This is a genomic window from Streptomyces sp. NPDC005202, assembly GCF_040608235.1.
GTDB lineage: Bacteria > Actinomycetota > Actinomycetes > Streptomycetales > Streptomycetaceae > Streptomyces.
On sequence record NZ_JBEXHW010000039.1, the window covers coordinates 1 to 56,183 of the forward strand.

Annotated in this window: 47 protein-coding genes and 3 pseudogenes; 33 read left to right on the forward strand and 17 right to left on the reverse strand. The window is 70.7% G+C overall.

The window, feature by feature from the left end:
• The first annotated feature begins 126 nt into the window (after positions 1-126).
• The 9 genes from ABZV31_RS33330 (at position 127) to ABZV31_RS33370 (ending at position 7,966) form a co-directional block, all read left to right on the forward strand.
• On the forward strand, positions 127-771 hold the full coding sequence (locus ABZV31_RS33330; RefSeq protein WP_355900599.1) for an HAD family hydrolase: 645 nt from the start codon (positions 127-129) through the stop codon (positions 769-771).
• Positions 772-864: 93 nt separating this feature from the next.
• Positions 865-1,590 carry a VC0807 family protein gene (locus ABZV31_RS33335; protein ID WP_355900600.1) on the forward strand — a complete coding sequence of 242 codons (726 nt, stop codon included), beginning with the start codon at positions 865-867 and terminating at the stop codon, positions 1,588-1,590.
• 76 nt (positions 1,591-1,666) lie between these two features.
• Complete coding sequence (locus tag ABZV31_RS33340) at positions 1,667-2,899, forward strand: MFS transporter (RefSeq protein WP_355900601.1); 1,233 nt, start codon at positions 1,667-1,669, stop codon at positions 2,897-2,899.
• Positions 2,850-4,025, forward strand: a complete 1,176-nt coding sequence (locus ABZV31_RS33345) for an acetoin utilization protein AcuC (protein WP_355900602.1) — start codon at positions 2,850-2,852, stop codon at positions 4,023-4,025. Before ABZV31_RS33340 ends, ABZV31_RS33345 begins: the two co-directional genes overlap by 50 nt.
• A 121-nt stretch (positions 4,026-4,146) precedes the next feature.
• Positions 4,147-4,962 (forward strand): phosphatase, encoded by an 816-nt coding sequence (locus ABZV31_RS33350; RefSeq protein WP_355900603.1) that lies wholly within the window; start codon positions 4,147-4,149, stop codon positions 4,960-4,962.
• Between the two features lie 129 nt (positions 4,963-5,091).
• Positions 5,092-5,304, forward strand: coding sequence for a helix-turn-helix domain-containing protein (locus ABZV31_RS33355; RefSeq protein WP_004984898.1), 213 nt, complete (start codon positions 5,092-5,094; stop codon positions 5,302-5,304).
• A gap of 156 nt (positions 5,305-5,460) precedes the next feature.
• Entirely contained in the window at positions 5,461-5,559 is a 99-nt protein-coding gene (locus ABZV31_RS33360) for an AURKAIP1/COX24 domain-containing protein (RefSeq protein WP_003948845.1), read from the forward strand.
• A gap of 275 nt (positions 5,560-5,834) precedes the next feature.
• Complete coding sequence (locus ABZV31_RS33365) at positions 5,835-6,896, forward strand: NAD-dependent epimerase/dehydratase family protein (RefSeq protein ID WP_355900604.1); 1,062 nt, start codon at positions 5,835-5,837, stop codon at positions 6,894-6,896.
• A gap of 14 nt (positions 6,897-6,910) precedes the next feature.
• A complete protein-coding gene (locus tag ABZV31_RS33370) occupies positions 6,911-7,966 on the forward strand; it encodes a lysophospholipid acyltransferase family protein (RefSeq protein WP_355900605.1) in 1,056 nt (351 codons plus the stop codon).
• 110 nt (positions 7,967-8,076) lie between these two features.
• Here the strand turns inward: ABZV31_RS33370 and ABZV31_RS33375 are convergent, their stop codons facing one another.
• From ABZV31_RS33375 to ABZV31_RS33385, 3 genes are all read right to left on the reverse strand, one after another.
• Positions 8,077-9,321: a DUF5667 domain-containing protein gene (locus tag ABZV31_RS33375; protein ID WP_355900606.1), complete on the reverse strand. Its 1,245-nt coding sequence runs from the start codon at positions 9,319-9,321 to the stop codon at positions 8,077-8,079.
• A 234-nt stretch (positions 9,322-9,555) separates the two neighbouring features.
• On the reverse strand, positions 9,556-10,380 hold the full coding sequence (locus tag ABZV31_RS33380) for an ECF subfamily RNA polymerase sigma factor, BldN family (RefSeq protein WP_355900607.1): 825 nt from the start codon (positions 10,378-10,380) through the stop codon (positions 9,556-9,558).
• Positions 10,381-10,867: 487 nt separating this feature from the next.
• On the reverse strand, positions 10,868-11,803 hold the full coding sequence (locus ABZV31_RS33385) for an HAD-IB family hydrolase (protein WP_355900608.1): 936 nt from the start codon (positions 11,801-11,803) through the stop codon (positions 10,868-10,870).
• A 186-nt stretch (positions 11,804-11,989) separates the two neighbouring features.
• Between ABZV31_RS33385 and ABZV31_RS33390 the strand changes: the two genes are divergently transcribed.
• The 10 genes from ABZV31_RS33390 (at position 11,990) to ABZV31_RS33435 (ending at position 27,290) form a co-directional block, all read left to right on the forward strand.
• Positions 11,990-12,274 carry a glutaredoxin family protein gene (locus tag ABZV31_RS33390; RefSeq protein WP_355900609.1) on the forward strand — a complete coding sequence of 95 codons (285 nt, stop codon included), beginning with the start codon at positions 11,990-11,992 and terminating at the stop codon, positions 12,272-12,274.
• Positions 12,275-12,562: 288 nt separating this feature from the next.
• Entirely contained in the window at positions 12,563-13,378 is an 816-nt protein-coding gene (locus ABZV31_RS33395; RefSeq protein ID WP_355900610.1) for a redox-sensing transcriptional repressor Rex, read from the forward strand.
• Complete coding sequence (locus ABZV31_RS33400) at positions 13,375-15,147, forward strand: glutamyl-tRNA reductase (protein ID WP_355900611.1); 1,773 nt, start codon at positions 13,375-13,377, stop codon at positions 15,145-15,147. The genes ABZV31_RS33395 and ABZV31_RS33400 overlap by 4 nt, the downstream gene beginning before the upstream one ends.
• The gene (gene hemC, locus ABZV31_RS33405; RefSeq protein ID WP_355900612.1) at positions 15,144-16,115 is read left to right on the forward strand and encodes a hydroxymethylbilane synthase; all 972 of its coding nucleotides are present in this window, start codon (positions 15,144-15,146) and stop codon (positions 16,113-16,115) included. Before ABZV31_RS33400 ends, hemC begins: the two co-directional genes overlap by 4 nt.
• On the forward strand, positions 16,112-17,818 hold the full coding sequence (locus ABZV31_RS33410) for a uroporphyrinogen-III synthase (RefSeq protein WP_355900613.1): 1,707 nt from the start codon (positions 16,112-16,114) through the stop codon (positions 17,816-17,818). Before hemC ends, ABZV31_RS33410 begins: the two co-directional genes overlap by 4 nt.
• A 411-nt stretch (positions 17,819-18,229) precedes the next feature.
• Positions 18,230-18,913 carry a hypothetical protein gene (locus ABZV31_RS33415; RefSeq protein WP_355900614.1) on the forward strand — a complete coding sequence of 228 codons (684 nt, stop codon included), beginning with the start codon at positions 18,230-18,232 and terminating at the stop codon, positions 18,911-18,913.
• A gap of 7 nt (positions 18,914-18,920) precedes the next feature.
• Positions 18,921-21,110 carry an N-6 DNA methylase gene (locus tag ABZV31_RS33420; RefSeq protein ID WP_355900615.1) on the forward strand — a complete coding sequence of 730 codons (2,190 nt, stop codon included), beginning with the start codon at positions 18,921-18,923 and terminating at the stop codon, positions 21,108-21,110.
• A 95-nt stretch (positions 21,111-21,205) separates the two neighbouring features.
• Positions 21,206-22,822, forward strand: coding sequence for a class I SAM-dependent DNA methyltransferase (locus ABZV31_RS33425; RefSeq protein WP_355900616.1), 1,617 nt, complete (start codon positions 21,206-21,208; stop codon positions 22,820-22,822).
• On the forward strand, positions 22,819-24,057 hold the full coding sequence (locus ABZV31_RS33430) for a restriction endonuclease subunit S (RefSeq protein ID WP_355900617.1): 1,239 nt from the start codon (positions 22,819-22,821) through the stop codon (positions 24,055-24,057). Before ABZV31_RS33425 ends, ABZV31_RS33430 begins: the two co-directional genes overlap by 4 nt.
• On the forward strand, positions 24,054-27,290 hold the full coding sequence (locus tag ABZV31_RS33435; protein WP_355900618.1) for a type I restriction endonuclease subunit R: 3,237 nt from the start codon (positions 24,054-24,056) through the stop codon (positions 27,288-27,290). Before ABZV31_RS33430 ends, ABZV31_RS33435 begins: the two co-directional genes overlap by 4 nt.
• Positions 27,291-27,370: 80 nt before the next feature.
• Here ABZV31_RS33435 and ABZV31_RS33440 read toward each other — a convergent pair whose 3' ends face one another.
• Entirely contained in the window at positions 27,371-27,574 is a 204-nt protein-coding gene (locus ABZV31_RS33440) for a DUF397 domain-containing protein (protein ID WP_355900619.1), read from the reverse strand.
• A complete protein-coding gene (locus ABZV31_RS33445) occupies positions 27,571-28,410 on the reverse strand; it encodes a helix-turn-helix transcriptional regulator (RefSeq protein ID WP_355900620.1) in 840 nt (279 codons plus the stop codon). The genes ABZV31_RS33440 and ABZV31_RS33445 overlap by 4 nt, the downstream gene beginning before the upstream one ends.
• A gap of 314 nt (positions 28,411-28,724) precedes the next feature.
• Here ABZV31_RS33445 and ABZV31_RS33450 point away from each other — a divergent pair, with 314 nt between their 5' ends.
• The 4 genes from ABZV31_RS33450 to hemB all read left to right on the forward strand — a co-directional run bounded on the left by ABZV31_RS33450 (position 28,725) and on the right by hemB (position 31,816).
• Positions 28,725-29,027: an ATP-binding protein gene (locus tag ABZV31_RS33450; RefSeq protein ID WP_355900621.1), complete on the forward strand. Its 303-nt coding sequence runs from the start codon at positions 28,725-28,727 to the stop codon at positions 29,025-29,027.
• Positions 29,028-29,302: 275 nt separating this feature from the next.
• Positions 29,303-30,298 (forward strand): helix-turn-helix domain-containing protein, encoded by a 996-nt coding sequence (locus ABZV31_RS33455; RefSeq protein ID WP_355900622.1) that lies wholly within the window; start codon positions 29,303-29,305, stop codon positions 30,296-30,298.
• Positions 30,299-30,321: 23 nt separating this feature from the next.
• Positions 30,322-30,732 carry a hypothetical protein gene (locus ABZV31_RS33460; protein WP_355900623.1) on the forward strand — a complete coding sequence of 137 codons (411 nt, stop codon included), beginning with the start codon at positions 30,322-30,324 and terminating at the stop codon, positions 30,730-30,732.
• A gap of 91 nt (positions 30,733-30,823) precedes the next feature.
• Complete coding sequence (hemB, locus tag ABZV31_RS33465; RefSeq protein ID WP_355900624.1) at positions 30,824-31,816, forward strand: porphobilinogen synthase; 993 nt, start codon at positions 30,824-30,826, stop codon at positions 31,814-31,816.
• A gap of 48 nt (positions 31,817-31,864) precedes the next feature.
• Here hemB and ABZV31_RS33470 read toward each other — a convergent pair whose 3' ends face one another.
• Entirely contained in the window at positions 31,865-32,104 is a 240-nt protein-coding gene (locus ABZV31_RS33470; protein WP_355900625.1) for a DUF4232 domain-containing protein, read from the reverse strand.
• A complete protein-coding gene (locus ABZV31_RS33475) occupies positions 32,101-32,373 on the reverse strand; it encodes a hypothetical protein (RefSeq protein WP_355900626.1) in 273 nt (90 codons plus the stop codon). The genes ABZV31_RS33470 and ABZV31_RS33475 overlap by 4 nt, the downstream gene beginning before the upstream one ends.
• Positions 32,374-32,718: 345 nt before the next feature.
• On the opposite strand from ABZV31_RS33475, the gene ABZV31_RS33480 reads away from it, so the two are divergent.
• Complete coding sequence (locus ABZV31_RS33480) at positions 32,719-33,621, forward strand: SAM-dependent methyltransferase (protein ID WP_355900627.1); 903 nt, start codon at positions 32,719-32,721, stop codon at positions 33,619-33,621.
• Between the two features lie 223 nt (positions 33,622-33,844).
• Here ABZV31_RS33480 and argS read toward each other — a convergent pair whose 3' ends face one another.
• Complete coding sequence (gene argS / locus ABZV31_RS33485) at positions 33,845-35,608, reverse strand: arginine--tRNA ligase (RefSeq protein WP_355900628.1); 1,764 nt, start codon at positions 35,606-35,608, stop codon at positions 33,845-33,847.
• 228 nt (positions 35,609-35,836) lie between these two features.
• Between argS and lysS the strand changes: the two genes are divergently transcribed.
• The gene (lysS, locus tag ABZV31_RS33490; RefSeq protein WP_355900629.1) at positions 35,837-37,579 is read left to right on the forward strand and encodes a lysine--tRNA ligase; all 1,743 of its coding nucleotides are present in this window, start codon (positions 35,837-35,839) and stop codon (positions 37,577-37,579) included.
• Positions 37,580-37,672: 93 nt separating this feature from the next.
• Here lysS and ABZV31_RS33495 read toward each other — a convergent pair whose 3' ends face one another.
• The 3 genes from ABZV31_RS33495 to ABZV31_RS33505 all read right to left on the reverse strand — a co-directional run bounded on the left by ABZV31_RS33495 (position 37,673) and on the right by ABZV31_RS33505 (position 41,008).
• Positions 37,673-38,980 carry a DUF2637 domain-containing protein gene (locus ABZV31_RS33495; protein WP_355900646.1) on the reverse strand — a complete coding sequence of 436 codons (1,308 nt, stop codon included), beginning with the start codon at positions 38,978-38,980 and terminating at the stop codon, positions 37,673-37,675.
• Between the two features lie 131 nt (positions 38,981-39,111).
• Positions 39,112-40,059 carry a DUF3558 family protein gene (locus ABZV31_RS33500; RefSeq protein ID WP_355900630.1) on the reverse strand — a complete coding sequence of 316 codons (948 nt, stop codon included), beginning with the start codon at positions 40,057-40,059 and terminating at the stop codon, positions 39,112-39,114.
• 118 nt (positions 40,060-40,177) lie between these two features.
• Positions 40,178-41,008, reverse strand: a complete 831-nt coding sequence (locus ABZV31_RS33505; protein ID WP_355900631.1) for a DUF3558 domain-containing protein — start codon at positions 41,006-41,008, stop codon at positions 40,178-40,180.
• A 205-nt stretch (positions 41,009-41,213) separates the two neighbouring features.
• On the opposite strand from ABZV31_RS33505, the gene ABZV31_RS33510 reads away from it, so the two are divergent.
• Positions 41,214-42,407, forward strand: a complete 1,194-nt coding sequence (locus ABZV31_RS33510) for an RtcB family protein (RefSeq protein ID WP_355900632.1) — start codon at positions 41,214-41,216, stop codon at positions 42,405-42,407.
• A 127-nt stretch (positions 42,408-42,534) separates the two neighbouring features.
• Here ABZV31_RS33510 and ABZV31_RS33515 read toward each other — a convergent pair whose 3' ends face one another.
• The 3 genes from ABZV31_RS33515 to ABZV31_RS33525 form a co-directional block, all read right to left on the reverse strand.
• The gene (locus ABZV31_RS33515; protein ID WP_355900633.1) at positions 42,535-42,687 is read right to left on the reverse strand and encodes a hypothetical protein; all 153 of its coding nucleotides are present in this window, start codon (positions 42,685-42,687) and stop codon (positions 42,535-42,537) included.
• On the reverse strand, positions 42,684-43,463 hold the full coding sequence (locus ABZV31_RS33520; RefSeq protein ID WP_355900634.1) for an SDR family NAD(P)-dependent oxidoreductase: 780 nt from the start codon (positions 43,461-43,463) through the stop codon (positions 42,684-42,686). Before ABZV31_RS33520 ends, ABZV31_RS33515 begins: the two co-directional genes overlap by 4 nt.
• A 228-nt stretch (positions 43,464-43,691) precedes the next feature.
• A complete protein-coding gene (locus ABZV31_RS33525; protein ID WP_355900635.1) occupies positions 43,692-44,030 on the reverse strand; it encodes a YnfA family protein in 339 nt (112 codons plus the stop codon).
• 144 nt (positions 44,031-44,174) lie between these two features.
• Here ABZV31_RS33525 and ABZV31_RS33530 point away from each other — a divergent pair, with 144 nt between their 5' ends.
• Positions 44,175-44,639, forward strand: a complete 465-nt coding sequence (locus tag ABZV31_RS33530; RefSeq protein WP_355900636.1) for a hypothetical protein — start codon at positions 44,175-44,177, stop codon at positions 44,637-44,639.
• A 21-nt stretch (positions 44,640-44,660) separates the two neighbouring features.
• Here the strand turns inward: ABZV31_RS33530 and ABZV31_RS33535 are convergent, their stop codons facing one another.
• On the reverse strand, positions 44,661-45,605 hold the full coding sequence (locus ABZV31_RS33535) for a LysR family transcriptional regulator (RefSeq protein WP_355900637.1): 945 nt from the start codon (positions 45,603-45,605) through the stop codon (positions 44,661-44,663).
• A gap of 137 nt (positions 45,606-45,742) precedes the next feature.
• Between ABZV31_RS33535 and ABZV31_RS33540 the strand changes: the two are divergent.
• A pseudogene (locus ABZV31_RS33540) lies at positions 45,743-46,957 on the forward strand (MFS transporter); the annotation flags it as partial.
• A gap of 260 nt (positions 46,958-47,217) precedes the next feature.
• Here ABZV31_RS33540 and ABZV31_RS33545 read toward each other — a convergent pair.
• Positions 47,218-48,056 (reverse strand): annotated as a pseudogene (locus ABZV31_RS33545) (helix-turn-helix transcriptional regulator).
• An 86-nt stretch (positions 48,057-48,142) separates the two neighbouring features.
• Here ABZV31_RS33545 and ABZV31_RS33550 point away from each other — a divergent pair.
• The 5 genes and pseudogenes from ABZV31_RS33550 (at position 48,143) to ABZV31_RS33570 (ending at position 53,666) form a co-directional block, all read left to right on the forward strand.
• A pseudogene (locus ABZV31_RS33550) lies at positions 48,143-48,956 on the forward strand (glucose 1-dehydrogenase).
• Positions 48,957-49,353: 397 nt separating this feature from the next.
• Complete coding sequence (locus tag ABZV31_RS33555; RefSeq protein WP_355900638.1) at positions 49,354-50,091, forward strand: response regulator transcription factor; 738 nt, start codon at positions 49,354-49,356, stop codon at positions 50,089-50,091.
• Positions 50,092-51,567, forward strand: a complete 1,476-nt coding sequence (locus ABZV31_RS33560; protein WP_355900639.1) for a HAMP domain-containing sensor histidine kinase — start codon at positions 50,092-50,094, stop codon at positions 51,565-51,567.
• Positions 51,568-51,645: 78 nt separating this feature from the next.
• Complete coding sequence (locus tag ABZV31_RS33565; protein ID WP_355900640.1) at positions 51,646-52,476, forward strand: GNAT family N-acetyltransferase; 831 nt, start codon at positions 51,646-51,648, stop codon at positions 52,474-52,476.
• Complete coding sequence (locus ABZV31_RS33570) at positions 52,401-53,666, forward strand: ArgE/DapE family deacylase (RefSeq protein WP_355900641.1); 1,266 nt, start codon at positions 52,401-52,403, stop codon at positions 53,664-53,666. Before ABZV31_RS33565 ends, ABZV31_RS33570 begins: the two co-directional genes overlap by 76 nt.
• 331 nt (positions 53,667-53,997) lie before the next feature.
• On the opposite strand, the gene ABZV31_RS33575 is transcribed toward ABZV31_RS33570, so the two are convergent.
• Positions 53,998-55,812 carry a phosphatidylglycerol lysyltransferase domain-containing protein gene (locus tag ABZV31_RS33575; protein WP_355900642.1) on the reverse strand — a complete coding sequence of 605 codons (1,815 nt, stop codon included), beginning with the start codon at positions 55,810-55,812 and terminating at the stop codon, positions 53,998-54,000.
• Positions 55,813-56,183 lie beyond the last annotated feature (371 nt).

Below are 56,183 nucleotides of genomic sequence, written 5' to 3' on the forward strand. Positions count from 1 at the left end.
CTAAGCCTTACAGCGCCGATGGTACTGCAGGGGGGACTCTGTGGGAGAGTAGGACGCCGCCGAACAAATCTTGAGAAAACCCCCGTGCCATTGGGTACGGGGGTTTTCTGCGTTTAGGGTCGAGTCATGCGCTACGACCTCGTCATCTTCGACAACGACGGCGTTCTCGTCGACAGCGAGCCCATCTCCAATCGGCTTCTCGCCGCCTATCTCACCGAGCTGGGGCACCCCACCTCGTACGAGGACTCCATACGCGACTACATGGGGTCGGCGATGCACCGGATCCACGACCTCATCCTTGAGCGCACGGGGAAGCGGCTGCCGGACGACTTCGACGACGTCTTCCACACCCGCGTCTTCGCCGCATTCCAGCAGGAGTTGAAGCCGGTGGCGGGCGTCGTCGACGTACTGGAGAAGCTGGCCGCGGATGGGACGCCGTACTGTGTCGCGTCGTCGGGCAGCCATGAGCGGATCCGGGTGGGGCATCGGACGACCGGGTTGGACCGGTGGTTCGACGAGACGCGGATTTTCAGTTCGCAGGACGTGGGGCGGGGGAAGCCGGCGCCGGACCTGTTCCTGTACGCCGCCGAGCGAATGGGTGTCGCGCCGGAGCGGTGCGTCGTCGTCGAGGACTCTCCGTTGGGCGTACAGGCCGCCGTCGCGGCCGGGATGGACGTGTACGGGTTCAGCGCCATGACGCCCGCGGACCGGCTCGCGGGGGCCACCCAACTCTTTTCCCACATGGGAGAGTTGACTGACCTGCTGGTGTGACCCGGGCCATCGGCACGGCACTGACATTTGTCATGCGGAGCTCCGGACGATCGTTTCTACTGGCGGACCCCTCTTGGCGGCGAAGCTGAGGGCATGACGACGAACACGGTCTCCCAGGGTCGGAGCAACGGCCAGAGCATGCGTGCCAACTTCGCGCCGCTGTTCGTGGACGTGGCGGTGCCGCTCGGCTCGTACTACCTGCTCAAGGACGGGTTCGGGATGAGCACCTTCGCGGCGCTCGCCTGGAGCAGCGTGGTGCCGGCCGTGCGGACCGTGTGGAGCGCGGTCAGGGAGCGGCAGACCAACGGACTCGCCCTGCTCATCCTCGTCGTGAACGTCGTCGGGCTGCTGCTCAGCTTCGTCTCCGGCGATCCGCGGCTGATGCTCGTCAAGGACAGCGCGGTCAGCAGCACGGTCGGGATCGGCATCCTGGTCTCCGTGGCGCTCGGGAAGCCGATGATGACCGCGGCCGTCAAGCCCTTCCTGGTGAAGGGCGACGCGACCAAGGAGGCCGCCTGGCAGCGGCTCCAGTCCGGGTCCGGGTCCGCCTCCGGGGCGGCGGCCTTCCGGAGGGCGGAGCGGGTCTTCTCGGTCGTCTGGGGCGTGGTGCTGGTCGGCGAGTGCGTCGCGCGGATCGTGGGCGCCTACACCCTGCCGGTGGACACCATGGTCTGGCTCGGCTCGGTCTTCATGATCGGCGCGATGGTGCTCGGTTTCCTGGTCAGCGGTGGTCTCGCCTCCGTGCCCATGGAGCGCCTGCTCGCAGCCGAGGTGAAGGCGGCCGGGTCCGCGGAACGCGAGCTCGTCCTCGCCCGGTAAAGCCCGCTGAAACTGAGCCGAATTCACCTTTGGCTGGATCTACCCACGGGTAGCCCGGGGCCCTACGCTCGCCGCCATGACTGATGTGCTGCGGCGCGGCAGGGCCTCGTTGGCGTTCAGCTTCTTCGCCCAGGGCGCCGCCTTCGCGCAGCTCGTGACGCGCATCCCGGCCATCCAGGACCGTTACGGGGTCTCGGACGCGCTGCTGCCCGCCTTCCTGGCCGCCGTCCCGATCCTCGCCGGGGTCGGCAGTGTGACGACCGAGCAGCTGGTGAAGCGAGTACGGCCCAGCCGGCTGCTGCGCTGGTCCCAGCCGGTCGTGCTCCTGGCGTTGCTCGGTGTCGGGGCCGGCGACCGGGTCGCCGGGCTGGGTGCCGCGCTCGCCGCCTTCGGGCTGGCTGTCGGTGCGCTGGACGCGTCGATGAACATGCTCGGGGTGAGCCTGCAGCGGACGTACGGCCGCAGCATCATGCTCAGCTTCCACGCCGCCTACAGCCTGGGCGGGATCGTGGGCGCCTCGCTGGCCTGGGTGGGGGCGCACTGGCATCTGGCGCTGTTCGTGTCGTATCTGCCGGTCGTGCTGGTGCTGCTGCCGGCGACGTTTGTGGGGAGCCGGTGGTACGTGGACGGCGATGCCACCACCGCCGTACCCGACCGGGAGGCGGGCGAGACCGGGACCGTCGTCTTCAAGCTGCTGCTGCCGCTGTGCCTGGTGATGACGTTCGCCTACATCGGGGACTCGACCGTCTCCAACTGGAGCGCGAAGTACCTCCAGGACGTGCTGGGCAGCTCCGAGCAGCTGGCGACCGTGCCGTACAACGTCTACATGGTGACCACGCTGCTGGGGCGGGCCATCGGTGACTTCGGGGTACGGCGGTTCGGGGCCGCGGCCGTGGTACGGCTGGGCGCGCTGGTGGCGGCGCTGGGGTTCGCGGTGGTGGCCGGGGCGCCGGAGGCGTGGGCCGGGATGCTCGGGTTCACTCTGCTGGGGCTGGGGCTGTGTGTGCTGGTGCCGCAGACCTTCGCGGCGGCCGGGCGGCACGCTTTTGAAAATTACGGCCCGGGGGCGTCGGACGCGGCCATCGCGCGGCTCAACATCTTCAACTACGTGGGGTTTCTGGTCGGCTCCCCGTTGGTGGGGGCGCTCGGCGACGCCTGGAGCTATCGCGGGGCGATGCTGGTGCCGATGGCGTTGGTGCTGGTGACGTTGGTGTACGCCCGTTCGTTCGCTCCTCAACCGGACCGATACGGTGGCGGTCATGAGCGGCCGCGCACAGCTGATGTGGGACGAGGCGGTAACGGGCTATGACTTCGGCCCGGACCATCCGATGGATCCGGTCCGGCTGGCCCTGACCTGGAAACTGGTCGGCGCCTTCGGGCTCGACCGCGAGGCGCACGTGGTCGCGGCCAAGCCGGCCGGGGAGTCGACGCTGCGGCTCGTCCACCGGGAGGACTACATCGAGGCGGTGAAGGCCGCGTCGGCGGATCCGGGGTCGGCGAACGGGTCGTCGTACGGGCTGGGGACGCTGGACGATCCCGCGTTCGCCGGGATGCACGAGGTGTCCGCGCTGATCGCCGGACAGTCGGTGGGGGCGGCGGAGGCCGTGTGGCACGGGGACGCGCTGCACGCGGTGAACTTCGCGGGTGGGCTGCACCATGCGATGCCGGGGTCGGCGTCGGGGTTCTGCGTCTACAACGACGCCGCGCTGGCGATCGCGCGGCTGCTGGAGCTCGGCGCGGAGCGGGTCGCCTATGTCGACGTCGACGTGCACCACGGGGACGGGGTGCAGGCGGCGTTCTGGGAGGATCCGCGGGTGCTGACGATCTCGCTGCACGAGCATCCCCGGACGCTGTTCCCGCAGACGGGGTGGCCGGGGGAGACGGGGGCCGAGTCCGCGGAGGGGTCGGCCGTGAACGTGGCGCTGCCGGCGGGGACCGCGGACGCGGGGTGGCTGCGGGCCTTCCATGCCGTGGTGCCGGAGCTGATCGCCGACTTCCGGCCGCAGGTGCTGGTGACGCAGCACGGGGCCGACACGCACTTCGAGGACCCGCTCGCGCACCTGGCGGTGTCGTTGGACGCACAGCGGGCGGTGCAGGTGGCCTGCCACGACCTGGCGCACGAGTACGCCGACGGGCGGTGGGTCGCGCTGGGCGGGGGCGGTTACGCGGTGGTGGAGGTCGTACCGCGGTCCTGGACGCATCTGGTGGCCATCGCGGCGGGGCGGCCGGTGGAGCCGGAGACGGTGATCCCCGAGAGCTGGCGACAGGAAGTGTTCGCGCGGACACGGGAGTTGGCGCCGCTGCGGATGACGGACGGGCGGTGGCCGGTGTCCTGGGCCGAGTGGGAGGCGGGGTACGACCCGGCCGACCGGTTGGACCAGGCGATCCTGGACACCCGGCGGGCGGTGTTTCCGTTGCGGGGGCTGTTGGCGTAGGGCTGTTGGCGTAGGGCTGTTGGCGCAGGGTGGGTGAGGAGCTCAGCAGGCCTTAGGCCAACTGTGCGGTGTTCCCGTGTTTTCGTGACGCCTTGGGCCCCCGTCCGCCACCATCGCTCCCGTGTTGAGCACCGCAGCCCTGCGCGCCCATCTGGTGGCCGCTCGTCTGGCTGGGACCGTGGCCACCTCGCGGGAGGTGAGCCTGCGCAGTTATCGGCTGTTCGCGGCTCGCGACCCCCGCGTGCTGATCGGGATCGATCCCGAACAGGCGTGGGGACAGCGGGATTTGATCGAACTGATGGCGGAGAAATGTGGAGTGTCGGCCGACCCATGGCACATCTCTGGCCATGATGTGATTGATCCGGAGCTGACTCTGGCCGCTCTGGACGCCTTCGCGGAGCGGCTCGCCGCAGCCGCCCAGCGCGGCACCCCTGTGCTGCTCGGCACCGGCCACCCGCACCGGCTGCTCGGTTTCTACGCCGCCTTGGCCGACGCGCTGTCGGCGGCGGGATGTACCGTCCTCACCCCGGCGCAGGGTCGCTGTGTCGACATAACGACCCGGTTCGGTCTACGCACGTACAACCTCGACTACGTACGAGGAGTCGCGCTGGTGCGGCCACCCGGCGAGCCTCGCCCCGGTTGTGAGCCCGGCGCACACACGCATTCACCGCTCCCGGTTCGCCTCGCCCTGGCCGCGGCCGCAGACGCCGGCGGCCCGCTGCCCGAGCTGGTGATCGGGGACCACGGGTGGGTCTGCGGAGCAGGTCAGCTGGGGTTCGAGGCGATGGGGCTGGCCGATACGGACGACCCCGCGCTCTTCGTCGGTGAGGCAGAGGGGCGCGTGTCCGTCGTCGTTCCACTTGATGACGCCGTGCGGCCCGATTACTACCGCCCGCTTACCCGCTACGTACTCAATCGAGCGTGTCTGTCACAGTAGGCCGCCGATGGGTGCACCTCTTCCCCACTCGCATCACCCGCCCCTAGTCTGGGGAGTGAGCACGCAGCGACGAAGAGTCACCGGAAGGGGAAGCCGGTGGCCGTCGAGTGCGGAAGGTTCAGGTGTGTCATGGCTGCAGCTGGCGAGAGGCCTCTGAACGAGGTTCAGTTCCTCACCGTGGCGGAAGTCGCCTCGGTGATGCGAGTGTCGAAGATGACCGTGTACCGGCTGGTGCACAGCGGTCATCTGCCCGCGATCCGGGTGGGACGGTCGTTCCGCGTCCCGGAGCAAGCGGTTCACGAGTACCTTCGCGAGAGCTACGTGGGGGTGGAAACCGCCTGACGACGACGCCGGGGGATCCGTCCAGGGCACTTCCGGATCCCCTCGGTACCCCTCGATTACGACCTCGGCGCTCGGGCGGGTAGGCTAGCCCCTCGTAGGTCGTGTGGGCCCATGGCGCCCAAACAACCGAGTTATGAGAAGTGAGCGAGGGTAGTCGTGGGCTCTGTTATCAAGAAGCGGCGCAAGCGGATGGCCAAGAAGAAGCACCGCAAGCTGCTCAAGCGCACCCGCGTCCAGCGTCGCAACAAGAAGTAGTGACGCCAGTCGCTACGAGGTACGCGACATCGCGAGAGCGCGTCTGTGGCCCCCCACCACACCCGGTGGGGGGCCACATGCTTGTCCGGCCCCCCACCGGGTGTCGTGTCCCGTCGTACGAACCCTGGCGACGGATGGCGTGGTGTGTTCGTACGTACGTGCGTGTCGTTACTTCGTGCATCGGGCGGTCATCACAGCGCAACATCTACCCGATAGGTTGGCCGTACACGGGGGAACGCGGCGGGATACCAGGTGCTGGAAGGAAGGCGCTGATCTTGGGACAGGTCGTGCTCGTGACCGGAGTGGCCCGTCAGCTCGCGGGCCGGTTCGTACGACGGATCCAGCGTGACCCACAGGTGGACCGGGTCGTCGCGGTGGACGCGGTGCGGCCCGAGCACCATCTGGGCGGTGCCGACTTCATCCAGGCGGACATCCGGCAGGCCACCATCGCGCGCGTGCTCGCCGAGGCGTCCGCCGACACGGTCGTCCACATGGACGTGACGGGCACCCCGCTGGGCAGCGGCAGTCGGGCCACCGTCAAGGAGACCAACGTCATCGGCACCATGCAGCTGCTCGGTGCCTGCCAGAAGTCCCCGAGCGTCAAGCGGCTGGTGGTGAAGTCCAGCACCAACGTCTACGGGTCGGCGCCCCGGGACCCGGCCGTGTTCACCGAGACCATGCCGCCCAAGTCCCTGCCCAGTGGCGGCTTCGCCAAGGACACGGTCGAGGTCGAGGGGTACGTACGGGGCTTCGCGCGGCGGCGGCCGGACGTCGCCGTGTGCGTGCTCAGGTTCGCCAACATCCTCGGGCCGGCCGCGGACTCGCCGCTCGCCTCGTACTTCTCGCTGCCCGTCCTGCCGACGGTGTTCGGCTACGACCCGCGGCTGCAGTTCGTGCACGAGGACGACGTGATCGAGGTGCTGCGGATCGCCTCGCAGGAGCCGCGCCGTGGCACGCTCAACAGCGGAACCTTCAACATCGCCGGCGACGGGGTGCTGCTGCTCTCCCAGTGCTCGCGGCGGCTCGGCCGCCCCACGGTGCCGCTGCTGCTGCCCGCGGTCACCTGGGCGGGCTCGCTGATGCGTACCCTGGGCATGACGGACTTCTCACCCGAGCAGATCCGGCTGCTCACCCACGGCCGGGTCGTGGCGACGGACCAGATGCGCGAGACGCTGGGCTTCGCACCGAAGTACACCACCGCGGAGACCTTCGCGGACTTCGCCCGCAGCCGCGGCCCCGGACTCCTGCCGCCGGAGGCCCTTGCGGGGGCCGTCGACCGGATCGCCGCGCTGTCCCTCAGGGGCAGCGGCCACCTCCCGACGCAGAGCGCCAACTGAGGAGCGCAGCAACGATGGCGGACGCCAAGGTCATTCCGTTCGACGACGACCGGTCCCGCGGGAGCGCCGTACAGCGGTCGCCGCGGCGCCGGAGCACGGGGAGCCAGCGCAGTCCCGGCGGCGAGCCCGCGGTGGTCCGTGAGGTCCAGCCCCTGCATACCAGGGCACCCGTGCAGGATGATGTTCCCGTGACCCGTGAGGAAGAGCCGCTTGCCAAGCCGCAGGGCGACGGCGGGCTGGAACGGCGCATCGCGAGCGGCCTGGCGTTCCTGCGCCGCCGCCTCACCGGGGACTACGAGGTCGACGACTTCGGTTACGACGCCGAGCTCACCGACCAGGTCCTGATGTCCCTGCTGCGCCCGCTGTACGAGAAGTACTTCCGGGTCGATGTGAAGGGCGTCGAGAACGTCCCGAAGGAGGGCGGCGCCCTGATCGTCGCCAACCACTCCGGCACGCTGCCGCTGGACGGCCTGATGATGCAGGTCGCCATCCACGACCACCATCCGGCCGGCCGCCACCTGCGGCTGCTCGCGGCCGACCTGGTCTTCGTGCTGCCGGTGGTCAACGAACTCGCCCGCAAGCTGGGCCACACCCTCGCCTGTGCCGAGGACGCCGAGCGGCTCCTGGGACAGGGCGAACTGGTCGGGGTCATGCCGGAGGGCTTCAAGGGCATCGGCAAGCCCTTCAGCGAGCGCTACAAGCTCCAGCGCTTCGGCCGTGGCGGCTTCGTCTCCACCGCCCTGCGCCACGGCACTCCGATCATCCCCTGCTCGATCGTCGGGGCCGAGGAGATCTACCCGATGATCGGCAACGCCAAGACCCTCGCGCGCCTGCTGGGCTTCCCGTACTTCCCGCTCACGCCCACCTTCCCGTGGCTGGGCCCGCTGGGCGCCATCCCGCTGCCGACGAAGTGGACGATCCAGTTCGGCGAGCCGATCCCGACGGACGGCTATCCGCCGGAGGCGGCCGAGGACCCGATGCTGATGTTCAACCTGACCGACCAGGTCCGCGAGCAGATCCAGCACACGCTGTACAAGCTGCTGGTGCAGCGCCGCTCGGTCTTCTTCTGACCTCCTGCTGGTCGGTCCTACGGCCCTTTTCCGCGGTACGACGACGGGGGCGCCCCTGGTGAGAGGGGCGCCCCCCGTCGTCGTAGGCCTAGTTCTGGCCTAGTTCTGGCCTAGTTCGTGTTCTCCCCGTTGATGCCGAGGCCGGGCAGCAGGCCCGGGAGCAGCGGCGGGATCGTCACGTCCGCCCCGCTGGAGGGCGGCTTGCTCGTGGACGGCGAGGCGCTGCCGCTGGCCTTCGGAGGGTCGAGCAGGCCGCCGGTGCTGCCGCCGATCAGCCCGCCACCCTCGTTGCCGGAGCCGGCCGATGTGCTGGGGCTGCCGCTGCCGGAGTGGTGGCTGCCGGAGGTGGAGCCGCTGCCGGTGCTGGGCTGGGCGGAGCGGCCGGAGCCGGAGGAGCTGCCGGGCGACGCCGGGTCGGAGCCGTGCCGCTTGCCGTTGCCGCCGCCCTGGGCCGGGGGCTGGGGAAGCAGCGACTGCAGCGGGGCGACCTCTTCGTCTATGGCGTCGAACACCGACGAGACCTGGTCACTGACGTCACCGAGTTGCAGGGGCAGCCTGTCGCGCAGCGCGCCCCAGGCCTCCCGGTGGGACCGGGAGAAGGTGGAGAGGGCCTGGATGGGCCCCAGGGACTCGGGGTCGCGCTCGTACGCCTCGTGCAGCAGGCGGTGGCCCTCGGAGGCGTCGTGCTGCATGCCGGACAGGGTACGGCGGATCTCGCCGACGGACTCGTGGTCGAGGTCGCCGCCGCGGCCCTGCTCCAGGAGCCGGCGGGCCTCGCTCAGGCGGGTGGAGGCCTGGTCGAGGTAGGCCTGGCCCTGCTCGTCGGCGCCGTCGGTCAGGTAGTTGAGCTTGAAGTCCTCGATGCCGCGCTTGAGGCCGTACAGCGAGTCACCGGGCAGGGCGTCGGAGCTGGCAGCGGCCACTCCGCCGAAGGCTCCCGCGGCCACACCGACGCCTAGCCCGCCGACGGCCAGGCCCTTGGTCAGCCGCGTGCGCGGTCGCAGCTTCCTCAGGGGACTCGCCCGGTGGGCGCCCCGGGCCCGATGGGAACGCTGCTCGGGCACCGAACGGTCCGCCGCCTCGCGTCCCGCGGTGTCCTCCTGCAGCATGGCCTCCATCGCGGCCATCAGTTGCGCCCGCTGGACGGCCTTGACCTCGGGATCCAGCTCTGGCCGGGGCAGCGCGCCGAGACCGGTGGCGAGGGCCAACAGACGGCCCTGCTCGGTCTGTGCCGCAGCAGCCGGGGCCGGTGCCGGTCCTTCGGACTGCTCGGCCGCCGTGCCCTGGTCGGACAGCTCCTCCAGGGCCTGGGCGAAGGCGTTCGCCCGCCGGTGCGCCGATACGTTCGCGATCACTGGCGGCACCTCCTCTCGTCATGACGGTCGACTCCCCAGGGGGCCTTAGGGTTGCACGCCCACGACCGCTTCCGCACGATCGAGTGATCGGGGTCGGCCAGGACGTGACCACAGGGAGCCTGTATCCCGCACAACGAGCGGCTTGGCACTTGGGTTACGGACGACGGATGATCAGGTCAGGAAGTCAACGGGCTTTGACTGACCGTGAGTTGGGCGTCGCTGAGCGTGTGCGGGTCAGCGCGCGTCGTCCGGGAGCAGCCGGGCGAGAGTGCGCACGGCCCGGTACTGGAGGGTCTTGATGGCGCCCTCGTTCTTGCCCATCACACGGGCCGTCTCCGCGACGGAGAGGCCCTGCAGGAAGCGGAGCGTCACGCACTCCTGCTGCTGGGGGTTGAGCCGCCGTACGGCGTCGAGCAGGGCGGCGTTGGACAGGGACTCCAGCACGGAGTCCTCGGGCGACCGCTCGACCTCGTTGGCGTCGAGCATCTCACCGGTGGTGACCTCGAGCCGGAAGCGGCTCGACTTGAAGTGGTCCGCGACGAGGTTGCGGGCGATGGTGACCAGCCAGGCGCCGAAGTCACGCCCCTGCCAGGTGAAGGTACCGATCCGCCGCAGGGCGCGCAGAAAGGTCTCGCTGGTGAGGTCCTCGGCGGTCGCCTTACCCCCCACCCGGTAGTAGATGTACCGGTACACGGTGTCGCTGTACTGGTCGTAGAGGCGGCCGAAGGCGTCGGCTTCGCCGGCCTGGGCGCGCTCCACGAGGTCCATCATCCGGGCGCTGTCGCTGTCCGCGGCCGGACGGCGGGCGGTGGCCGCGGCGGGCGGGCGCCCTCGTCTGCCGACCGCCCGCCCGTCACCCGACCGCCGCCCCTCGACGACGGCGCTGCGCGCCGGCACCTGCTCCACACCGTCGGCCAGCGCGTAGCACGGGCCTAGGGGTGCGGCGGTGGCGAATGCGGGGCCGGCGTACGCGGTGGGGACGAGGCCGCGCAACAGGTCCAGGACCGTTGCGCGGAGCGTAGCCAGGCCCGAGGCGTCAACCCCGACGTGTGGGTACACGGGACTCCCAGAGGCAGAGCTTCCATCACGTGCAGTGCGGAACCGTTCACCCGTCGTAGCGACGAAGGGGTACCGGTTTGCGTCTGAGGAACAATAACGCTTCGTACAGGCACTGCTACACCCAGTTGCTCAAATCATCGATTACGTCGCTTCCGTAACCGATTGACGCTCAATCAAGCGTCGCAGAGTGACCACTTGTTGATCGATCCAGTCCGGATTTCGAGTGGGTCGGGGATGTGTTGTGGCGGTGTACGGCCAAGGGGAACGTATGGGTGCCTCGCAGCGCCCCGCGTACTTCGTCCTAGCCAAGAAGGCAACGGTGGCAGCGGGCAGTCGTACGCCCGTCCGGCGGCGGGCTCGACGCACCACCACGGCCCCGGCTCCACGGCGCACCCGTGGGTGCCCGGCTTTACGGCGCACCCGTGGGTGCCCCGCCCCGCGGCGCACCCGTAGGTGCGCGGGTCCAACCGCCGCCAACAGGCGTGCGTTACCGGCGACGCCGGTGCAGTGCGATTGCCGCCGCCGTGCCACCGGCAACGGCGCCGACGCCTGCCGCAGCCGGGATGCCGACCTTCGCGGCCTTGCGCCCCGTCCGGTAGTCGCGCAGGCGCCAGTCCATGGCGCGGGCGTGCCGGCGGAGCTTGGCGTCGGGGTTGATGGCGTAGGGGTGCCCCACCAGCGACAGCATGGGGATGTCGTTGTGCGAGTCGCTGTACGCGGCGCAGCGGGACAGGTCCAGCCCCTCCGCCGCCGCCAGCGCACGCACCGCCTCCGCCTTGGCCGGCCCGTGCAGCGGCTCGCCGACCAGTCGGCCCGTGTAGACGCCGTCGACCGATTCGGCCACCGTGCCCAGCGCTCCGGTCAGCCCCAGCCGGCGCGCAATCACCTGCGCGATCTCCACCGGCGCCGCCGTCACGAGCCACACCTTCTGGCCCGCGTCCAGGTGTGCCTGCGCCAGCGCCCGCGTGCCCGGCCAGATCCGCTCGGCCATGTACTCGTCGTAGATCTCCTCGCCGATCGACTTCAGCTCCGAGACCCGGTGCCCCTTCACGATCGACAGCGCCGAGTCGCGCGCGTCCTGCATGTGCTCGGGATCCTCGACCCCGGCCAGCCGGAACCACGCCTGCTGCCAGGCGAACTTGGCGAGGTCACGCGTCTCGAAGAACTTCCGCTTGTACAGGCCCCGGCCGAAGTGGAACAGCGCGGCGCCCTGCATCACGGTGTTGTCCAGGTCGAAGAAGGCGGCGGCCTTGTCGTCCCCGTGTACCGGGAACTCCGGTTCCTCCTCCGAGGACGCCGGCACGTCCTGGCCCTGCTGTTCCTGCGAGGACTTGCGCGCTGCCTCCGCCGAGGCCTCGCCTGCCAACACGCTCCGCGCCGTGGCGGAGCGCCTACGGGGAGTGAGCCATCCGAGAGCGGCCATGGCGTGAGCATAGCCAGTTGTTCGGTGGTTCCCGGAGTCGCGAGGTTGGAAGGCTGTGAACTCTCCGCGACCGTATCGTTAAGGAAGTCGTGCGCTCGGCGCGTCGGCGCGCGCAGGCCGGGCAGGCCGGGCTCTCGCGTCGCAGGTCGCGCGGGCGGGGTTCCCTGCGCCCGCAGCGGCGCGAGAATGGCCGACATGAGTCCCATCTTCCGTCGTAAGCCCCCCGCCCCCCAGGACCGGCTCGTCACCCTCATCCGCAAGCCCGGCTGTCATCTGTGCGACGACGCCCAGCTCGTCGTGGAGAAGGTGTGCGCCGACCTGGGCGTCCCCTGGGAGCAGAAGGACATCACCCAGGATCCGGAACTGCACGACCAGTACTGGGAGCAGATCCCCGTCGTCCTCGTCGACGGCGCCCAGCACACCTTCTGGCGCGTGAACGAGGACCGGCTGCGCAAGGCGCTCACCGACTGACCGAGTAGTCCAACTGGCCGGAAAGTCGCTTAGGATCGATGGCGCGTTGGTCTCGGGGGCGGGGATCGTAGAGGAGAGTGTGCGGCTTTGCCCCCAACTAGGAAGGAACGCTGGTGCCGGTGCGCCGGTTCCATACGGATGCGCCGGGGGCGCGTGACCCCGGTCACGTTGGCCGGGCAAATCGGACACCATCTTTGTGCACGCGTTCACAAAGACATAGCCTGCTTTCGACGGGGCGGTCTGGGGACGTGTGACCGCCTGCAGCCCCGCTCAACCCGCAGGAGCACCGTGGCAACTGGCCGTACTCACCGACCGGCGACCCGTAGCCGAGGGATTCCCGAGGCCACCGTCGCCAGGCTTCCGCTGTACCTCCGAGCCCTGACCGCGCTGTCGGAGCGCTCGGTACCCACGGTTTCCTCCGAGGAGCTGGCCGCCGCGGCGGGGGTCAACTCCGCCAAGCTGCGCAAGGACTTCTCCTACCTCGGCTCCTACGGGACCCGGGGCGTCGGCTACGACGTCGAGTATCTCGTGTACCAGATCTCCCGCGAACTGGGCCTGACCCAGGACTGGCCGGTTGTGATCGTCGGTATCGGTAACCTCGGCGCCGCCCTCGCCAACTACGGCGGTTTCGCCTCCCGCGGCTTCCGGGTCGCCGCCCTCATTGACGCCGACCCCGCGATGACCGGGAAGCCCGTCGCCGGCATCCCCGTCCAGCACACCGAAAACCTGGAGAAGATCATCCAGGACAACGGCGTCTCGATTGGCGTGATTGCGACCCCCGCGGGCGCGGCCCAGCAGGTTGCCGACCGGCTCGTGGCCGCCGGTGTCACCTCCATCCTGAACTTCGCGCCAACCGTGCTGAACGTCCCGGACGGCGTCGACGTGCGCAAGGTCGACCTCTCCATCGAGCTGCAGATCCTCGCCTTCCACGAGCAGCGCAAGGCCGGCGAGGAGGCCGCCACCGACGGCGCGCTGCCGACCGCCGCCACCGACGGCGCGCTGCCGACCGCCGCCACCGACGGCGCGCTGCCGACCGCCGCCACCCGCAAGGAGTCCGCCGACCAGGGGCCCGACGGGGACGTCCCCGCCGTGATGCCGGCATGAGTCTCCTCGTCGTCGGACTGAGCCACCGCAGCGCCCCGGTCAGCGTCCTGGAGCGGGTCTCGCTGAACGCGGACGCCCAGATCAAGCTGCTGCAGGACACCGTCGCCGCCGAACCGGCCACCGAGGCCGCCGTGCTGGCCACCTGCAACCGCATCGAGCTGTACGCCGACGTGGACAAGTTCCACGCCGGTGTCGCCGAGCTGTCCACGCTGCTCGCCCAGCACGGCGGGGTCGGCCTGGAGGAGCTCACCCCCTACCTGTACGTGCACTACGAGGACCGGGCCGTCCACCACCTGTTCTCCGTGGCCTGCGGCCTGGACTCGATGGTCGTCGGCGAGGGCCAGATCCTCGGCCAGATAAAGGACTCCCTGGCCAAGGCCCAGGAACTGCACACCGCCGGACGGCTGCTGAACGACCTGTTCCAGCAGGCGCTGCGGGTCGGCAAGCGCGCCCACTCCGAGACCGGCATCGACCGCGCCGGGCAGTCCCTGGTCACCTTCGGCCTGGAGCAGCTGTCCGCGGGCGCGGACGTCCTGGAGTGGGCCCGGGGCAAGAAGGCCCTGGTGATAGGCGCCGGCTCGATGTCCTCGCTGGCCGCGGCCACGCTCGCGCGCGCCGGGGTCGCCGAGATCGTCGTCGCCAACCGTACCTACGACCGCGCCGAGCGCCTCGCGCAGATCCTCACCGAGGGCGATGACACGGACGTGCTGGCCCGCGCGGTCCCGATGGACGCGGTGCCGGTCGAGCTGACACGTGCCGACGTCGCCGTCTCCTGTACCGGCGCGACGGGCGTCGTCCTGACGGCCGAGTCCATCGCCGCCGCGGTGGAGGGCCGGACCGGCGAGCCCGCCGCGGAACTCGACGGCGACCGTCGCAGCGAGGGCGCCGGGGACCGCCGTACGGCGGCGAAGACCGACATACGCGACACCCCGCTGCCGCCCACCAGCGTCGGCGCCGAAGAGGGCTGGCCGCTCGACCTGTCCGCCGTGCAGCCCGGCTTCTCCCTGATGGGCGAGTCCGCCGTCGCCGGTATGGACGCGGCGACCCTGGAGCAGCACGCCACCTGGGTCGACAACGGCACCGTCGACCGTCGCGACGGCGGCACCTCCCGCGCCGTCAAGGCAGTGGGGGAGGCCCGCCGCAGCGTCGAGGTCGACGCCGAGCTGATCGCCGCGCTCGCCGCGACCGTGGCCACCGTCGGCCGGATCCCCGAGCGCCGGAAGCCCGAGCCGGTCGCCGAGATCCCGCGGCCCGAGCCGGTCCTCTTCGTCCTCGACCTCGCCATGCCCCGCGACGTCGACGCGGCCGTGCACCGGCTGGCCGGGGTCCGCCTGGTGGACATCGAGTCCCTCGCCGAGGCCTCCGCGGACGCGCCGATGGCGGCCGACGTCGACCAGGTGCGGCGCATCGTCTCCGACGAGGTCGCGGCCTTCGGGGCGGCCCAGCGGGCGGCGCACATCACGCCCACCGTCGTCGCCCTGCGCAGCATGGCCGCCGATGTCGTCGCCAGCGAGATCGCCCGCCTGGAGGGGCGGCTGCCCGGCCTCGACGACAAGCACCGGGCGGAGATCACCCAGACCGTGCGGCGCGTCGTCGACAAGCTGCTGCACGCGCCGACCGTACGGGTCAAGCAGCTCGCGGCCGAGCCCGGCGGCGCCGGGTACGCGGACGCGCTGCGCACCCTGTTCGACCTCGGCCCCGGGACGGTGGCCTCCGTCTCCCGCGCCGAGGACAGCACCGAGAACGCCAAGAACCGAGGGCCAGCATGAGTACCAAGGCACTGAGGCTCGGGACCAGGCGCAGCAAGCTCGCCATGGCCCAGTCCGGGCAGGTCGCGGACGCCGTGAGCCAGGTGACCGGACGGCCCGTCGAGCTCGTCGAGATCACCACCTACGGCGACACCTCCCGCGAGCACCTCGCCCAGATCGGTGGCACGGGAGTGTTCGTCACGGCGCTGCGCGACGCGCTGCTGAGGGGTGAGGTCGACTTCGCGGTTCATTCGCTGAAGGACCTGCCCACCGCGCAGCCCGAGGACCTGGTCCTGGCCGCCGTACCGGTACGCGAGGACCCGCGCGACGTGATCGTCGCCCGGGACGCCCTCAAGTTCACCGACCTGCCCCGCGGTGCCCGCATCGGCACGGGTTCGCCGCGCCGCATGGCGCAGCTGAACGCGTACGCGCGCAGCCACGGGCTGGACATCGAGACGGTCCCGATCCGGGGGAACGTCGACACGCGGATAGGTTTCGTGCGCAGCGGCGAACTCGATGCCGTCGTGCTGGCCGCCGCCGGACTGAACCGGATCGGCCGCATCGACGAGGCGACCGACTTCCTGTCGGTCGACACGGTTTTGCCCGCCCCCGGCCAGGGGGCCCTGGCGATCGAATGCAGGGCGGGGAACACCGCCCAAGACGCTGCGCTGATCGCCGCGCTCGCCGAGCTCGACGACCCGTTCACGCGGGCCGCCGTCACGGCCGAGCGGTCACTGCTCGCCGCCCTGGAGGCCGGTTGCAGCGCCCCTGTGGGCGCGCTGGCCGACCTGTTGGCCGACGGGCAGATTGTCAAGGAAATGCGCCTGCGGGGCGTCGTCGGCACGACCGACGGCACCACGCTGGTGCAGCTGTCCACCACCGGTCCCGTGCCCCGGACGTACGACCAGGCAATGACGCTCGGTCGCGAACTCGCCACCGAGATGCTTGCCCAGGGCGCGGCCGGTCTGATGGGGGAGCGAGCACATTGAGCCCCACCACCCTTCCCGCCGGTCCGGAACACGGGCACGTCACCTTCCTGGGTGCCGGACCCGGAGATCCGGGACTGCTGACACTGCGCGCCGTCGAGGCGCTGGCGAACGCGGACGTCCTCGTTGCCGAGCACGAGGTGCTCGAGGTCGTACGCAAGCACGCCAGGCAGGGCGTCGCCGTCGTGCACACGGACGCGGATCCTTCGTCGGACCCGGTTCCGGGCACGGGCACGCCTCAACTAATGGTCGTTGACGGCACGTCAACAACCGCTGCTGTCCCCGCTGTGCGGGATGCCGCACATCTTGTCATGGAGGCTGCGCGGGGCGGCAGGCGGGTCGTCCGTGCGGTGTCCGGGGACCCCGGACTGGATGCGTACGCCGCCGAGGAAATGCTCGCCTGCGCCGCCGCGGGCGTGCCCTTCGAGGTCGTCCCCGGCATCGCGACCGCCGTCGGCGTGCCCGCGTACGCCGGTGTGCCGCTGCGTGACGCCCACGGCACCGACGTGCGGTTCGTGGACGCCCGTACCGCCTCCGACCGCTGCTGGACCGAGGTCGGCGCCTCCGACGGCACGGTCGTCGTGTCGACCACGCTGGATTCGGTCGCCGCGGCGGCCGGTGAGCTGGTGGCGGCCGGCCGCAAGCCGGACACCCCGCTGACGGTCACGATCGCCGGTACGACCACGCGTCAGCGGACGTGGACCGCCACCCTCGGCACGATCGCGCAGACGCTGAAGCAGGCGAAGGTGCTGCCCTCCCCGGAGGGCGGCCGACCGGTGATAGCCGTGGTCGGTGAGCGTTCCGCCGCCGCGCAGCGCGACCAGCTGTCGTGGTTCGAGTCCAAGCCGCTGTTCGGCTGGAAGGTGCTCGTGCCGCGCACGAAGGAGCAGGCGGCGTCGCTCTCCGACCAGCTGCGGTCCTACGGGGCCGTGCCGCACGAGGTGCCGACGATCGCCGTCGAACCGCCGCGGACGCCCCAGCAGATGGAGCGGGCGGTCAAGGGCCTGGTGACCGGCCGGTACGAGTGGATCGCGTTCACCTCGGTCAACGCGGTCAAGGCCGTCCGGGAGAAGTTCGAGGAGTACGGGCTCGACGCGCGCGCCTTCGCCGGCATCAAGGTCGCCGCGGTCGGCGAGCAGACGGCCAAGGCGCTCATCGCCTTCGGCGTGAAGCCGGACCTGGTTCCGTCGGGTGAGCAGTCCGCTGCGGGCCTGCTGGAGGACTGGCCGCCGTACGACCCCGTCTTCGACCCGATCGACCGGGTGTTCCTGCCGCGGGCGGACATTGCCACGGAGACTCTGGTCGCCGGGCTCATCGAGCTGGGCTGGGAGGTCGACGACGTCACGGCCTACCGGACCGTCCGCGCCTCGCCGCCCCCGGCGGAGACCCGCGAGGCGATCAAGGGCGGCGGCTTCGACGCGGTGCTGTTCACCTCGTCGTCGACCGTGCGGAACCTGGTCGGCATCGCCGGCAAGCCGCACAACGTGACGGTGATCGCGTGCATCGGCCCGGCGACCGCGAAGACCGCCGAGGAGCACGGCCTGCGGGTCGACGTCATGGCTCCGGAACCGTCGGTCCACAAGCTGGCGGAGGCGCTGGCCGACTTCGGGCGGAGGCGGCGGGTTGCGGCGCTTGAGGCCGGGGATCCGGTGACGCGGCCGAGTGAGCGGCGTCCGGGGGCGCGGCGGCGTCGGTCGACGACGTAGCCACGCTCCGCGGTCTGCCATGAGGTACGCCTCGCACGCCCCGCCGTCCCGTGCAGGAGACGGCGGGGCGTTCCTGTGGGCGCGGACAGGCGGAGGAATCTGGGTTTTCAGACGTACATCCGTTGCCAAGAACTCTTGAGAAGGGGGCTTCTCGGAACTGTCAATCTTGACGCCGTTGACCACGTGTCGCAGGGACTACTACTGTGGTTCGTGGGCGCCGCAGTCGAGGTGATGCCGGCTCAACCAACCCTGCCCTAGAGGCAGTTGTGCCCCCGAGTCCGCCTGAACTGGGCGGGCGGACTCGGGGGCGAACAACCAGGCTCTGCCCTGGGCTGTGTGCGATGCGGTGACAGGACTCCAAGGCTTACGACGACGACACTATCACGCGGTGTCGTAGCGCGAAAGAGAGCGATGATGACACAGGGTGAGGACGCGCGCTTAATCGAGGCCATCTCCGCCGAGAGGTTCCAGCCCTTCCTGGACGAGTGCGGAGGCGACCAGGCACGGGCCATGCGCCTGTACGCCTGGGATTCGGAGGTGGCGCGCGCCCTGCAGAGCCCGCTGCGCGACCTGGAAGTAAGCCTGCGGAACAGGGTTCACCGGCAGCTCGGAGGCCGATACGGCCAGCCGGACTGGTGGAACGTACGGCGCGCCGAGCCCAACTGGTACGGGCGGGAGGAGATCCAGGCCGCGGAGGAGAAGCTGGCCAGGCGCAGGCGTACCTACGAGGCATGTGACGTAGTGGCTCAGCTGTCATTCGGTTTCTGGATCAGTTTGCTCGGCAAGGGGGGACGAGGCGGCAACTACGAGATGAAGTACTGGAACCCCTCACTCAGGCACCTCTTCCGTGAGCACCGCGGCGGTCGGGAAGCCCTGCACGGGCAGTTCGACCGCATGCGCACCCTGCGCAACCGCATCGCGCACCAGGAGCGCATCTTTCACCGGCACCTCGACCAGGACTTCCGTACGGCGGTCGCCTTGCTGCGCCACCTGTCCGCCCCGATGGCTGAGCGGCACGAGAAGCACAGTCAGGTGCCCGAGGTACTGGCCCGCAGGAGTGGTGTGCTGTCCGGGCGTGAGCCGGTGAGGTTGTGAGAGGGCGATGAAGCAAACGTCGACGGACGGAGCGCGTTCACCGTCATCGCTGGTTTCGCTGGGCGAAATCAAGGAGCTCGCCGAGGTCGGCCGGCCCACCGTCAGCAACTGGCGGCGCAGGTTCGCCAAGGACGTCCTTCAGGCGAGCGGCGACCGGCGCCTGCCGTTCCCCGACCCCGTGGGGGGCAGCGACAGCAGGCCTCTCTTCGACGCCGAGGACGTGGCGTCCTGGCTGGACCTACGGCCGATCCCGGACGCGGAGCCCGGCAAGGACGGCGCCATCCCCACCTACGGTGACCGGTTCCGGCGTGGGTTGCGGCTGCGCGGGCTGGTGGCACTGCGCCACGAGCTGGGATCCGCGGACCGGCTCATCGTCGACGCGCTCGCCGTCTGCGCCATGGCGGGCGAGGGCGGTGACTGGCACCCGGAGGCCCTGCCGGGGCAACTGCTGGAGGACGCGGAGAACGCGGATCCCCGCGTTGCCCGCGCCGTGCGGGAGCTCGTCGAGGAACTCGGCTCGACGGGTGCTGCCGCCGACACCGTGCTGCGTCTGGCCGAGCGGCTGGAGTCGGACCTGACGATGGACACGACGCCACCCGCGGTGGCGGAGCTGATCAGCACGCTGGCCGGTCCGGTGGGACTCGTGTCATCCGGTCCGGACCACCCGTCGGTGATCAACCTGTGCGCTGGCGTCGGTGAGCTGTTGTTCGCCCTCGACAGCATCCGCGGACGCGGGGGCATCGTCGCGGTGGAGCCCGATTCGCTGCGCCGCAAACTCCTCCTCTACCGGCTCTTCGCGCACTACTGCACAGCCGTGGACATCTGCGCCCGCGCCGAGGAACTCGACACGCTGCGTCCCTGGGAGCAGCGTGAGTTCGACCTGGATCCGGAACACCCCTGGGGAATCCCGTCCGCCGATCTCGTCCTTGCCGATCCGCCCTACGCCGCCGGGGAGCGGGAGCTCGACGAGGGCGGGCCGCTCGGCTGGGCCCTTGAGGCCGTGAACCGGTTGAACCCCGGCGGCCGTGGCCTTGTCGTCGTACCGTCCTGGACCCTGAGCCGGCCACGCGGCACGATGCCGACACCGAGTGCGCGGATGCGCGAGGAGCTGCTGAGCCGCGACGCGGTGACAGCGATCATCCAACTGCCGCGCCGGATCCACCCGTTCCGCACGGGCGCGGAGCACGCGCTGCTCGTGCTGCGCAGTGACGCGGCACCGGAGGACCAGGGCAGGGTGCTGCTGGTCGACGCCGACCGGATCGCCCGTCGTGTCGGCGGTACATGGACGACGTACGTCGCCGAGGTGCTGGACACCGGACGGTCGCCGGTGGACGAGGAGGCCGGGTACTTTCCTGTGTCTGCCGCCGGACCGAGGGCAGAAGCCCTTCTCGACGGTCGCTCGGTTCTGCCGGCGCACCGGCTTGCCTCGAAGGAACAGGGCCTCGACCATTTCTCGGCGACGCTGGACGCGCGACGTGAGGTGGCCGTCGTTCTGCCCCAGCTGAAGGAGTGGATCGGCAATCTCGGGGTCGCCAGGCGTCCCGCGAACGGTGAGGTGGCGCACCGCAAGGTCGGTGAGTACCTGAGGGCCGGCCAGCTCAGGCTGCTGGCCGGGCACCGCATCCGCGAGTCGGACATCGGGGACGCCGGCCTGATGGTCGTCGGCCGGGAGGAGATGCTCGGGGCGCTGCCCCTCGGGCAGCGTCGGATCGCTCTGGAGGACCTCGCTCAGTACCCGCAGGCGGTGACGACCGAGCGGGGAGATGTCTTCCTGCTCACCGAGCACGGGGTACGCACACGCGTGGACGACGCGGGCGGATGCGTACTGCTGGCACCGGTTCAGGGACTGCGGATCGTGGCGTACCGGAAGTACCTGACGGAACTTGCCGGACAGAGGCAGATGCGCCCCGAGGACCTGTGGATGCGCCCGCAACCACTGGCCCAGCTGCTCGCCGCCCCACGCAACCAGCAGCGCGGCAGCGGTTCCCTGGTGCGCAGGGTGAGCGTGCGGGACATGGACCTGCCAGAACTCCCGCCTGAGGAGATCGCCGAGCTGGAGGCCATCCTGGCCGAGACGGGCCGGCAGCGCGCGGAAGTGCGGCGGCAACTGGAGGCGCTGGACACCCTTGCCCGGCGGCTGGCGGCGGGTGTGGCGGACGGAGACCTGGCGCTGCGCCGCAGACCCGCCAGCGGTTGAGCGCAATGATCAGCAGGGCGATGAGCAGTACGGCAACTTCGACCGGTGCGACGTACGACGAGAAACATCAGAAACACGAAAGAAGCGAGGCACCCGTGCCGCCACGTAAGAAGAAGGCAGCTGAGCCCCAGGGCATGAAGAAGGTGCTGTGGGCGTCGGCGGACAAGCTGCGCGGCAGCCTGGACGCCGCCGAGTACAAGCACTTCGTGCTGGGCCTGGTCTTCCTCAAGTACGTCTCCGCCGCCATGGCCGAGAAGCGGACGCAACTGGAGGCCGAGCTGCGGGAGGAGGGCGGCTGGAGCGAGGCCGACATCCTCGCCACCCTTGAGGAGCGCCGCGAGTACACCGGCTCGGGGATCTTCTACGTACCGCCGACCGCACGCTGGGAAAGCGTGCTGGAGCGGGCGAAGGGCACGGTCGAAGGCCAGAGCATCGGCGAGGCCATCGACGCGGCGATGCGCGCCATCGAGAAGTTCAACCCGGCACTGAACCGGACGCTGCCGAAGATCTACAACAGCGGGCGCGTCGACGAGGAGCGCCTCGCCGGCCTGGTGAAGCTGCTGGACCGGCTGGTCTTCCAGGAACAGCTCGGCGAGGACGGCAAGCGCAAGGGCGCGCGGGACATCATGGGCGAGGTCTACGAGTATTTCCTCGCGGAGTTCGCCCTGAAGGAGGGCCGCAAGGGCGGCGAGTACTTCACCCCCGAAAGCGTGGTGAAGCTCCTGGTCGAGGTCCTGGAACCGCAGCAGGGCGAGCGGGTGTACGACCCGGCGTGCGGCTCGGGCGGCATGTTCGTCCAGGCGGAGAAGTTCATCGAGACGCACGGCGGCAACCCGCTGAACGTCTCGGTCTTCGGTCAGGAACTCAACCAGACCACTTGGCAGTTGGCTCACATGAACCTCGCGATTCACGGTGTGGAGGCCAAGCTGGGGGACGAGCCGGCCGACACGTTTCGGAATGACCAGCACCCGGATCTCAAGGCGGACGTGGTCATGGCCAACCCGCCGTTCAACATCTCCGACTGGGGCGGGGAACTGCTCGGCATGGACAAGCGGTGGGTGTACGGCTCCCCGCCGGTCAGCAACGCGAACTACGCCTGGCTCCAGCACATGATCAGCAAGCTGGCGCCGGGCGGCCGCGCGGGCGTCGTCCTCGCGAACGGCTCGATGAGCAGCAAGCAGTCGGGCGAGGGCGACATCCGCCGGGCGATCGTCGAGGACGACCTCGTGGCCTGCATGATTGCCCTGCCCGGCCAGCTCTTCCGGTCCACTCAGATCCCGGCCTGCCTGTGGTTCCTGGCGGAGGGGAAGGGGCGTCACTCGGACTGGGTGCGGGGGCGCAAGGGCGAGGTGCTGTTCATTGACGCCCGCGACTTCGGCGTGATGGAAAACCGCACGCTGAGGAAGCTGACGGAGGAGGAGATTGTCCACCGGATCGGCGACACCGTGCGGGCGTGGCGGGGTGTGGATGGTTACGGGCCGTACGAGGACGTGCCGGGCTTCTGCGTGAGCGCTTCGCTGGATGTCATCGCCGAGCACGACTTCGTGCTGACGCCGGGGCGGTATGTGGGCGTCGCGGAAGCGGAGGCCGACGCGGACGCGGAGCCGGTGGAGGCGAAGATCGCCCGCTTGACGGCCGTGCTGCGGGAGCAGTTCGCGGAGTCGGAGCGGCTGGCGGAGGTTGTGGATGAGCAGTTGGGGAGGGTGCGATGACAATCTCGCTCGATGTACCCCAGGGTCTGCCGACTCTTCCTGATGGCTGGCACTACCAGCCTCTTGAGAGCTTGCTCGAACCAAAGGGAATCGCCTACGGAATCGTGCAGCCCGGTGCTCATGATCCGTCGGGGGTACCGATTGTGAGAGTGAAAGATCTTCGTGACGGGCGGATCGATCGGGGAAATGCGCTCCGTGTGGGCCGCGAGGTTGAAGCGAAGTATGACCGTACCCGACTTCGAGGGGGCGAGGTCTTGCTGTCGCTGGTGGGATCGGTCGGTGAAGTGGCGGTGGTACCCGAGGACCTCGCCGGGTGGAACGTCGCTCGGGCCATCGCAGTCATGCGGCCAGTGCGCATCAGTAGTGATTGGCTCAAGCTGTACCTCACGTCTGACCTTGCTCAGGGGTACATGAGGGACTGGCAGACCACCACCGTCCAGGCAACGTTGAACCTCCGCGACCTGCGGCGGATTCCAATTGCAGTACCGCCCGCGGACGAACGCAAGGCCATCACCGAAGTGCTCGGTGCGCTGGACGAGAAGATCGCGCATAACGAGCGGGTCCGCCAGACCACCCTGAGCCTTGCCGGCGCCTGCTACGAAGCCGCTGGTACAAGCGGCGACACCGAACTCATCGGTGACCTTGCCGAGCTCTTCGACGGCCCGCACGCCACCCCGCAGAAGACGGAGGCTGGCCCTTGGTTCCTCAGCATCAGCAGCCTTAAAAACGGCTATCTCGACCTCGCCGAGTCCGCGCACCTTTCCGAAGAGGACTTTCCGCGCTGGACCCGACGCGTGCAGCCACAGGCCGGGGACGTCCTCTTCTCGTACGAGACGCGGCTCGGCGATGCCGCGCTCATGCCCCCAGATGTACGGGGCAGTCTCGGACGGAGGATGGCGCTCCTGCGCAGCAAGTCTGCGTCCATCAGCGGCGCGCTGCTGCTGCACGCTTACCTCAGCCCCGAGTTCCAGGGAGAGATCCGGCGCCGGACCATCCATGGCGCAACCGTCGATCGGCTGCCTCTCAAGGAAATGCCCAACTGGCGTATGCCATTGCCTCCCGAAAGCCAACGGGAGCGACTGTCTGCAAAGCTCGATGCGCTGCACGCGTGCGTGACACAGACCGCCAACGAGAACCGCACCCTCGCCGACCTCCGCGACACCCTCCTCCCGCAACTCCTCTCCGGCAAGCTTCGCGTCAAGGACGCGGCCCGTACCGTCGAGGAAGTCGCATGACCACAGGCGCTGACCACCCGCCCGGTGAGCCCCCCATAGACCGGCTCACCGAGAAGGAGCTGGAGCTGCACGCGCTCGATCTGCTCGCCGAGTACGGCTGGCAGCACATTCCGGGGCCTGAGCTGGGCCCCGCCTATGGCGTGCGGACGGACTGGGACGACCTGGTCCTCCGCCCCCGCCTGTTCAAGGCGATCCGGGCCCGCTATCCGCGCCTGCCCGACCACGTCACCGAGGACGCCGCAAACGAGCTGCTGCGCTGGCACACCAGGAACGATCTCCGCGAGAACCACCGCTTCTACGAGCGCCTGTCAGCCGGCGTCAGCATCCCGTACGACGACCCCGCCACCGGCGAGAAGCGCCACGCCCGTATCCGTCCCGTCGACTTCGCCGACCCGCACGGCAACGACCTCGTGGCCGCCTCCCAGGTACGGGTGCGCAGCACCAAGAACCGGACCTTCGTCTTCGACATCGTGCTGTACGTCAACGGCCTACCGCTCGCCGTCTTCGAGCTGAAGAAGGCCGACAGCAACGACAGCGCCCGTACGGCCTATGACCAGGTCCAGGGCTACCGGCGCGAACTCAAGGAGACCGCGACATTCGCGACGGTCCTCGTCACCCTCGTCTCCGACGGGATCACGGCCCGCCTGGGCACCCCCTTCACGCCCTGGCAGCACATGGCCCCTTGGCACGCCGACGAGCACGACGTGATGCTCCGCAAGGAGGAGCGGCAGGACGGCCGCGCGCTGGAGCGGATGCTTTACGGCGCCTTCGAACCCGCCCGCTTCCTGGACCTCATCGCGAACTTCCTCTCCTACTCGGCCCCGGAATCCGGAGCTGTCGACACGGTCAAGCTCGCCAAGGCCCACCAGTACATCGCCGTCAACGCCGCCGTGCGCGCCACCGAGTCCGCCGTGGCCACCGACGGCCGGGCCGGCGTCGTCTGGCACACCCAGGGCGCCGGCAAGAGCGAGGAGATGCTGTTCTACGTCGGAAAGGCGGCGCGAACTCCCGAGCTGTCCAACCCGACCTTCGTCCTCCTCACCGACCGCATCGACCTGGACACTCAGCTCTACGAGACCTTCGCTGCCAGCCGCACCCTGGAGAAGATCACCGGGCCTCCGGCGAAGGCTGAGGACGCGGGCCAGTTGCGGCAACTGCTCCAGCGGCAGGAGGGCGGCGGTGATGTCATCTTCACCACGCTGCAGAAGTTCCGCCTCAACCAAGAGGAGCGGGAAGCGGGTGTCCGGCATCCGCTCATCTCCCCGCGCCGCGATGTGATCGTCGTCGTCGACGAGGCACACCGCAGCCACTACGACTTCATCGACGGCTACGCCCGCAACCTGCGCGACGCGCTGCCGAACGCCACGTTCATCGCGTTCACCGGAACACCCATCGAGAACGGCGTCGGCAGCACCCGCGGCGTATTCGGCGAGAACATCCACACCTACGACCTCACCCAGGCCGTCGACGACGGAGCGACCGTCCCCGTCTTCTACGAGCCGCACCTCGTCCGCGTGGACCTGCCGCCCGGCGCCGACCTCGACGAGCTCGACGCCCGTGCCGAGGGATTGATAGAGGGGCTGTCGGAGGAGGAGAAGCGCAAGGCCCGCAGGCTGTTCGGGGAGTACGAGAACCTGATCGGCGCCCCGCAGCGGATCGAGGAGCTTGCCGGAAAGCTGCTCGACCACTGGGACGTGCGGAGTCGGGAGATGACCAAGCTCACCGGATACCCGGGCAAGGGGATGGTCGTCTGCGCGTCCCGGGTCATCGCCGCCCGCCTCTTCGAGGAGATCATCCGCCGCCGGCCCGACTGGGCAGGCGAGCGCGACCCCGGATCCCAGCTGCTGACCGACGACACCGGCCGGATCAGGGTGGTGTTCACCGGCAATCCGGCCAAGGACGGCCCGGAAGTCGCCGACTACGTCCGTACCCCCGCCCAGCTGAAGAAGATCCAGAAGCGGGTGACCGACGAGAAGGACGAACTGGAACTCGTCATCGTCCAGTCACTGTGGCTGACCGGCTTCGACGCCCCGCCGCTGCACACCCTCTACCTGGACAAGCGGATGCGTGGTGCGGCCCTGATGCAGGCCATCGCCCGCGTCAACCGCACATGGCCGGGCAAGCCGTCCGGTCTGGTCGTCGACTTCCAGGGAGTGATCCGGGAAATCAAGGAGGCCCTGGCCGAGTACTCCGAGCGGGACCAGGAGAACCCCATGCTCGGTGCCGACCTCCGCGAGGCCGTCAAGCTCGTACGGGAGAACCACCAGCGGATCGACGAACTCCTCGCCGACTGCCCTTGGCGGAGGATCCGCGATGCGGGCGGCCCGAGCGCCTACCGGGAGGCCCTGACGGAGGTGCTGGAGTTCCTGATCGCACCCGAGCGGGGGCTGGAACCGGGGAAAGCCACTCGCAGGCAGCGGTTCATGTATCACGCCAACCTGCTGCGTCAGGCGTTCTCCCTCTGCCCGAGCGACCAGCGGGTGCAGGACCTGATCCCCGACATCCGCTTCTTCGAGGCCGTGCGCAGCTCACGCGAGAAGTACACCATGGACGAGAAGGCCGAGCAGGGCCTCGCCACGGCCGCCGACGTACGACTGCTGATCGCTCAGCTCAACGAGTCGGTTGTCGCCACCGACGGCGTGGTGGACATCTACGACGCGGCCGGTCTCACCAAGCCCGACCTGTCCCATCTGGACGACCGGGTGCTGCGTGACCTCCAGACCAGCAGGCACCCCAACCTCGCCATCGCGGCGCTGCGACGTGCGCTGATGAAGGAGATCAAGGACGCCCATCCGAACAACCTCACCCGGCAGCAGACCTTCACCAAGAAGATGAAGGCCGCCATGAACCGGTACACGAACGGCTTGCTCACAGCCGCCGAGTTCATGGAGTTCCTGGTCAACCTGGCGCGGGAGGTGTCGGCCGACCGCGGCAGAGCGAAGAAGCTCGGGCTGACCGAGGACGAACTCGCTTTCTACGACGCGCTCGCCGCTGACCCGTCAGCGGTGGAACAGATGGAGGACAGCCTCCTCGCGAAGATCGCCCATGAGCTGTACGAGCAGATCCGGAAGGACGTCACCGTCGACTGGAAGGTGAAGGAGCAGGCCCGGGACAGGATCATGGCCCGGGTACTCCGTCTGTTGCGGAAGTACGGCTATCCGCCGGACAAGCAGCCCGCGGCGATCGAACGGGTGCTGAAGCAGGCAGAGGAGATGGCGGAGGGCCTGGCCTGACCTCAGCAGCCTGTGCGGGGTCGCAGGCACGTGCCCCCGCACCCGAGTCGGCGGGTGCGGGGGCACAGACGACTCACGCATTAGTAACCGGAGGCGTATGGCAGGAAGGTGGTCCAAGCCTCGGGGGTGAGGGCGAGGCGGGGGCCGCGCGGGTTCTTTGAGTCGCGGACGAGGATGTGGTCGGGGATGGCCGCCACCTCGACGCAGTCAGGGCCGTCAGCCGTGCTGTAACTGCTCTTTATCCACTCCACCTTGGCGTCGGCTCCAGAAGCCTTGAGCGTCATGTCTTTGTCTCTCCCAGTACTTTCTCGATAAAGGCCAACGACTCCTGTGGGCTGAGAGCCTGGGCGCGGATGACTCCGTAGCGGATGTCGAGGACCGTCGTTTCTTTGGGGTCAGTCATCACCCGACTGCTGAGGGGCGCTTCGCTGAACGCAACTGTGGCTCCGTCCTTGAGCTTGAGAAGCCTGAACGAACCGTCGGTTCCCGAGTTCTCCTCGCGGTCGAGGGGCAGGACCTGGAGGTCCACGTTGCGCCACTGCCCCACCTCCAACAGCCGTTCGAGCTGCTGCCGCATCACCATCCTGCCCCCAATGGGCCTGCGAAGCGTCGACTCGCACTGAACGAAGCTGAAGACGCGCCGTCCTGTCATGAAATCAAGGATCTCCTGGCGGGCCAAGCGTGCCGCGACCTGCTGCTCCACCTCTTCCTCGGTGAACGCGGGCCGACGGGCATTGAAGACCGCCCGCGCGTACTCCTTGGTCTGCAACAACCCATGGACGACGGAGTTGTTGTAGGCGCACAGCTCGACCGCCTCCGCCTCCAGCTTCTTCAGGTCCCGTACCTTCTTGGGGTACCGAACCTCCGCCACGTCCTTCTTCATCGCCGCGATCCTGCCGCCCGCGGCCAGTACCTGGTCCGCGCGGTCCAGGTACTCCGGTCGGGGAATGCGCCGTCCCCGCTCCACGGAGGAGACCTGTTCCTCCCCGTAGCCGATGGCCGCCCCGAACTCGGCCTGGGTGAGACCGGCCGCCTCGCGCCACAGCTTCAGTTGCCGTACGACGGTCCTCATCACCGCCTCGGCTTCGTCGTCCTCCAGCCCCGCGTCCCAGTCACCCACGTCCGCCGCCCTCCGCCGCGCCCTTCCTTGTCCAACCCCGGACGCCCGTACCCAGTCACCCCGTATGCCCCGTACAGAACCGGACGCCCCTCGGACAGTCACCGTCCGCACGCGCTGCCGTTATTCACAGACTACGCACGCATGGACACGCTGGGTGACGTGAATCATCAAATCGCTCCTACCAGCAGCTCTGTCACCGATGCCGCCGTGCACGCCCCGCTGCACCAGTTCTCCGTGCCCTCTCCGCCACCCGCCGCGGCGCCCGTCTCGCCCGGCTGCTCGCGACCGAGCAACTGTGTTCCTGGGAGCTGCCGTTGGATCCGGCCCGACTCGTCGTGGCCGAGCTCGCGGCGAACGCCGCCCTGCACGGCCGCGTCCCCGGGCGCAGCTTCCGCCTCACCCTCTCCGTCACCGCATCCGGGGCGCTGCGCGTCGAAGTCGCCGACACCCGGGGCGACCATCTGCCCACCCGTGCACGAGCAACCGCCGAGGTGCCCACGGAGTCCGGCTACGGCCTGCTGCTGGTCGAGGAGCTGGCCGACCGCTGGGGCGTGCGGTGCGGGCCGGTGCCGTGCAAGACCGTGTGGGCGGAACTCGATCTCGTCCACCGCCGATGAGCGTCCGCGCCGGAGCCCGGAACCACGTGACCCGGTGGGGTGCGGGTCGGGGCGGCGGGCGGTAAAAGACCAAAGAACCCGGGGAAAAAACCCTCCCAACCAGCCAAACCCCGCGTACGTCACTCGCGTGGGTGAAACCGGTCGGCGCGACTGGCGTGCGAGCGGTTGGGCCGTGCAGTCTCGCCCCAGACAACCCGACACATGCATCGGCCCCCGCCGGGACTGGCATCCCAGTGCGAGGGCCTGACCATCGAGGAAGAGAAGAGGTCTTCCCCATGGCTAACCAGAAGCCTAACGCTGCCGCGCGCCCGCATCAGGATGTTCGGCGGACCACCACCCACTCCGGTGTCACCCACGTACGGGCGTACCAGTCGGGCCAGTACACGATCGTCGGCAACCACCTCGTCCAGCACCGCGAGCTGTCGCTGACCGCCATCGGACTGGCCACCCACATCCTGTCGCTGCCGGAGGGCGCCCCGGTCGACATCCGCAGCCTCGCCGAACGCTTCCCCGAGGGCCGCGACCGGATCGCCTTCGCCCTGCGGGAGTTGGAGGCGTGCGGCTACGTGGAGCGGGTGAGGGAGCGTATGGGGGCGGGCCGGCTGATCACCCGCACCTACGCGCACCACGCCCCCGGCCGTGGCGCTGCGTCCCGTCCCTCGGCGGACGACCGGGAGACGCCCCAGGAGGAGAACCGAGGGGTGAACCGGGCGACGCCCACGCACGCACCCGACGTACCCGTGCCGACCGAGCCGCCCGCGTCCCTCAAGCCGGCCGCACCGCCGGACAGGGCAGAAGCGTCCGAGCCGGCCCCATCGTCAGCCCTGTCAGCCTTGTCAGCAGGGGACGCCCCTCGCGGTCGGCACCACGACAGGGCCGTCGCTCTCCTCGCAGGCCTGCGCCGCGTCGATGACCGGCTCACCCTCTCCCTCCGGGATGTGCACCGGCTCGCCCCTGCCGTCACCGCCTGGTTCGACGGCGGTGCCACGGCCGCCGTCGTCCACCGCACCCTCACGGCCGACCTCCCCTCGGACCTGAGGTACCCGGCCGGGCTGGTCGCCCACCGTCTTCGGAAGCTGCTGCCCCTACCCCTTCCCGCACGTCCCGCGCCTTCACCGGTCGCCGCGACGGACACGCGGGCCGCCCGTCGTCCCCACGCCTTCCAGACCTGCGACGGCTGCGAACGCGCGTTCCGCGCCCCCCAGCCGGGTCGCTGCCGCGACTGCCGATCCGATCCGCCGACGGCGGCCGGCCCGCTCCGCGCGGCCTGAGCCCGCAGGGCCGGTCAGGTCACGTGACTCCCGCTCGGGGCCGACTTGGCCTCGCAGGCCTGCGCCGCGTCGATGACCGGCTCACCCTCTCCCTCCGGGATGTGCACCGGCTCGCCCCTGCCGTCACCGCCTGGTTCGACGGCGGTGCCACGGCCGCCGTCGTCCACCGCACCCTCACGGCCGACCTCCCCTCGGACCTGAGGTACCCGGCCGGGCTGGTCGCCCACCGTCTTCGGAAGCTGCTGCCCCTACCCCTTCCCGCACGTCCCGCGCCTTCACCGGTCGCCGCGACGGACACGCGGGCCGCCCGTCGTCCCCACGCCTTCCAGACCTGCGACGGCTGCGAACGCGCGTTCCGCGCCCCCCAGCCGGGTCGCTGCCGCGACTGCCGATCCGATCCGCCGACGGCGGCCGGCCCGCTCCGCGCGGCCTGAGCCCGCAGGGCCGGTCAGGTCACGTGACTCCCGCTCGGGGCCGACTTGGCGTCGGTAAAGGCATGCGTTCGGCGGGCGTAGCGTAGAGGGCATGACGAAGTACGGATCCTTTCCCGGTACGCGTCCTCGTCGGCTGCGCACCACCCCCGCCATGCGGCGCATGGTTGCCGAGACCCGGCTGCACCCGGCGGACTTCATCCTGCCCGCGTTCGTGCGGGAGGGCGTGAGCGAGCCCGTGCCGATCGCGGCGATGCCCGGGGTCGTGCAGCACACGCGGGACAGTCTCAAGAAGGCGGCCGCCGAAGCCGTGGAGGCCGGGATTTCCGGGATCATGCTCTTCGGGGTGCCGGAGGAGTCCAAGAAGGACGCCCGCGGCACGGCCGGGACCGATCCGGACGGGATCCTGCAGGTCGCCCTGCGCGACGTGCGGGCCGAGGTCGGGGACGAGCTGCTCGTCATGTCCGACCTGTGCCTGGACGAGTTCACCGACCACGGGCACTGCGGCGTCCTCGACGCCGAGGGGCGGGTCGACAACGACGCCACGCTCGAGCGGTACGCCGAGATGGCGCAGGTGCAGGCCGAAGCCGGTGCGCACGTGGTCGGGCCCAGCGGGATGATGGACGGTCAGATCGGCGTCATCCGCGCCGCGCTGGACCGGATCGGGCGCGAGGACGTCGCGATCCTCGCCTACACCGCGAAGTACTCCTCGGCCTTCTACGGGCCGTTCCGGGAGGCGGTGGGCTCGTCCCTGAAGGGCGACCGGAAGACCTACCAGCAGGACCCCGCCAACCTGCGTGAGTCGCTGCGGGAACTCGCCCTCGACCTCGAGGAGGGCGCCGACATGGTGATGGTCAAGCCGGCCGGCCCCTACCTCGACATCCTCGCGCGCGTTGCCGACGCCGTGGACGTGCCCGTCGCCGCCTACCAGATCTCCGGCGAGTACTCGATGATCGAGGCCGCCGCCGAGAAGGGCTGGGTGGACCGGGACCGGGCGATCCTGGAGACGCTGACCGGCATCAAGCGGGCCGGCGCGCGGAACATCCTCACCTACTGGGCCACCGAAGTGGCCCAGAAGCTGGGCTAGTCACCAGCGGAGCGGGGCACCGGCGGAGCGGGTCACCGGCGGAGCGAGTCACCAGTTGAGCGTGTCCTCCATGTTCTGCTGCCAGTACGTGACGGTCAGCGAGCTGTCGTAGTACACGCCCTTCGCCGGCAGGGTCGGGGTGGCGGAGGCGCCGCCGCTGCTGTTCGGCGTCCGGCCCTGGAAGCCGATCGTCAGCCGGTGGCCGGTCATGCCGCCGTCACCGCTGCCGTCGGCCGCCGCGAGCATGACGCCCGCGTAGCCCGACTTGCCGGGCGGGAGGGTCGTCACCGCCTGCGGCACAACGGGCGGCCCGCGTACGAGTTCCCGCTCGGCGGCAAGGGGTGGGTCAAGGCGGGCTCGGCCTCTTGGGGAGCCTGGCGGGCCGACGCGTACGGGGAGCCCGTGGGGGCGTGGCCGGACCGGGAGTGGGAGGACGACGTCGACGACGGGCCCTCGTCGCGCAGGCCCTCCCCGCTCCTGCACGCCGTGAGGGTGAGCGCGGCGAGCGCGGCCAGGGTGGCGGCGAGCAGACGGGCGCGGGCGGCGCGTGCGGGCATGGGGCCTTCCTCAGCGGGAGGGTGGGATGCCGTGACGGCCTGGGCGGGCCGGACGGGCCCAGCCTGAGGGAGGGGCCGCCGAGGCGCCAGACCTGTGCAACGCATTCGGGACGCCGGGACCCGGAGAACGGCGCTGACCTGCGTGAACGGCGGCTTCGCGGGACGGGATACGGGACGCGGTACGGGGCGCCGGGACGCCGCAGGCCGGCCTTGCCGACGATCTGCGCAAGCCACCGGATGATCACGGGCACCATCAACTTCGGCCACGAGTTAGGTTGTTGGCAGCCCATGTGGTTGCCCGTTGACGAACAGACTCTCGAACCAACTCGCCCCTGGGAGACGCCCATGCCCGGTGATGCCCTCAGCCACGACCCCGCCGAGCTGAGAAGGAGGATCGACACCACCAAGGCGCACCCGGCCCGGGTCTACGACGTCTTCCTCGGCGGCAAGGACAACTACCCCGTCGACCGCGAGGCGGCCGCCGCCGCGCTCGCCGCCAACCCGCGCGGCTACCTCGACGTACGGCACAACCGCGACTTCATGCGCCGCGCCGTGACCACGCTCGCGACCCAGGACGGCATCCGCCAGTTCCTCGACGTCGGCACCGGCCTGCCCACGGCGGAGAACGTCCACCAGATCGCGCAGCGGATCCACCCGGACTCACGAGTGGTGTACGTCGACAACGACCCCGTGGTCCTCGCTCACGCCCGCGCCCTGCTCACCAGCGGCCCCGAGGGACGCACCGACTACATCGACGCCGACCTCAAGAACCCGGCACACATCCTCGAACAGGCCGCGAAGACCCTCGACTTCGACCAGCCGATCGCGCTCTGCCTGGTCGCGATCCTGCACTTCGTGGAGGACGCGGAGGCCTACCCCATCGTGCGGGAGCTCCTCGCCGCCCTGCCCTCCGGCAGCCGCCTGGTCCTCAGCCACCTCACCGAGGACCTCAACCCGGAGAACATCCGCGCCGTCCAACGCACGTACACCGAGCGGGGCTTCACCTTCGTCCTGCGCTCCAAGGCCGAGGTCGAGCGCTTCTTCACCGACAACGGCCTGGAGCTGGCCGACCCCGGCATCGTCCCCGCCCACCGCTGGCGCCCCGACAACGCGGCCCCTGTCCCGGAGCAGCCGGACGCCTTCTACCTCGCCACCCTCGACGCCATCGAGAAGGTCCGCTACTACGACATCAACGACGTGACGGACGCGGACATCAACGTATACGCGGCGCTCGGCACCAAGGCCTAGCCCCCAAGGGGCCTGCGGGGCCTGCAGAGGCGCCGGGGTCTAAGGGTTGGTCGCGGTGCTCGCCGACAAGTGGGCGTGGGGGAGCGGGACCGGGGAAGATGGTGTGGGCGGAGTCCGTACGTGACCGTGGGGCCGCCCGCTTCTCAATCGCCGAGAAGCGGGCGGCCCCACGGTCACTCTCGGCCGACGGGCACACCGGCCGACCTCAAGGCCGGCCCCGGCCTCAGAGCCGTTCCGGTGTCCTGATGCCCAGCAGGGCCATCCCCCGGTGCAGGGTGCGGGCCGTGATGTCGCACAGGAACAGGCGGTTCTCCACCTGCTGCGGCGTCTCGGCCTTCAGGACCGGGCACTTGTCGTAGAAGGACGTGTAGAGGGACGCCAGCTGGTACAGGTACGCCGCCAGCTTGTGCGGGGCGTACTCCGCCGCTGCCTCCGTGACCGTCTCCGCGAAGGCGTCGACGTGCAGGCCCAGCGCCCGCTCCGCCTCGGTCAGTTCCAGCTCCGGATGGGCCGCCGGGCGGACGTCCCCGGCCTTGCGCAGAATCGACTGGATACGGGCGTACGCGTACTGCAGGTACACGCTCGTGTCGCCGTTCAGCGAGACCATCTGGTCCAGGTCGAACTTGTAGTCCCGGTTCGCCGACGTCGACAGGTCCGCGTACTTCACCGCGCCGATGCCCACCTGGGCACCCCGCTCGGCGATCTCCTCCTCGGACAGGTCCTGGGCCTTCTCGCGGACGACCGCCGAGGCGCGCTCGATCGCCTCGTCGAGGAGGTCCACCAGGCGGACCGTCTCGCCCTCACGCGTCTTGAACGGCTTGCCGTCCTTGCCGAGGACCGTGCCGAAGGCCAGCTGGTACGCCTTGACGTCGTCGTTGAGCCAGCCGGCCCTCCTCGCCGTCTCAAAGACCATCTTGAAGTGGAGCGACTGGCGGGCGTCCACCACGTACAGCAGCGTGTTCGCCTTCAGGTTGAAGACCCTGTCCCTGATCGCCGACAGGTCCGTCGCCGCGTAGCCGTAGCCGCCGTCGGACTTCTGCACGATCAGCGGGACCGGCTTGCCGTCCGGGCCCTTGATGTCGTCGAAGAACACGCACAGCGCGCCCTCGGAGCGGACCGCGACCCCGGACTCCTCCAGCAGGCGGCAGGTCTCGGCCAGCATGTCGTTGTAGCCGGACTCGCCGACGATGTCCGAGTCCCGGATCTCCATGTCCAGCTTCTCGAAGACGGAGAAGAAGTAGATCTTCGACTCGTCCACGAACTTCTGCCACATGGCGAGCGTGTGCGGGTCCCCGGCCTGCAGGTCCACCACCCGGCGCCGCGCCCGCGTCTTGAACTCCTCGTCGGAGTCGAAGAGCTTGCGTGCCGCCTTGTAGAGGCGGTCGAGGTTCGACATCGCCTCCTCGCCGGTCACCTCGGCTGCCTTGTGGTCCAGCTCGTGCGGGTGCTCGTCCAGGTACTGGATCAGCATGCCGAACTGGGTGCCCCAGTCGCCGATGTGGTGCCGGCGGATCACGTTCTCGCCGGTGAACTCCAGCAGATTCACGACCGCGTCGCCGATCACCGCCGAGCGCAGGTGGCCGACGTGCATCTCCTTCGCCACGTTCGGCTGGGCGTAGTCGATCACCGTCGTGCCCGGCTGCTCCGTGTACGGCACGCCGAGCCGGCCCTCGGGGTCGGCGGCCCGCGCCGCGAGGTTCTCGGTGATCGCCTTGTCGGTGACCGTGATGTTGAGGAAGCCGGGGCCGGAGACCTCGACGTCCTTGATCACGTCACCGGTGACCACGTGGGAGACGACCTGCGTCGCCAGCTCCCGCGGGTTCGCCTTCGCCTTCTTCGCCAGCGCCAGGATCCCGTTGGCCTGGAAGTCCGCCCGGTCGCTGCGTCGCAGCAGCGGGTCCGCGTCGGCGGCCTCCGGCAGGGTGGCCGAGAGGGCGGACGCGAGGCGCTGGTGGACGGAAGCGGTGAGGGACGTGACCGAGGCCATAGGAATGGGTGCCGTTCTCCTCGTGCGAACAGATAGACCCAGCCAGTATCCCATGCGGGGTAAAGCGAATTTTCCGGTCGGCGAGGTGAACGCCGGCCCGCGCCCGCTCGTCCCCAGGTGGGGGTGCGGTAAGGCGTTGAAAAGGCGTTTTCGTGGATGTGCCCCCGGCTGGGACAATGGAGCGGTCAGCCGTGCGACCGTACCGGCTGCTCACGGAGAAAGAAGGACGTGCCGATCGTGGCTCAGAGCACCGAGACCACCGACTGGGTCTCCCGTTTCGCGGATGAGGTCATCGAGGAGTCGGAGCGCCGGGCCCCGGGCAAACCGGTCGTCGTCGCGTCCGGACTGTCGCCGTCCGGGCCCATCCACCTGGGGAATCTGCGCGAGGTCATGACCCCGCACCTCGTCGCCGACGAGATCCGCCGGCGCGGGTACGAAGTGCGGCACCTGATCTCCTGGGACGACTACGACCGGTACCGGAAGGTGCCGGCCGGTGTCACCGGCATCGACGAGTCGTGGGCCGAGCACATCGGCAAGCCGCTCACCTCCGTCCCGGCCCCCAAGGGCTCCACCCACCCGAACTGGGCGGAGCACTTCAAGGCCGCGATGATCGCCTCGCTCGCCGAGCTGGGCGTGGAGTTCGACGGCATCAGCCAGACCGCGCAGTACACCTCCGGCGCGTACCGGGACCAGATCCTGCACGCGATGAAGCACCGGAACGAGATCGACGCGATCCTCGCCCAGTACCGCACCAGGCCCAAGCCCACCAAGAAGCAGCAGCAGAAGCCCGTCGACGAGGCCGAGCTGGAGGCCGAGGAGGGCTCGGGCGCGGCGAGCGAGGACGACGGCAGCTCCGGCTCGGCCGGGTACTTCCCGTACAAGCCGTACTGCGGCAACTGCGAGAAGGACTTCACCACCGTCACCGCCTACGACGACGACTCGACGGAGATGACGTACGCCTGCGGCGCGTGCGGCTTCTCCGAGACGGTCCGGCTCAGCGAGTTCAACCGCGGCAAGCTGGTCTGGAAGGTCGACTGGCCGATGCGGTGGGCGTACGAGGGCGTCATCTTCGAGCCGAGCGGTGTCGACCACTCCTCGCCGGGATCCTCGTACCAGGTCGGCGGTCAGATCGTCGGTATCTTCGGCGGCAAGCAGCCCATCGGCCCCATGTACGCCTTCGTCGGCATCTCCGGCATGGCGAAGATGTCGTCGTCCCGGGGCGGGGTCCCGACCCCCGCCGACGCGCTGAAGATCATGGAGCCGCAGATCCTGCGGTGGCTGTACGCCCGGCGCAAGCCGAACCAGTCCTTCAAGATCGCCTTCGACCAGGAGATCCAGCGCCTGTACGACGAGTGGGACAGGCTGGCCGCCAAGGTCGCCGACGGCTCGGCCCTTCCGGCCGACGTCGCCGCGTACACCCGCGCGGTCGGCACCGCCGCCGGTGAGCTGCCGAAGACGCCCCGCCCGCTGCCGTACCGCACGCTCGCGTCCGTCGCCGACATCACCGCCGGCCACCAGGACCAGGCGCTGCGCATCCTGTCCGACCTCGACCCGGCCAACCCGCTCACCTCGCTCGACGAGGCGCGGCCGCGGTACGACAAGGCCGAGGCGTGGATCAACACCCACGTCCCCGCCGACCAGCGCACCATCGTCCGCGACGAGCCCGACGTCGAGCTGCTGCAGTCGCTCGACGAGCGGGCCCAGCAGTCGCTGCGGCTGCTGCTCGACGGGCTGGAGGAGCACTGGTCGCTGGACGGGCTCACCCACCTCGTGTACGGCGTGCCCAAGGTCCAGGCCGGGTTCTCCGCCGACGCCACGCCGAAGGAGCTGCCGCCGGAGATCAAGACCGTCCAGCGGTCGTTCTTCGCGCTCCTCTACCAGCTGCTCGTCGGCCGCGACACCGGGCCGCGGCTGCCCACGCTGCTGCTCGCGGTGGGGCAGGAGCGGGTGCGGAAGCTGCTCGGCGAGTAAGGCGAGTAACAGGTCCCGTCACCACGACGAAGGGGCGCCCGGTGAACTCCGGGCGCCCCTTCGTCGTACTCGCACTCGCGTGGTGTGCGCGCTCTACGCGATGTGGTCCTCCTCCAGCTCCGCGTTGAAGCGGTTGGAGAAGCGGTTCACCATGCGCTTGGCCTCCTGCTCGGGGAGGCTGATACGGAACTCGGCTTCGACGTTGTCGCTGAACTCGCGGGGCGTGGGCAGGCTGCCGTTGATCGACTGCTTGAAGACCTGGTAGTAGGCCTCTTCGTCCGGCTCCGGGGAGCCGCCGCCTTCGCCGAGCTCGCGGGTGCGGTTCGGGCCGACGGGGATGCGGAAGCTGCCGGTCTCCTCCGGGGAGGGCTGTTCGAACTGCTCCGGGTGCTGTTCCTCGTACCACTGCTCGTACTGCTCGTCGGGCTCGTACGAGGGGTCGTAGGGCGGTTCGTAGGTCGGGTCGTAGCCGCCGTGGTAGTCGACCTGCCGGGGGGCGTTGAACCACGGGCTCTGGTCCTCGGGCGGCTGCTCCACGTAGTCCGGTTGCCCGGCGTTCTGGTTGCCCACCAGCTCGCGCCGCTGCTCGCTGAAAGGTGCCTCCCCCAGTGCCTGAACGGCCTGGGAGGTACCCCCACCGCCCAACCGTGCCGCCCCAGCGGCACGACTGCCCGCAGCCGCGTCGGCCGGGTAGGCCGCGTCCAGCGCCTGCTGCGGCGCCGACGGGATCAGCGCCGGTTCTATCCCCGCCGCCGCCAGCCCCGCCGGAGCCGTATCCGCCAGCGGGACCCCGTACCGGGCCAGCCGCAGCGGCATCAGCGACTCCACCGGGGCCTTCCTGCGCCATGCCCGGCCGAAGCGGGAGCGCAGCCGTGCCTGGTAGACGAGACGTTCCTGCTCCAGCTTGATCACCTGGTCGTAGGAGCGCAGCTCCCACAGCTTCATGCGGCGCCAGAGGAGGAAGGTGGGGACGGGGGAGAGCAGCCAGCGGGTGAGGCGGACGCCCTCCATGTGCTTGTCGGCGGTGATGTCGGCGATGCGGCCGATCGCATGGCGGGCCGCCTCGACGGCCACCACGAACAGGACCGGGATGACGGCGTGCATACCGACGCCCAGCGGGTCCGGCCAGGCCGCCGCGCCGTTGAACGCGATCGTCGCCGCCGTCAGCAGCCACGCCGTCTGGCGCAGCAGCGGGAAGGGGATGCGGATCCAGGTCAGGAGCAGGTCCAGGGCCAGCAGGACGCAGATGCCCGCGTCGATGCCGACCGGGAAGACGTAACTGAAGTTCCCGAAGCCCTTTTTGATGGCGAGCTCGCGGACGGCCGCGTACGAACCCGCGAAGCCGATACCGGCGATGATCACGGCGCCCGTCACGACCACGCCGATGAGAACGCGGTGCATCCGAGTCAGCTGCAGTGGCGCGGCCACCCGTACTCCCCTCCCATTGCGTGTTGTTGCGCGCAACAGGGTGGCACATTCGTGCGGCGGACGGGTGGCCGGTCCGGTTCTCAGCTTTCTGGCCGGCTGTCGGCTCAGCCCTTCGCGGCCGCCTTGGAGGCCGACTTCGACGGCGAAGCGCTTGCCGACCTGGCCGCCTTGGACGCCGACGCCGACGGGGAAGCCGACTTCGCGGGCGACTTCGCGGGCGACTTCGCGGGCGACTTGGAGGGCGACTTGGAGGGTGATGCGGACGAGGAGGCGCCCGGCGCCGCGGCACTGCCGTCCCCGTTCGCTGCCGCCACCGCGGCCACCGCCTCCCTGGCGGCCTTCTCCGCGGCCTTGGTCAGATCATCGGCGCTCGGGGCCTTGTCACCGGCCAGGCCAGCGCCGTTGTAGTCGACGGTGACGACCACGTTCTCGACCCGCGCCACGACCGTCTGCTGCTTGAAGGTGCCTTCCTTCTTCTTCAGGTCGTAGCGCACCGCCGTCGCCTCGTCGCCCGTCCCGGACACCGGCTCCGACTTGGTGTTCTTCGCGCCCGCCACCGACCGGGCGTCCTGGACCTGCCTCTGGTAGTACTGCTGGGCCTGCTTGTTGCCCTCGCCGCGCGTGACGTCGGAGTCGAAGCGCAGCAGGGAGACGTTGAGCCAGCGGAACTGCGAGCCCTTCACGCCCTTGTTGTCGAGGCTGTTCCAGGAGCAGTTGCCGCGCGTGGAGACGTCGCTGGAGGTGCCCTCCTTGGCGGACTTCAGTCCCTTCGGGACGAGTTCGCCGAGCGTCTTGTCCGACAGCACCTTGCACGGCTTCGGAAGCTTCCCGTACGCCGCCGCCTGCACCGTCGGCGAGGCGCTCGCCGAGGGCTTCGCGTCGCCCGCCGGAGTCTGCTTCGCGCTGCCACCGGAGCCGGAGTCCGAGGAGCAGCCGACGGCCAGGAGCATCACGGGGACGGCGGCCGCGCAGACAAGGACGCGGTTCATACGCTTCGCTCGCGGGTCACGCTGGTCTCGCTGGGCTGCTCGCTGCATGATTCCTTCACTCATGACGCTCGTGGTTCCTGCGGTCGGATCGGGTCCGAGGGGCCACGGTACGCGGTGAGTCAGCTGTGTGGTTTCGCTTCGCGGGCTTTGCGTCGGGGCGTCGAGAGCCGGGGGAAGGGGGTCACCCGCCCAGCGAATCCGCCAGCTGCGCCGCCAGTTTCCGGGCCTTGTCCTGCATTTCCTTGCTGTCCGGGACGACGCCGACGGTGGCCGGCTGCTCCTCGTACTGGATGGTCACGATCACGTTCGACGTGCGGAACGCCACAGTCACCGTCCGCTGCTTGGCCGTCGAACCGGAGCTGCTGAGCGTGTCGTCGAGGAACGCCTCGTCCCCGATACCGCTCAGGGTGCGGGGCTGGAGGTCGGCCGGGGTGGCGCCGGCGGAGGTGGAGGCGGAGGCGGACGCGGGCGCCGAGGACGAGGGGGAGGCGGAGGAGGACGGGGAGCTGCTGCCCGAGCCGGTGGCCGAGCCGGAGCCGGTGCCGGAGGAGTTGGCGGGGGGCTCGGGGAGGTCGGCGGCGGCCTCCTTCGTCGCGAAGAGCGTCTCCGCCTGGCTGTCGTCGCTCACGGTGTTGTCGTAGGAGACGACCCGCTCGAAGTCGACGGAGAGGTGGTCGGTGGCGTCCGTGGACTCCACCTTCCAACGGCAGCCGACCTTGCGGTCGGTGTCGTACGTGAGCGTGGCCTCGCCCTTGTAGGCCTTGTCGCGCTGGTCCACGTCCGTCATCTGCCTGATGCCGGGCAGCAGCGATTCGAGGGTGCTGTGGCCGACCGCGCCACAGGGTTCCGGGAGCGTGCGGTACTTGCCCGGCTGGGCCGCCGACGTCGCCGTCCCGGCGTCACCCGGGTTGGCGTTGTCCGTCGCGCCGCCGCCCGAGGAGCCGCCGGTGCAGCCGGCCAGCAGCGCCACGAGGAGCGCGGCCGCGCCGGGTACGTACGCCTTCCGCAGCACGGGCAGGCTCCTCTCGACGGTGTCCGTTCGCAGGTGGTCCGGGGGTCCCCGCTGGTTATTCGCTCGCCGCGCGGGGGCGCCCCCTGGAGACAATGTGTATCGCACGCACTGCCGTGGACGCCGGTCCGTTGTCTTGTTTCGTCGACTTTGGCGCCGGTATTGCGATTCAATACTTCTGTACGTTTTTCGGGGGAATGAGGATGATATGCCGTACGTGGAGATGCCGGGCGCGAAGGTCCCCATCCGCATGTGGACCGACCCCGCGACGGTCGAGGGCGCGGCGATGCAGCAGCTCCAGAACGTCGCCACCCTGCCCTGGATCAAGGGCCTCGCCGTCATGCCGGACGTCCACTACGGAAAGGGCGCGACGGTCGGCTCGGTCATCGCGATGCAGGGCGCGGTGTGCCCGGCGGCGGTGGGTGTGGACATCGGCTGCGGGATGTCCGCGGTGAAGACGTCCCTGACGGTGAACGACCTGCCCGGGGACCTGTCCCGGCTGCGGTCGAAGATCGAGCAGGTGATTCCCGTGGGGCGGGGGATGCATGACGATCCCGTCGACCCGGGACGGTTCCACGGGTTGGCCACCGCGGGGTGGGACGACTTCTGGGGGCGGTTCGACGGGGTCGCGGAGGCGGTCAGGTTCCGGCGGGAGCGGGCGGCTCTGCAGATGGGGACGCTCGGATCCGGCAATCACTTCTGCGAAGTATGTGTGGATACGTCCGGTTATGTATGGCTCATGCTCCACTCCGGCTCCCGGAACATCGGCAAGGAACTGGCCGAGCATCACATCGGCGTCGCCCAGAAGCTCCCGCACAACCAGGGTCTGGTCGACCGCGACCTCGCCGTCTTCGTGGCGGACACGCCGCAGATGGCGGCCTACGAGCACGACCTGTACTGGGCTCAGGAGTACGCGAAGTACAACCGGTCGATCATGATGGCGCTCCTCAAGGACGTGATCCGCAAGGAGTTCAAGAAGGCCAAGGTGACTTTCGAGCCCGAGGTGAGCTGCCACCACAACTATGTGAGCCGTGAGCGCTACGAGGGCATGGACCTGCTCGTCACCCGCAAGGGAGCGATCAGTGCCAGAGCTGGGGAGTACGGCATCATCCCGGGCTCCATGGGCACCGGTTCGTACATCGTGAAGGGCCTCGGAAACGAGAAGTCCTTCAACTCCGCGTCGCACGGCGCCGGTCGGCGCATGAGCCGCAACGCGGCCAAGCGCCGCTTCTCCACGAAGGACCTGGAGGAGCAGACGCGGGGCGTGGAGTGCCGCAAGGACTCCGGCGTCGTCGACGAGATCCCGGGCGCGTACAAGCCGATCGAGCAGGTCATCGACCAGCAGCGCGACCTGGTGCAGGTCGTGGCGAAGCTCAAGCAGGTCGTGTGCGTGAAGGGCTGAGACGTGAAGGGTTGAGACGCACACATCCTGGAAAGGGGCCCGGGCCGACTCGGCCCGGGCCCCTGTGCGCCACCCGAGGCGCTTCTCCAGCAGGGTCACCGCGGCGACGGCCACGGCCACCTTCGGTTTACTTGGCGTGTCGCACCGCGTAGATCATCACGAACGCCACGATGTGGATGCCGAAGAGGAAGTACGCGAGGTAGATCCAGACGTAGCGCTCGCGCTTCTTCTCCAGGGACAGGTGCTGCTGCTCCACCTGCCGCTCGGACGCGTCCGTCATGACAGCTCCCGGTACACCTTGGTGTTCGACGCCTGCGCGCGCGGGCGCACGATCAGGAGGTCGATGTTGACGTGGCTGGGGCGGGTCACCGCCCAGGTGATGGTGTCGGCGACGTCGTCGGCGGTGAGCGGCTCGGCGACGCCCTCGTAGACCTTGGCGGCCTTCTCCTCGTCGCCGCCGAAGCGGGTCAGCGCGAACTCGTCCGTCCTGACCATGCCGGGCGCGATCTCGATGACGCGGACCGGCTTGCCGACGATCTCCAGGCGGAGGGTCTCGGCGAGGACGTGGGCGCCGTGCTTGGCGGCGACGTAGCCCGCGCCGCCCTCGTAGGTGGCGTGGCCCGCCGTCGAGGACACCACGACGACCGTGCCGTCGCCGCTCGCCTCCAGCTTCGGCAGCAGGGCCTGGGTCAAATTCAGGGTGCCGATGACGTTCGTCTCGTACATCTGGCGCCAGTCGGCCGGGTCGCCGGTGGCGACCGGGTCGGCGCCGAGCGCGCCGCCGGCGTTGTTGACGAGGACGCCGACGGTCTTGAAGGCGGTGGCGAACTCGTCCACCGCGGCGCGGTCGGTGACGTCCAGTTGGTACGCCGTCGCCGAGTGGCCGGCCGCGTTGATCTCCTTGGCGAGCGTCTCGATGCGGTCCTTGCGGCGGGCGGTCAGCACGACGCGGTAGCCGGCCGCGGCGAGCTGTCGGGCCGTGGCGGCGCCGATGCCGCTGCTCGCACCGGTGACGACGGCGATGCGGGAGGCGGCGGACGGTGCGGCGGTGGCCATGGGGCTGCTCCTCGGGCTGCGGCGGTTCGATCCTGCCAAGGGTAGGTGACGGGGGCGGGCGTTCGATTGGGCCTTCCGGGCCGTGATACGGGGATGGCCGCCGTGATACGGGGACGGCCGTCGTGATACGGGATGGCCACTCGTGATACGGGATGGCCACTCGTGATACGGGATGACCACTCGTGATACGGGATGGCCGCCGGGCCGGGCCGTCCGCCCCGCGACCCGTCAGCCGCCGCCCCTCGGCGCCCACATGATCACGGCCATTCCGGCGAGGCAGATCAGCGCGCCGGTCACGTCCCAGCGGTCGGGCCGGTAGCCGTCCGCGACGACGCCCCACAGGAGCGAACCGGCGACGAAGATCCCGCCGTACGCGGCGAGGATGCGGCCGAAGTGGGCGTCCGGCTGGAAGGTGGCGACGAAGCCGTACGCGCCGAGCGCGAGGACGCCGCCGACTGCCCACAGCCAGCCGCGGTGTTCGCGCACGCCCTGCCAGACCAGCCAGGCGCCGCCGATCTCGAACAGCGCGGCGACGACGAAGAGCGCGGCGGAGCGGAGGATCAGCATGCGGGCAGCTTCGCACGCAGAGTGCGCGCCACCCGCGTCCGGTGTCACCTGGTCCGGTGTCACCTGATGGACGGCGCCTGCGGGCCGCCCCCGGTGGGATACATGCGTTAGGACGTGGGCCGAGCGGCAGTGCGGAGTGGTGGCATGGGCAAGGTGCGGGTTATCGCGGTGTGGGGCGCCGCGGTCGTGGCGGTCGTCGCGTCGGCTCCGGGCGCCGGGGCGGTCGGCCCGGAGCCCGACCTGGCGTACCACGGGGAGGCGTCCATGGCCGCCGGTCGCGTGGACGTCCGGTTCACAGCGCTCCATCACGGCCATTCGGCGGGTTTGGAGGCGACCGTGCGGCTGAGCTGGTCGGTACCGCTCGCGGACCGGCAGTCGCTGCCCGGCATGTGCGCCCGCTCGGGGCCGCAGACGGTGGTGTGCCGGACGGGGGCGCTGCCGGCGGACGGGTGGGGCGAGCGGATCGCGCTCTCCGTGCGGCTGCGCGGTAAGCCGTCCGAGGTGACGCTGCAGCTCGACACGGTGTGGAACGGTGCGGCGGACCGCAACCGGGCCAACCACCAGCAGCGGGTGCTCGTGCTGGACACCGGGGACACGTACCGCTTCTGAGCCAGGTCCGGCCGGTGCGGCTCACGGCGGGGTGGACCGCCGCGCCCACGCGGGTGCCCAGACCCCGGCACGGCGCCGGCCGCGGTGGGTGGAGTCGAGGTAGTCGCGGAGCGCGGTGAGCGCGGGGTGGGGGTTGTCGCGGCGCCGGAGCAGGGAGTGCGGGTAGACCGGTGTCGGGTCGTGCAGGGGGATGCGTCGCAGGTCGTAGTCGGCGGGCCACAGGACGCGGGTCTGCTCGCCGACGAAGGTCGCCAGGGCCGGGGAGTCGGCGAGTACGTCCGGGAGGGGCTCGGTGCCGAAGTGGGGGCCGACCACGTCGATGGTCAGCCCGAACGCGGCGGCGAGGTCGGCGTAGTAGGCGGCCCACTCGGTGTTGGGGACGATCTCGGGCATCCAGATCCGGTGCCCGACGAGCTCGGCGGGCGTGACGGCGCGGGCGTCGGCGAAGGCGTGGCCCGGTCCGGTGAGGAGCTGGAGGGGCTCGTCGAGGACGGGGGTGGCCTCGACGTCGTCGGGGAGCTGCCGGCCGGGCATGGTGACGGCGCGGAAGGACGCGTCGATCGCGCCGGAGCGGACGGCGGCTACGGCCGCGTCGGCGTCGTGGAGGGTCACGACGTCGAGTTCGGTGCCGGGGTGGGCGCGGTGGAAGTCGCGCAGCAGGGCCGCCGGCGCGAGCTTCCGGCCGATGACGTCGACGCGCAGCGCGCGCCGGCCGGGCCGTACGGAGGCGGCCGCCCGCTCCGCGGCCCCGAGCAGTTCGCGGGCGTGGGGCAGGAACGCCTGCCCGTCGACGGTGAGCCGGGCGCCGCGCGCGGTCCGGGTGAACAGCCGCACCCCGAGGTCCTTCTCCAGCGCGGCGATGCGCTTGGAGACGGCCTGCTGGGTGATCGACAGGTCGGCGGCGGCGTCCTGGAACCGTCCCGCGTCCGCGACGGCGACGAAGGTACGCACGGCATTGAGGTCCACGTCGTTCGACCCTAACCACACAACCGTCGGTTGTGGCTCGGTCATCCGGGCGGTTGTTTGATCCGCGGGGCCGCTGCTCGCTTGGATGGCACCGGTCGGCAACGGGTGGTCCGGGCGGGCGGTGAGGAGGTGCGGGCTTGGCGGCGCGGCGGGTGCTGGGGCGGCGGTTCGGGTGGCTGTGGGCGGCGTACGCGGTCAGTACGTTCGGGTCGCGGCTGGCGTTCGACGCCTTCCCCCTGATCGCGGTCCTGGTGCTGCACGCCGGGTCGGCCCAGGTGTCGGCGCTGGCGGCCGCGGGGCTTGCGGTGGGCGCGGTGGTGGCGGTGCCGCTCGGTCCCTGGGTGGAGTTCCGCCGCAAGCGGCCGGTGATGGTCGCGATGGACCTGGTCCGGTGCGCCGCGTTGCTGAGCGTTCCCGCCGCGTTCGCGCTCGGCCGGCTCGGCTTCGCCCAGCTGCTGGTGGTGTCGGTGGTCGTCGCCGCGGCCGACATCGCCTTCGGCGCGGCGAGCGGCGCCTACCTGAAGACCCTCGTCCGGCCCGAGGACCTGCTGGTCGCGAACGGCAGGTTCGAGTCCACGACCTGGACCGCGACCGTCCTCGGTCCGCCGGCCGGCGGGGCCGCGATCGGGCTGTTCGGCCCGGTGGCGACCGTGGCGGCCGATGCGGTCAGCTACCTGCTGTCGGCCCTGGGGATCCGTGCGATCGGCGGGCCGGAGCCGCGCCCCGAGCGCACCGGGGCGCCCGCGCGGCTGCGGGCCGACGACCTGCTCGACGGGTGGCGGTTCATCCTGGCCCACCCGGCCCTGCGCCCCCTGTTCTTCAACACGGTCCTGGTCAACGGCCTGATCATGGCGGTCTCGCCGCTGCTCGCCGTGCTGATGCTCGGCCGCCTCGGGTTCGCGCCCTGGCAGTACGGCCTCGCCTTCGCCGTGCCCTGTGTCGGCGGCCTGGTCGGGTCACGGCTGGCCCGCCGACTCGTCGCCCGGTTCGGGCAGCGCAGGGTCCTGCTCACCGCCGGGACGCTGCGTGCCTGCTGGTCGGTCGGGCTGGCCTTCGTCCGCCCCGGCGTGAGGGGACTCGTGCTCGTGATGGCGGTGGAGCTCGGGCTGATCACCTGCATGGGCGTGTTCAACCCGGTGTTCGCCACCTACCGGCTGGAGCAGACCGCCGGGGACCGGGTCGCCCGCATCCTGTCCTCGTGGTCGGTCACCGGCAAGGCCACCATCGCGGCCCTGACCGCCCTGTGGGGCCTGCTGGCCGGCCTCGCCGGCCCCCGCACGGCGATCGGGATCGCCGGTCTGCTCCTCCTGACGACCCCGCTCCTGCTGCCGAGGCACGGGCACGGGCACGCACCGCAGCGCGAGCCGGAGCCGGAGCCGGGGCCGGGGCCCGAGCCGGGGCCCGAGCCGGAGCCGGGGCCGGGGCCCGAGCCGGGGCCCAAGTCCGAGCCCGAGCCAGCCATCGACCCCGCCCAGCTCTCGGCGTCGTACCGCTCCCGTGCTACGGCCGGGCGCGCCCGGCTGCCGTTCTGGGGAATTCCCGGTCGAGCGAGCCCTGGTGGTGGTCGATGTGCCACGTACACACGTACAGCTGGAATGCGGCCTGGCGTGGCTCAGCGGGTCACATCCATGCGCTGCGTGCCGACGACCGACAACAGCCGCAGCGCCTCCTCGGACGGTGAGCCGGGGGCGGCGGTGTAGATCACGACCCGCTGGTCCCGGTCGGTGATGTCGAGGACGTCGCAGTTGACGCTGACCGGGCCGACCAGCGGGTGCTGGAGGGTCTTGCACAGGGTGGGCTCGGCGCACACGTCGTGGGAGGCCCGTGAACTCCTCGCTTCCGGCGAGGAGTTCACCCACCAGCTCGGTCACCTCGGGATCGTCGGGGTAACGGGCGGCGGTGGCGCGCAGGTGCCGGGCCGAGGTGCGGGCGAACGCGTCTGCGTCCGACAGCCCGTACAACCGCCGCCCCTGCGGGTGCGGCCCGAGGAAGACACGGCGCACAAGGTTGCGGTCGCGCCGCGACAGGGCGGAGAAGTCCTCCATGAGGGCGGCCGCCAGATCATTCCAGGCGATCACCTCATACGTCGCGGACATCACGATCGCGGCGGCCTGCGGCAGCCGGTGCAGCAGGTCGAGGATGCTCTGCCGCACCTCGCGCGAGGGCCCGGGCGGAGGGCGGTGCGCCGGCGAGGTGGTGGAGGTGGTCGCGCTCGGCGTCCGACAGGCGCAGGGCCCGGGCCAGCCCGGCCAGCACCTCGCGCGACGGCGCGGGCCACGGGCCTGCTCCAGCCGCGTGTAGTACTCGGTCGAGATGAACGCCAGCTGCGCCGCCTCCTCGCGGCGCAGCCCGTGGGGTGCGGCGGCGCGGCCCGGCGGGCAGCCCCACGTCGGCAGGGGTGATTCGCTCGCGCCTGCTGCGCAGGAAGTCGGCCAGTTCTCGTCTGTCCACACCCCAGTGTGCGCGGGTGCTGCGGAGCCTATCCAGGTACCGCCGGTGCCTGGATAGGCTCTATGGCCGGACGCAGGCTCGCTGCCATGCACAACACACCGACCACCGACACACCGACCACCGACACATCCACCCCCGCAGCCCTGGGCCTGCTGGCCGGCAAGGTCGCCTTCATCACCGGTGCCGGTCGCGGTATCGGCGCCGCAGCGGCGCGGCTGTTCGCACGGGAGGGCGCCCGGGTGCTGCTCGCGGCCCGGACGGAGGCCCAGTTGAAGGCGGTGACTGAGGAGGTCCGGGCAGCGGGCGGCATCGCGGACTACCTGGTGTGCGATCTGGCCGACGCGGCCAGGGTGCGCGCCGCCGTCGACCACGCCGTGGACCTGTATGGCCGGCTCGACGTCGCCTTCAACAACGGCGCGACGATCGTGCCGCCCGGCCCGATGGACCAGGTGCAGGAGGCCGACTTCGACTACGTCTACGCCGTGAACCTCAAGGGCCCGTGGCTGGCCATGGTCGCCGAGGTCGCCGCCATCCGGGCTACCGCCGGGACGGGGGCCATCGTCAAACTCCAGCGTCGGCAGCCTGATGGGCAACCCCGAGCTGCCCGCCTACGGTGCGATGAAGCGGGCGGTCAACAGCCTCACCGAGTCGGCCGCCGTCACCTACGGCCCGGAAGGCATTCGCGTCAACGCCATCGCCCCCGGCACCACGCTGACCGAGATGATCCGTGCCTGGGACGCGGATTCGCCCGGTATCGTCGAGCGACTCAACGCGCAGACCCCGCTGCGCCGCGCGGCCGACCCCGACGAAATCGACCAGGCCGCCGCCTGGCTCCTCAGCGACCGCTCCTCCTACGTGACCGGCACGGTCCTCCGGGTAGACGGCGGCATGCGGGCCTGAGCCGGGGATGCCGCCGCGTCATCTTCAGCACAGACTCCGATGCTGTAAGGCGTCCACCAGCCTGCCTCACTCCTCCTGCTCGTCCGCATCGGCTTCGGCCGGGTCACGCAGGGGGCGCAGCCTGCCACTGGCGGGCTGGGAGGCACGGAAGCTGTAGCGACCTAGGTGTTCTGGCCGTTCGAACAACAGCTGGCTGCACTGCGGGCGTGACCGCGCCGGGTTCGCCCACTGACAGCGACTTCTCAGCGCCGGCCGGCATCAGACAGCCGTCCGACGGTGAGAGGACGGTAGGCAGACCCTCCCGGTTGCCCGGGGGACGGTGAGAGCCCGGTAAAAAGGGTGATCGTAGGCCCGCTCGCCCCGGTCACACTGCCGGAGGCCTTGGCAAACTGGACGCGTGCCTCAGACTGTGCTGCTCGCCGAAGACGACCGCGCCATCCGCCATGCCCTGGAGCGGGCCCTGACCCTGGAGGGCTACGAGGTGACGGCGGTGGCCGACGGCGTCGAGGCGCTCGCGCAGGCCCACAAGAACCCGCCGGACGTCCTCGTCCTGGACGTGATGATGCCGGGCATCGACGGGCTGCAGGTGTGCCGGGTCCTGCGCGCCGAGGGCGACCGCACCCCGATCCTCATGCTCACCGCCCTCGTGGAGACCGCCGACCGCGTCGCCGGCCTGGACGCCGGCGCCGACGACTACGTCGTCAAGCCGTTCGACGTCGAGGAGGTCTTCGCCCGCCTGCGCGCCCTGCTGCGCCGCACCAGCCCGGTCGGCGTCAACGCGGGCGGCAACGGCGACTCCGGCGAGGTGGCCACGAAGGAGCCGCAGGCCCCGGAGCGGCAGATCGAGGCGGCCGGCATCCGCATGGACCTCCAGGCCCGCCGCGTGTGGCGCGGCAAGCGGGAGCTGGAGCTGACCCGCACCGAGTTCGAGCTGCTGGAGCTGCTGGTCCGCAACGCCGGCATCGTCCTCGACCACTCCACCATCTACGACCGCATCTGGGGCTACGACTTCGGCCCCGGCTCCAAGAACCTCGCCGTCTACGTCGGCTACCTGCGCCGCAAGCTCGACGAGCCGGACGCGCCGCAGCTGATCCACACCGTCCGCGGCGTCGGTTACGTGCTGCGGGAGGACTGAGTGAGCCGCCTCGCGCGGCTGCCGGCCCGACCCCGGCCCCGGCTGTCGTCGCTGCGGACCACGTTCGCGGTGTCGTTCGCCGTGGTGACCGCCGTCGTCACCATCCTGGTCGGCATCCTGTCCTACAACGCCGCGGCCCGGCTGGTGCGCGTGGACCAGCAGTCGGTGTTCACGCAGGTCGTGCAGGACGTGCAGGACGAGGTGCGGCGCTACGACCGGATGCCCGCCGACTTCTCCTCCTCCCGCCCCGGGCACGAGGTCGTCCGGCCCAGCCGCACCGACGTCCAGGTGCTCGGCGACCGGGGCCAGATCGTCGACCACGGCAGCCCCGAGCTGCCGGTCACCGCGCGGGACCGGGCCGTCGCGGCCGCCGACACGGCCGGGAAGACCGTCGAGTACAAGGACGTCGTCGTCTCCGAGGACGTGTACCGCATCGCGACCGTCGCGCTCGGCGACGGGCGCGGCGCCGTGCAGGTCGCCCAGGAGTTCAGCGACACCGAGGACCTGCTGCGGGCGCTCCAGCAGCGGACGCTGATCGTGATGGGCGCCGTGGTGATCGCGGCGGGCCTGTGCGGCTGGTGGCTCGCGCGGCGCATCACGCGTCGGCTGGTGATGCTCACCTCCGCCGCCGAGGACGTCGCCCGCACCCGGCAGCTGGGCATCGAGGTGCCCGTCACCGGCTACGACGAGGTGGGCCGCCTCGGCCGCTCCTTCGACCGCATGCTGGGCCGCCTCGCCCAGTCCGAGGAGGATCAGCGCCGCCTGGTCCAGGACGCGGGCCACGAACTCCGTACGCCACTCACCTCCCTGCGGACCAACATCTCCCTGCTGCGCCGCATCGACGAACTCCCGCCCGCCACCCGCGAGGAACTGGTCGCCGACCTCACCCAGGAGGCCCGCGAGCTCACCGACCTGGTCAACGAGCTGGTCGACCTCGCGGCCGGCCAGTCCGACACCGAGCCGCCGCAGCAGGTCGACCTCGCCGACATCGCCGAGGACGTCGCGGGCCTCGCCCGGCGCCGTACCGGACGCGACATCGTGGTCCGCGCCAGCGGCGACACGACGACCGAGGGCCGCCCGGGCATGCTCCAGCGCGCCCTTTCCAACCTGGTGGAGAATGCGGCGAAGTTCGACCGGGACGGCAAGGCGCCCATCGAGATCGTCGTCACCGGCCCCGCCCGCCCCGGAACGGTCCGCGTCGAGGTCCTCGACCGGGGGCCCGGCATCGCCGAGGGCGACCTGATCCGCATCTTCGACCGCTTCTACCGCGCCGCCGACGCCCGCTCCCTGCCCGGCTCCGGCCTCGGCCTGTCCATCGTGCGCGAAGTGGCCATGGCCCACGGGGGCGCACCGTTCGCGTTCCGGCGGGACGGGGGCGGGTCCGTGATCGGGTTCACGGTGGGCGCGGAGCGCGGTCATCACGGGGGTCATCACGACGGCGGGGGCACGGCGAATGGGTCACGCACAGGCATCTGAGGGGCGACACGGCGGTCCCGGTGGGGGTCTCTTGTGGGGCGTGATGGTCGCGGCGGGGGTTCCGGTGAGGGGCACCTCGTGTGGGCCGCGCAGGTCCGGGCCGACGGCCGGCCGGGCCCGGGCGTACGCGTCTTCCAGCACGGGTCGGCCACGGCCGTGGCGAGCCCCGCGCTGTCCGGGCGGGACCGGATCGCGGTCGCGGGGGAAACCCAGGACGCCCTGCCCCTCGTACGCGAGGTACTGCGGCAGGTCGGACCGACGTACCGGCCCTTCGGTGACGCGCGGCTGATCGACGCCCTGGTGCGGGGTATCGACGGGCTCGAGCCGGGCGCGCGGTCCTTCTGCTGGATGGAGACGGTGACCCCGCCCGAACCCCCAGCGGCCGTCGACTGGCTGGACGAGCGGGGCGAAAAGGAGGCGCGGGCGCTCTTCGACCTGTACTTTCCCGACTCCTACGCGCAGCCGGGGCGGGCGGGGGTGCGCCGGTGGGCGGGCGCGTACGAGGCCGAGGGCGGCCGGTTGCTCGCGGTGGCCGCGGACGCCTGGTCCGGCGCCGGATGCGGGTTCATGGCCGGGGTCGTCACACATCCGCGGGCCCGCGGCCGGGGGCTGGGAGCGGCCGTGTCCCGGTTCGTCGTGAACGCGCTCGTACGGCAAGTACGGACGGGCCGCCCTGATGGTGGACTTCCACAACGCGCCCGCGGTCGGGGCGTACGAGCGGGCCGGGATGCGCAGACATCTGTTCGGGGCGGCGGGGGTGGCCCGATGATCTGGGTGGCAGGACCGCCTGCCGATGACTCACTTCCGTGCCCCCGACGACAAGGAGCCACCCCGTGCCGAGTGATGAGGAGGCCGCCGCCCTCGCGGAGATCGACGAGGCGGGCGTCGCCCGGACGCTGCTGGAACTGATCGCGATCCCCAGCGTGACCGGCAGCCCCGCCGAGTCGGAGATCCAGCACCATCTGGCCGGGCGGCTGGAGCGGCTCGGCCTCGACGTCGACCTGTGGTCCATGGACCTGCCGGCACTGTTCGCCCACCCCGACTTCCCCGGCGCGGAGACGCCGCGCGACGAGGCGTGGGGCCTGGTGGGCACCTCGGAGGACGGCGGCGACGGGCCCACGCTCATCCTCCAGGGCCACGTCGATGTCGTACCGCCCGGGGACCTCGCGGCCTGGGACGGTGACCCGTTCGTACCGCGGGTGACCGGCGACGTCGTGTACGGGCGCGGGGCGTGCGACATGAAGGCCGGGCTGGTCGCGCATCTCGCCGCGCTGGAGGCGATACGCGCGGCCGGGGTGCGGCTGCGCGGCCGGGTCGCCGCGCACTTCGTGGTCGGCGAGGAGGACGGCGGACTCGGCGCTTTCGGCACCCTCCAGCGGGGGTACGGAGGTGACGCCTGCGTCATCACCGAGCCGACCGCCGGCACGCTGATCACCGCCAACGCGGGCGCCCTGACCTTCCGCATCGCCGTGCCCGGCAAGGCGGCGCACGCCAGCTCGCGGGACGCGGGTGTCAGCGCGATCGACGCGTACCTGCCGCTGCACCGGGCGCTGGCCGAGCTGGAGGCGGCCCGGAACGCCGACCCGTCGCCGCTCATGGCCGAGTATCCGATCCCGTACGCCCTGTCGGTCGGCACCCTGCACGCGGGCGACTGGGCGAGCAGCGTACCGGATCTGCTGGTCGCGGAGGGGCGGTTGGGCGTACGGCTGGGGGAGGACCCGGCGGACGCGCGCGCCGAGCTGGAGCGGTGCGTGGCCGAGGCCTGCGCGGCCGACCCGTGGCTGCGCGACCGTCCGGCGAGCGTGAGCTGGCCCGGCGGGCAGTTCGCGAGCGGCCGGCTGCCGGAAGGGCACTCGCTGCGGGACGCGGTACGGGATGCGCACGCCGACGCCGTCGGAGGCCCGCGGCTGCGGGAGCGCGGGGCCCCGTACGGCAGCGACCTCAGGCTGTACACCGCGGCCGGGATACCGACGCTGCAGTTCGGGCCTGGGGACGTGCGGGTGGCGCACAGCGCGCGGGAGCACGTCTCCGTGCGCGAGGTGGTGGAGGTGGCGCGGACGCTGGTGCTGACAGTGCTGCGGACGGTGGGGACGAAGTGACCGCCGTGCCCGTCCGCGGGGAGGACAGGGAGGAGGTGAGCGGCCTGCCCGTTCGCAGGGAGGACAAGGTGGTGGTGAGCGGCCGCGCCCGTCCGCAGGGGGGTGGTGAGCGGCCGCGCCCGTCCGCAGGGGGGAGGTGGGCGGCCCCGCCCGTCCGCAGGGGGGAGGTGGGCGGCCCCGCCCGTCCGCAGGGGGGAGGTGATCGGTCCGCCCGTCCGCAGGGGGCCGAGGTGAGCGGCCCGTCCGCAGGGGGGAGGTGATCGGTCCGCCCGTCCGCAGGGGGCCGAGGTGAGCGGCCCGTCCGCAGGGGGCGAGGTGAGCGGTCCGCTCGTCAGCGGGCGGAGTCGACCGCCTTGTCGGCCTCCGGGGCGGACGCCCGCCCGCGTCGCGTGAAGGACGGCAGCGCGGGCGGCGTGAGGAAGCCCTCGGCACGGGCGCTGGCGATGCCGATGCGCGGGATGTCGCTGCTCTTGGCGAAGAGCAGGAAGCGGGGCTCCCAGACGGGCCGGTACTTGGCGTTGGCGCGGTAGAGGGACTCGATCTGCCACCACCGGGAGAAGAAGGTGAGCACCGAGCGCCACAGCCGCAGCACCGGCCCCGCACCGAGCCGCGCCCCGCGCTCGAAGACCGACCGGAACATCGCGAAGTTCAGCGACACCCGCCGCACGCCGAACTCCTCGGCGCGCAGCAGCAGTTCGACGACCATGAACTCCATCAGGCCGTTCTCGCAGGCGCGGTCGCGCCGCATCAGGTCCAGCGACAGCCCGTGCTCACCCCAGGGCACGAAGCTCAGCAGCGCCCTCGGCACCCCGTCGGCGTCCCGGCACTCCAGCATCACGCAGCGGCCGTCGGCCGGATCGCCGAGCCGCCCGAGGGCCATGGAGAAGCCGCGCTCGGTCGCGCCGTCGCGCCACTGGTCGGCCCGGTCGACGAGCAGCGCCATCTCGTCGTCGGGAATGTCCTCGTGCCGGCGGATGCACACCGTGTAGCCGGCCCGGCGGACGCGGTTGTGCGCCTGCCGTACGACGCGCATGGCCCGCCCCTCGAGGCTGAAGTCGGCGACTTCCACGATGGCCTCGTCGCCCAGCTCCAGGGCGTCCAGGCCGTGCCGGGCGTAGATCGTGCCGGCCTCCTCGCTCGCGCCCATGACGGCGGGCGCCCAGGCGTGGCGGCGGGCCTCGGCGAGCCAGGCGTCAATGGCGCCGGGCCACGCCTCCGGGTCGCCGATCGGGTCGCCGGAGGCCAGACTGACGCCGCCGACCACGCGGTAGGTGATGGCGGCCTTGCCGGTCGGGGAGAAGATGGCGGCCTTGTCACGACGCAGCGCGAAGTAGCCGAGGGAGTCCCGCTCGCCGTGCCGGTCGAGCAGCTCCCGCAGGCGCTTCTCGTCCTCCTCGCCGAGCAGGGCACGGCCGCGGGGCGAGCGGAAGCAGGCGTACAGCACGAGCAGGAAGGTCGCCGCCATCAGGATGTTGATGGTGATGTCCACCCAGCGGGGCGCGTGCACGGCGTCGAGGCGGTCGGCGAGCGGGCCGACGCTGACGCCGCGCAGCAGGGTGTAGGCGATCTTGTCGGTCAGGGAGGCGCCGGGCACCTTGTTGGTGGCGTCGACGAGCAGCGTGCCGAGGGTGCCGCTGACCAGGATGCCGCCCACGCCCACGGCGAGGGCCAGCTTGGGGTTGGAGCGGTCCCCGATGGCGTAGAACTCGCGCCGGCCGATCAGCAGGGCGGCCACGAACAGGCCGGTGAGTCCGGCGGAGAGCCAGTTGAAGAGGTGGTCGCGGTAGGGGTCCTGGGTCAGGGCGAGGGCGTACAGCGCGAAGAGGGGGCCGGCGAGCAGCAGGTTGAACACCCAGGCGGCGCGTTTCCTGCGCCGCATCACCACGGCGAGGAACAGCGCGAGCGCCGCCGAGACCAGGCCGGCGGTGGCCAGGTACGGCGTGAAGAACTGACCGGCGTTGTGTTCGTGGACCTCCTCGCGGAACGGCAGCGAGAGAACCGCCACGATGTTGAGCACCGCGAGCAGCCGCAGGTACCACACGGTGGCCGCGGCGGCCCGGGCCCGAACCCGCGGTCCGGGGGAAGGGCGCGCGGAACCACGGGAACTGCGCTGTGAGGGAATGAGAAGCGACTGCTGTGCGGGCATGGGTGACACGTCACCTTGGAGCGGGGCCGGTGGCACCGGCGCGGGCGGGGACGGAACGGGCAGCCGGGGCGGGCGGTCCCGCCGCACACCCTCGTACGCTGACCCTACGTTTTGTAGGGTAACGGAGGCCGGACAGGCTGTCCGCCGCCGCGCTCCGGGAAAGGGTAAGAAACGGGGGTGCGGGCGCTTACTCGCCGGGCCGCGGGCGCGAGCGCGAGCGCGGGCGCTTACTCGCCTGGCCGCGAGCGGGGGGCGCTTACTCGCCGGGCCGCGGGCGGGGGGCGCTTACTCGCCGGGCCGCGGGCGGGGGGCGCTTACTCGCCGGGCCGCGGGCGGGGGGCGCTTACTCGCCGGGCCGCGGGCGGGGGGCG

Bases quoted from the DNA above. Each gene is read 5' to 3' on its own strand.
- ABZV31_RS33525 (WP_355900635.1), bottom strand. From the start codon at position 44,030: ATGCTGATCCTCCGCTCCGCCGCGCTCTTCGTCGTCGCCGCGCTGTTC.
- ABZV31_RS33335 (WP_355900600.1), top strand. From the start codon at position 865: ATGACGACGAACACGGTCTCCCAGGGTCGGAGCAACGGCCAGAGCATG.
- ABZV31_RS33530 (WP_355900636.1), top strand. From the start codon at position 44,175: ATGGGCAAGGTGCGGGTTATCGCGGTGTGGGGCGCCGCGGTCGTGGCG.
- ABZV31_RS33500 (WP_355900630.1), bottom strand. From the start codon at position 40,059: ATGAGTGAAGGAATCATGCAGCGAGCAGCCCAGCGAGACCAGCGTGAC.
- ABZV31_RS33415 (WP_355900614.1), top strand. From the start codon at position 18,230: ATGATGACACAGGGTGAGGACGCGCGCTTAATCGAGGCCATCTCCGCC.
- ABZV31_RS33510 (WP_355900632.1), top strand. From the start codon at position 41,214: ATGCCGTACGTGGAGATGCCGGGCGCGAAGGTCCCCATCCGCATGTGG.
- hemC (WP_355900612.1), top strand. From the start codon at position 15,144: ATGAGTACCAAGGCACTGAGGCTCGGGACCAGGCGCAGCAAGCTCGCC.
- hemB (WP_355900624.1), top strand. From the start codon at position 30,824: ATGACGAAGTACGGATCCTTTCCCGGTACGCGTCCTCGTCGGCTGCGC.
- ABZV31_RS33440 (WP_355900619.1), bottom strand. From the start codon at position 27,574: ATGACGCTCAAGGCTTCTGGAGCCGACGCCAAGGTGGAGTGGATAAAG.
- ABZV31_RS33430 (WP_355900617.1), top strand. From the start codon at position 22,819: ATGACAATCTCGCTCGATGTACCCCAGGGTCTGCCGACTCTTCCTGAT.
- ABZV31_RS33330 (WP_355900599.1), top strand. From the start codon at position 127: ATGCGCTACGACCTCGTCATCTTCGACAACGACGGCGTTCTCGTCGAC.
- ABZV31_RS33370 (WP_355900605.1), top strand. From the start codon at position 6,911: ATGGCGGACGCCAAGGTCATTCCGTTCGACGACGACCGGTCCCGCGGG.
- ABZV31_RS33355 (WP_004984898.1), top strand. From the start codon at position 5,092: ATGGCTGCAGCTGGCGAGAGGCCTCTGAACGAGGTTCAGTTCCTCACC.
- ABZV31_RS33480 (WP_355900627.1), top strand. From the start codon at position 32,719: ATGCCCGGTGATGCCCTCAGCCACGACCCCGCCGAGCTGAGAAGGAGG.
- ABZV31_RS33385 (WP_355900608.1), bottom strand. From the start codon at position 11,803: ATGGCCGCTCTCGGATGGCTCACTCCCCGTAGGCGCTCCGCCACGGCG.
- ABZV31_RS33340 (WP_355900601.1), top strand. From the start codon at position 1,667: ATGACTGATGTGCTGCGGCGCGGCAGGGCCTCGTTGGCGTTCAGCTTC.
- ABZV31_RS33520 (WP_355900634.1), bottom strand. From the start codon at position 43,463: ATGGCCACCGCCGCACCGTCCGCCGCCTCCCGCATCGCCGTCGTCACC.
- ABZV31_RS33455 (WP_355900622.1), top strand. From the start codon at position 29,303: ATGGCTAACCAGAAGCCTAACGCTGCCGCGCGCCCGCATCAGGATGTT.
- ABZV31_RS33400 (WP_355900611.1), top strand. From the start codon at position 13,375: ATGAGTCTCCTCGTCGTCGGACTGAGCCACCGCAGCGCCCCGGTCAGC.
- ABZV31_RS33390 (WP_355900609.1), top strand. From the start codon at position 11,990: ATGGCCGACATGAGTCCCATCTTCCGTCGTAAGCCCCCCGCCCCCCAG.
- ABZV31_RS33575 (WP_355900642.1), bottom strand. From the start codon at position 55,812: ATGCCCGCACAGCAGTCGCTTCTCATTCCCTCACAGCGCAGTTCCCGT.
- ABZV31_RS33345 (WP_355900602.1), top strand. From the start codon at position 2,850: ATGAGCGGCCGCGCACAGCTGATGTGGGACGAGGCGGTAACGGGCTAT.
- argS (WP_355900628.1), bottom strand. From the start codon at position 35,608: ATGGCCTCGGTCACGTCCCTCACCGCTTCCGTCCACCAGCGCCTCGCG.
- ABZV31_RS33515 (WP_355900633.1), bottom strand. From the start codon at position 42,687: ATGACGGACGCGTCCGAGCGGCAGGTGGAGCAGCAGCACCTGTCCCTG.
- ABZV31_RS33475 (WP_355900626.1), bottom strand. From the start codon at position 32,373: ATGCCCGCACGCGCCGCCCGCGCCCGTCTGCTCGCCGCCACCCTGGCC.
- ABZV31_RS33495 (WP_355900646.1), bottom strand. From the start codon at position 38,980: ATGCACCGCGTTCTCATCGGCGTGGTCGTGACGGGCGCCGTGATCATC.
- ABZV31_RS33435 (WP_355900618.1), top strand. From the start codon at position 24,054: ATGACCACAGGCGCTGACCACCCGCCCGGTGAGCCCCCCATAGACCGG.
- ABZV31_RS33420 (WP_355900615.1), top strand. From the start codon at position 18,921: ATGAAGCAAACGTCGACGGACGGAGCGCGTTCACCGTCATCGCTGGTT.